The sequence below is a fragment of the Allosphingosinicella sp. genome (assembly GCF_035626655.1).
Lineage (GTDB): Bacteria > Pseudomonadota > Alphaproteobacteria > Sphingomonadales > Sphingomonadaceae > Allosphingosinicella.
The window spans coordinates 1-52,943 of the sequence record NZ_DASPNF010000001.1 but is presented as its reverse complement, the minus strand read 5'-3'; the positions used below and the strand labels follow the sequence as shown (position 1 = coordinate 52,943).

Annotated in this window: 59 protein-coding genes, 1 tRNA gene and 2 rRNA genes (1 of these 62 running past the window's edge); 34 read left to right on the top strand and 28 right to left on the bottom strand. The window is 68.8% G+C overall.

Annotation, left to right across the window (positions count from 1 at the left end; genetic code table 11):
• The 5 genes in view from VEC11_RS00310 to VEC11_RS00290 are tightly spaced (at most 34 nt apart) and all read left to right on the top strand, a layout consistent with a single transcriptional unit that may run on beyond the window.
• Window positions 1–590, top strand: the 3' portion of a protein-coding gene (locus VEC11_RS00310; RefSeq protein WP_464128016.1) for a LytTR family DNA-binding domain-containing protein. It extends 247 nt beyond the left edge of the window; the window shows 590 of its 837 coding nt (coding positions 248–837); its start codon lies off the left edge, out of view; its stop codon occupies window positions 588–590.
• 34 nt (window positions 591–624) lie between these two features.
• A complete protein-coding gene (locus VEC11_RS00305; protein ID WP_464128014.1) occupies window positions 625–1,593 on the top strand; it encodes a DnaJ C-terminal domain-containing protein in 969 nt (322 codons plus the stop codon).
• The gene (locus VEC11_RS00300) at window positions 1,593–2,609 is read left to right on the top strand and encodes a YihY/virulence factor BrkB family protein (RefSeq protein ID WP_464128012.1); all 1,017 of its coding nucleotides are present in this window, start codon (window positions 1,593–1,595) and stop codon (window positions 2,607–2,609) included. Before VEC11_RS00305 ends, VEC11_RS00300 begins: the two co-directional genes overlap by 1 nt.
• Window positions 2,606–3,409 (top strand): enoyl-ACP reductase FabI, encoded by an 804-nt coding sequence (gene fabI, locus VEC11_RS00295; RefSeq protein WP_464128009.1) that lies wholly within the window; start codon window positions 2,606–2,608, stop codon window positions 3,407–3,409. The genes VEC11_RS00300 and fabI overlap by 4 nt, the downstream gene beginning before the upstream one ends.
• On the top strand, window positions 3,406–3,906 hold the full coding sequence (locus VEC11_RS00290) for a GNAT family N-acetyltransferase (protein WP_464128006.1): 501 nt from the start codon (window positions 3,406–3,408) through the stop codon (window positions 3,904–3,906). The genes fabI and VEC11_RS00290 overlap by 4 nt, the downstream gene beginning before the upstream one ends.
• Here VEC11_RS00290 and VEC11_RS00285 read toward each other — a convergent pair.
• A complete protein-coding gene (locus VEC11_RS00285; RefSeq protein ID WP_464128004.1) occupies window positions 3,903–5,213 on the bottom strand; it encodes a S41 family peptidase in 1,311 nt (436 codons plus the stop codon). The genes VEC11_RS00290 and VEC11_RS00285 overlap by 4 nt on opposite strands.
• Before the next feature lie 65 nt (window positions 5,214–5,278).
• Here VEC11_RS00285 and VEC11_RS00280 point away from each other — a divergent pair, with 65 nt between their 5' ends.
• Together VEC11_RS00280 and VEC11_RS00275 are read left to right on the top strand one after the other, a co-directional pair.
• On the top strand, window positions 5,279–5,758 hold the full coding sequence (locus VEC11_RS00280) for a hypothetical protein (RefSeq protein WP_464128001.1): 480 nt from the start codon (window positions 5,279–5,281) through the stop codon (window positions 5,756–5,758).
• Between the two features lie 88 nt (window positions 5,759–5,846).
• Window positions 5,847–6,119, top strand: a complete 273-nt coding sequence (locus VEC11_RS00275; protein WP_464127998.1) for an acylphosphatase — start codon at window positions 5,847–5,849, stop codon at window positions 6,117–6,119.
• A gap of 28 nt (window positions 6,120–6,147) precedes the next feature.
• Here the strand turns inward: VEC11_RS00275 and VEC11_RS00270 are convergent, their stop codons facing one another.
• Window positions 6,148–6,600: a hypothetical protein gene (locus VEC11_RS00270; RefSeq protein WP_464127996.1), complete on the bottom strand. Its 453-nt coding sequence runs from the start codon at window positions 6,598–6,600 to the stop codon at window positions 6,148–6,150.
• Between the two features lie 107 nt (window positions 6,601–6,707).
• Complete coding sequence (locus tag VEC11_RS00265) at window positions 6,708–7,997, bottom strand: adenylosuccinate synthase (protein ID WP_464127994.1); 1,290 nt, start codon at window positions 7,995–7,997, stop codon at window positions 6,708–6,710.
• Between the two features lie 243 nt (window positions 7,998–8,240).
• Between VEC11_RS00265 and VEC11_RS00260 the strand changes: the two genes are divergently transcribed.
• Window positions 8,241–8,579 (top strand): glycine zipper 2TM domain-containing protein, encoded by a 339-nt coding sequence (locus tag VEC11_RS00260; protein WP_464127992.1) that lies wholly within the window; start codon window positions 8,241–8,243, stop codon window positions 8,577–8,579.
• Window positions 8,580–8,647: 68 nt separating this feature from the next.
• On the opposite strand, the gene VEC11_RS00255 is transcribed toward VEC11_RS00260, so the two are convergent.
• The 5 genes from VEC11_RS00255 to VEC11_RS00235 form a co-directional block, all read right to left on the bottom strand.
• Window positions 8,648–9,268, bottom strand: coding sequence for a hypothetical protein (locus VEC11_RS00255; RefSeq protein ID WP_464127990.1), 621 nt, complete (start codon window positions 9,266–9,268; stop codon window positions 8,648–8,650).
• 52 nt (window positions 9,269–9,320) lie between these two features.
• Window positions 9,321–9,524: a hypothetical protein gene (locus tag VEC11_RS00250; RefSeq protein ID WP_464127988.1), complete on the bottom strand. Its 204-nt coding sequence runs from the start codon at window positions 9,522–9,524 to the stop codon at window positions 9,321–9,323.
• 420 nt (window positions 9,525–9,944) lie between these two features.
• Window positions 9,945–10,484, bottom strand: a complete 540-nt coding sequence (locus VEC11_RS00245) for a hypothetical protein (RefSeq protein ID WP_464127986.1) — start codon at window positions 10,482–10,484, stop codon at window positions 9,945–9,947.
• Window positions 10,474–11,088, bottom strand: coding sequence for a hypothetical protein (locus VEC11_RS00240; RefSeq protein WP_464127984.1), 615 nt, complete (start codon window positions 11,086–11,088; stop codon window positions 10,474–10,476). Before VEC11_RS00240 ends, VEC11_RS00245 begins: the two co-directional genes overlap by 11 nt.
• Window positions 11,089–11,128: 40 nt before the next feature.
• Window positions 11,129–12,589, bottom strand: a complete 1,461-nt coding sequence (locus VEC11_RS00235) for an amidohydrolase family protein (RefSeq protein ID WP_464127982.1) — start codon at window positions 12,587–12,589, stop codon at window positions 11,129–11,131.
• A 146-nt stretch (window positions 12,590–12,735) separates the two neighbouring features.
• On the opposite strand from VEC11_RS00235, the gene VEC11_RS00230 reads away from it, so the two are divergent.
• Both VEC11_RS00230 and VEC11_RS00225 read left to right on the top strand, forming a co-directional pair.
• A complete protein-coding gene (locus VEC11_RS00230) occupies window positions 12,736–13,338 on the top strand; it encodes a TetR/AcrR family transcriptional regulator (protein ID WP_464127980.1) in 603 nt (200 codons plus the stop codon).
• A 19-nt stretch (window positions 13,339–13,357) separates the two neighbouring features.
• Window positions 13,358–13,765 carry a DUF1761 domain-containing protein gene (locus VEC11_RS00225; RefSeq protein ID WP_464127978.1) on the top strand — a complete coding sequence of 136 codons (408 nt, stop codon included), beginning with the start codon at window positions 13,358–13,360 and terminating at the stop codon, window positions 13,763–13,765.
• A gap of 28 nt (window positions 13,766–13,793) precedes the next feature.
• Here VEC11_RS00225 and VEC11_RS00220 read toward each other — a convergent pair whose 3' ends face one another.
• A complete protein-coding gene (locus tag VEC11_RS00220) occupies window positions 13,794–13,940 on the bottom strand; it encodes a hypothetical protein (protein ID WP_464127976.1) in 147 nt (48 codons plus the stop codon).
• Window positions 13,941–13,978: 38 nt separating this feature from the next.
• Window positions 13,979–16,168, bottom strand: a complete 2,190-nt coding sequence (gene uvrB, locus VEC11_RS00215) for an excinuclease ABC subunit UvrB (protein ID WP_464127974.1) — start codon at window positions 16,166–16,168, stop codon at window positions 13,979–13,981.
• An 88-nt stretch (window positions 16,169–16,256) separates the two neighbouring features.
• On the opposite strand from uvrB, the gene VEC11_RS00210 reads away from it, so the two are divergent.
• The 7 genes from VEC11_RS00210 (at window position 16,257) to VEC11_RS00180 (ending at window position 20,619) form a co-directional block, all read left to right on the top strand.
• Window positions 16,257–16,805 carry a DUF3617 domain-containing protein gene (locus VEC11_RS00210; protein WP_464127972.1) on the top strand — a complete coding sequence of 183 codons (549 nt, stop codon included), beginning with the start codon at window positions 16,257–16,259 and terminating at the stop codon, window positions 16,803–16,805.
• A 114-nt stretch (window positions 16,806–16,919) separates the two neighbouring features.
• Window positions 16,920–17,474: a DUF3617 domain-containing protein gene (locus VEC11_RS00205; RefSeq protein WP_464127970.1), complete on the top strand. Its 555-nt coding sequence runs from the start codon at window positions 16,920–16,922 to the stop codon at window positions 17,472–17,474.
• Window positions 17,475–17,523: 49 nt separating this feature from the next.
• Window positions 17,524–18,066: a DUF3617 domain-containing protein gene (locus VEC11_RS00200; RefSeq protein ID WP_464127968.1), complete on the top strand. Its 543-nt coding sequence runs from the start codon at window positions 17,524–17,526 to the stop codon at window positions 18,064–18,066.
• A 137-nt stretch (window positions 18,067–18,203) separates the two neighbouring features.
• Complete coding sequence (locus tag VEC11_RS00195) at window positions 18,204–18,746, top strand: DUF3617 domain-containing protein (protein WP_464127966.1); 543 nt, start codon at window positions 18,204–18,206, stop codon at window positions 18,744–18,746.
• A 14-nt stretch (window positions 18,747–18,760) separates the two neighbouring features.
• A complete protein-coding gene (locus tag VEC11_RS00190) occupies window positions 18,761–19,288 on the top strand; it encodes a DUF3617 domain-containing protein (RefSeq protein WP_464127964.1) in 528 nt (175 codons plus the stop codon).
• A gap of 41 nt (window positions 19,289–19,329) precedes the next feature.
• Complete coding sequence (locus VEC11_RS00185) at window positions 19,330–19,719, top strand: VOC family protein (protein ID WP_464127963.1); 390 nt, start codon at window positions 19,330–19,332, stop codon at window positions 19,717–19,719.
• A 6-nt stretch (window positions 19,720–19,725) separates the two neighbouring features.
• Window positions 19,726–20,619 carry a diacylglycerol/lipid kinase family protein gene (locus VEC11_RS00180; protein WP_464127961.1) on the top strand — a complete coding sequence of 298 codons (894 nt, stop codon included), beginning with the start codon at window positions 19,726–19,728 and terminating at the stop codon, window positions 20,617–20,619.
• Here VEC11_RS00180 and VEC11_RS00175 read toward each other — a convergent pair.
• From VEC11_RS00175 to VEC11_RS00165, 3 genes are all read right to left on the bottom strand, one after another.
• The gene (locus VEC11_RS00175; RefSeq protein ID WP_464127960.1) at window positions 20,600–21,670 is read right to left on the bottom strand and encodes an MBL fold metallo-hydrolase; all 1,071 of its coding nucleotides are present in this window, start codon (window positions 21,668–21,670) and stop codon (window positions 20,600–20,602) included. The genes VEC11_RS00180 and VEC11_RS00175 overlap by 20 nt on opposite strands.
• A gap of 19 nt (window positions 21,671–21,689) precedes the next feature.
• Complete coding sequence (locus VEC11_RS00170) at window positions 21,690–22,145, bottom strand: hypothetical protein (RefSeq protein WP_464127958.1); 456 nt, start codon at window positions 22,143–22,145, stop codon at window positions 21,690–21,692.
• Window positions 22,146–22,215: 70 nt separating this feature from the next.
• Window positions 22,216–22,647, bottom strand: a complete 432-nt coding sequence (locus VEC11_RS00165) for a hypothetical protein (RefSeq protein ID WP_464127957.1) — start codon at window positions 22,645–22,647, stop codon at window positions 22,216–22,218.
• 98 nt (window positions 22,648–22,745) lie between these two features.
• Between VEC11_RS00165 and VEC11_RS00160 the strand changes: the two genes are divergently transcribed.
• From VEC11_RS00160 to VEC11_RS00150, 3 genes are read left to right on the top strand one after another with little or no spacing between them, the layout of a single operon-like run.
• The gene (locus VEC11_RS00160) at window positions 22,746–23,069 is read left to right on the top strand and encodes an ArsR/SmtB family transcription factor (protein WP_464127955.1); all 324 of its coding nucleotides are present in this window, start codon (window positions 22,746–22,748) and stop codon (window positions 23,067–23,069) included.
• Window positions 23,062–23,520 carry an SRPBCC family protein gene (locus VEC11_RS00155; protein WP_464127953.1) on the top strand — a complete coding sequence of 153 codons (459 nt, stop codon included), beginning with the start codon at window positions 23,062–23,064 and terminating at the stop codon, window positions 23,518–23,520. Before VEC11_RS00160 ends, VEC11_RS00155 begins: the two co-directional genes overlap by 8 nt.
• Entirely contained in the window at window positions 23,517–23,984 is a 468-nt protein-coding gene (locus tag VEC11_RS00150) for an SRPBCC family protein (RefSeq protein ID WP_464127951.1), read from the top strand. The genes VEC11_RS00155 and VEC11_RS00150 overlap by 4 nt, the downstream gene beginning before the upstream one ends.
• Before the next feature lie 93 nt (window positions 23,985–24,077).
• On the opposite strand, the gene VEC11_RS00145 is transcribed toward VEC11_RS00150, so the two are convergent.
• From VEC11_RS00145 to VEC11_RS00130, 4 genes are all read right to left on the bottom strand, one after another.
• Window positions 24,078–27,323 (bottom strand): error-prone DNA polymerase, encoded by a 3,246-nt coding sequence (locus VEC11_RS00145; RefSeq protein WP_464127949.1) that lies wholly within the window; start codon window positions 27,321–27,323, stop codon window positions 24,078–24,080.
• Window positions 27,320–28,783 (bottom strand): DUF6504 family protein, encoded by a 1,464-nt coding sequence (locus VEC11_RS00140; RefSeq protein ID WP_464127947.1) that lies wholly within the window; start codon window positions 28,781–28,783, stop codon window positions 27,320–27,322. The genes VEC11_RS00145 and VEC11_RS00140 overlap by 4 nt, the downstream gene beginning before the upstream one ends.
• A 130-nt stretch (window positions 28,784–28,913) precedes the next feature.
• Window positions 28,914–29,699: an ImuA family protein gene (locus VEC11_RS00135; RefSeq protein ID WP_464127945.1), complete on the bottom strand. Its 786-nt coding sequence runs from the start codon at window positions 29,697–29,699 to the stop codon at window positions 28,914–28,916.
• 67 nt (window positions 29,700–29,766) lie between these two features.
• On the bottom strand, window positions 29,767–30,138 hold the full coding sequence (locus tag VEC11_RS00130) for a hypothetical protein (protein WP_464127944.1): 372 nt from the start codon (window positions 30,136–30,138) through the stop codon (window positions 29,767–29,769).
• 110 nt (window positions 30,139–30,248) lie between these two features.
• On the opposite strand from VEC11_RS00130, the gene VEC11_RS00125 reads away from it, so the two are divergent.
• Genes VEC11_RS00125 through VEC11_RS00110 form a run of 4 tightly spaced genes read left to right on the top strand, consistent with a single transcriptional unit; the run spans window position 30,249 to window position 35,899 of the window.
• A complete protein-coding gene (locus VEC11_RS00125) occupies window positions 30,249–33,134 on the top strand; it encodes a M16 family metallopeptidase (protein WP_464127942.1) in 2,886 nt (961 codons plus the stop codon).
• The gene (locus tag VEC11_RS00120; protein ID WP_464127940.1) at window positions 33,118–34,272 is read left to right on the top strand and encodes a sensor histidine kinase; all 1,155 of its coding nucleotides are present in this window, start codon (window positions 33,118–33,120) and stop codon (window positions 34,270–34,272) included. Before VEC11_RS00125 ends, VEC11_RS00120 begins: the two co-directional genes overlap by 17 nt.
• Window positions 34,269–35,078: a LytR/AlgR family response regulator transcription factor gene (locus VEC11_RS00115; protein WP_464127938.1), complete on the top strand. Its 810-nt coding sequence runs from the start codon at window positions 34,269–34,271 to the stop codon at window positions 35,076–35,078. The genes VEC11_RS00120 and VEC11_RS00115 overlap by 4 nt, the downstream gene beginning before the upstream one ends.
• A 59-nt stretch (window positions 35,079–35,137) precedes the next feature.
• Window positions 35,138–35,899 carry an isocitrate lyase/PEP mutase family protein gene (locus VEC11_RS00110; RefSeq protein WP_464127937.1) on the top strand — a complete coding sequence of 254 codons (762 nt, stop codon included), beginning with the start codon at window positions 35,138–35,140 and terminating at the stop codon, window positions 35,897–35,899.
• Here the strand turns inward: VEC11_RS00110 and VEC11_RS00105 are convergent.
• Window positions 35,896–36,318, bottom strand: a complete 423-nt coding sequence (locus VEC11_RS00105) for a DUF2231 domain-containing protein (protein ID WP_464127935.1) — start codon at window positions 36,316–36,318, stop codon at window positions 35,896–35,898. The genes VEC11_RS00110 and VEC11_RS00105 overlap by 4 nt on opposite strands.
• A gap of 4 nt (window positions 36,319–36,322) precedes the next feature.
• Window positions 36,323–36,673 (bottom strand): hypothetical protein, encoded by a 351-nt coding sequence (locus VEC11_RS00100; protein ID WP_464127933.1) that lies wholly within the window; start codon window positions 36,671–36,673, stop codon window positions 36,323–36,325.
• 119 nt (window positions 36,674–36,792) lie between these two features.
• Here VEC11_RS00100 and VEC11_RS00095 point away from each other — a divergent pair, with 119 nt between their 5' ends.
• The 3 genes from VEC11_RS00095 to VEC11_RS00085 all read left to right on the top strand — a co-directional run bounded on the left by VEC11_RS00095 (window position 36,793) and on the right by VEC11_RS00085 (window position 39,321).
• The gene (locus VEC11_RS00095) at window positions 36,793–37,449 is read left to right on the top strand and encodes a helix-turn-helix transcriptional regulator (RefSeq protein ID WP_464127931.1); all 657 of its coding nucleotides are present in this window, start codon (window positions 36,793–36,795) and stop codon (window positions 37,447–37,449) included.
• 148 nt (window positions 37,450–37,597) lie between these two features.
• Window positions 37,598–38,869: an adenylate/guanylate cyclase domain-containing protein gene (locus tag VEC11_RS00090; RefSeq protein ID WP_464127929.1), complete on the top strand. Its 1,272-nt coding sequence runs from the start codon at window positions 37,598–37,600 to the stop codon at window positions 38,867–38,869.
• Window positions 38,870–38,943: 74 nt separating this feature from the next.
• Window positions 38,944–39,321 carry a VOC family protein gene (locus VEC11_RS00085; RefSeq protein ID WP_464127927.1) on the top strand — a complete coding sequence of 126 codons (378 nt, stop codon included), beginning with the start codon at window positions 38,944–38,946 and terminating at the stop codon, window positions 39,319–39,321.
• Window positions 39,322–39,327: 6 nt separating this feature from the next.
• Here VEC11_RS00085 and VEC11_RS00080 read toward each other — a convergent pair whose 3' ends face one another.
• On the bottom strand, window positions 39,328–40,575 hold the full coding sequence (locus tag VEC11_RS00080) for an ABC transporter permease (RefSeq protein ID WP_464127925.1): 1,248 nt from the start codon (window positions 40,573–40,575) through the stop codon (window positions 39,328–39,330).
• Complete coding sequence (locus VEC11_RS00075; protein WP_464128197.1) at window positions 40,572–41,522, bottom strand: ABC transporter ATP-binding protein; 951 nt, start codon at window positions 41,520–41,522, stop codon at window positions 40,572–40,574. The genes VEC11_RS00080 and VEC11_RS00075 overlap by 4 nt, the downstream gene beginning before the upstream one ends.
• A gap of 83 nt (window positions 41,523–41,605) precedes the next feature.
• Here VEC11_RS00075 and queG point away from each other — a divergent pair, with 83 nt between their 5' ends.
• Window positions 41,606–42,613: a tRNA epoxyqueuosine(34) reductase QueG gene (gene queG / locus VEC11_RS00070; protein WP_464127923.1), complete on the top strand. Its 1,008-nt coding sequence runs from the start codon at window positions 41,606–41,608 to the stop codon at window positions 42,611–42,613.
• Here the strand turns inward: queG and VEC11_RS00065 are convergent.
• A complete protein-coding gene (locus tag VEC11_RS00065) occupies window positions 42,600–42,974 on the bottom strand; it encodes a hypothetical protein (protein WP_464127922.1) in 375 nt (124 codons plus the stop codon). The genes queG and VEC11_RS00065 overlap by 14 nt on opposite strands.
• 88 nt (window positions 42,975–43,062) lie before the next feature.
• On the opposite strand from VEC11_RS00065, the gene VEC11_RS00060 reads away from it, so the two are divergent.
• Window positions 43,063–43,485 (top strand): VOC family protein, encoded by a 423-nt coding sequence (locus VEC11_RS00060; RefSeq protein ID WP_464127920.1) that lies wholly within the window; start codon window positions 43,063–43,065, stop codon window positions 43,483–43,485.
• Here the strand turns inward: VEC11_RS00060 and VEC11_RS00055 are convergent.
• Window positions 43,482–43,979, bottom strand: coding sequence for a flavin reductase family protein (locus VEC11_RS00055; protein ID WP_464127918.1), 498 nt, complete (start codon window positions 43,977–43,979; stop codon window positions 43,482–43,484). The genes VEC11_RS00060 and VEC11_RS00055 overlap by 4 nt on opposite strands.
• Window positions 43,976–44,857, bottom strand: coding sequence for an arginase family protein (locus VEC11_RS00050; RefSeq protein WP_464127916.1), 882 nt, complete (start codon window positions 44,855–44,857; stop codon window positions 43,976–43,978). Before VEC11_RS00050 ends, VEC11_RS00055 begins: the two co-directional genes overlap by 4 nt.
• Window positions 44,858–44,896: 39 nt before the next feature.
• Here VEC11_RS00050 and hutI point away from each other — a divergent pair, with 39 nt between their 5' ends.
• From hutI to hutH, 3 genes are read left to right on the top strand one after another with little or no spacing between them, the layout of a single operon-like run.
• Window positions 44,897–46,108 (top strand): imidazolonepropionase, encoded by a 1,212-nt coding sequence (hutI, locus tag VEC11_RS00045; protein ID WP_464127914.1) that lies wholly within the window; start codon window positions 44,897–44,899, stop codon window positions 46,106–46,108.
• 35 nt (window positions 46,109–46,143) lie between these two features.
• Complete coding sequence (gene hutU, locus VEC11_RS00040) at window positions 46,144–47,805, top strand: urocanate hydratase (protein ID WP_464127912.1); 1,662 nt, start codon at window positions 46,144–46,146, stop codon at window positions 47,803–47,805.
• Entirely contained in the window at window positions 47,802–49,313 is a 1,512-nt protein-coding gene (gene hutH, locus VEC11_RS00035) for a histidine ammonia-lyase (protein ID WP_464127910.1), read from the top strand. The genes hutU and hutH overlap by 4 nt, the downstream gene beginning before the upstream one ends.
• 54 nt (window positions 49,314–49,367) lie before the next feature.
• Here hutH and VEC11_RS00030 read toward each other — a convergent pair whose 3' ends face one another.
• Entirely contained in the window at window positions 49,368–50,015 is a 648-nt protein-coding gene (locus tag VEC11_RS00030) for a Yip1 family protein (protein ID WP_464127908.1), read from the bottom strand.
• Window positions 50,016–50,201: 186 nt separating this feature from the next.
• Here VEC11_RS00030 and VEC11_RS00025 point away from each other — a divergent pair, with 186 nt between their 5' ends.
• Window positions 50,202–50,672: a DUF4126 family protein gene (locus VEC11_RS00025; RefSeq protein ID WP_464127906.1), complete on the top strand. Its 471-nt coding sequence runs from the start codon at window positions 50,202–50,204 to the stop codon at window positions 50,670–50,672.
• Between the two features lie 5 nt (window positions 50,673–50,677).
• Entirely contained in the window at window positions 50,678–52,057 is a 1,380-nt protein-coding gene (locus tag VEC11_RS00020; protein ID WP_464127904.1) for an FAD-containing oxidoreductase, read from the top strand.
• Window positions 52,058–52,183: 126 nt separating this feature from the next.
• Here the strand turns inward: VEC11_RS00020 and VEC11_RS00015 are convergent.
• From VEC11_RS00015 to VEC11_RS00005, 3 genes are all read right to left on the bottom strand, one after another.
• A tRNA-Met gene (locus VEC11_RS00015) sits at window positions 52,184–52,260 on the bottom strand.
• Window positions 52,261–52,334: 74 nt separating this feature from the next.
• Window positions 52,335–52,449, bottom strand: a 5S ribosomal RNA gene (rrf, locus tag VEC11_RS00010).
• A gap of 105 nt (window positions 52,450–52,554) precedes the next feature.
• A 23S ribosomal RNA gene (locus VEC11_RS00005) occupies window positions 52,555–52,943 on the bottom strand; the annotation flags it as partial.

Here is a 52,943-nt window from a genome sequence, read left to right as displayed (position 1 = left end):
CCTATGGCCCGCGCTGGCCGCGCGCCTTTGCCGTCCACCTGGCGGCAACCGTGCCCTTCTCGCTCGCCCATGTCGGGCTGATGATCGCGTTGCGCGAAGGCGCCTACGCGCTGGCGGGGGAAGATTACCGGTTCGGTGGCGGCGGGCTGCTCTACGAATATCGCAAGGACGTTCTGTCCTACGCGCTCTACGCCGCGACCTTCTGGATCGTCCTCTCGCTGCGTCGCCGCGGGCGGGCGCCGGAAGCCGGCCCTTCGTCCTTCGAGATCGATGAGGGCCAGCGGCAGATCCGGGTGAGGCCGGCCGATATTCTGTGCGTCCGGTCCTCCGGCAATTATGTGGAGTTCTCGCTGGCCGATGGCCGCCGGCCGCTGATGCGGGCAACGCTCGGCAAGGTCGCGGCCGCACTCGCGGAGGCGGGTTTCGTCCGCACCCACAGATCCTGGCTCGTCAATCCGGCGCATGTGACCGAGATCGAGGCGCAGGGCTCCGGCGATTATGGCATCGGCCTTGTCGACGGAACCCGCCTGCCGCTCTCGCGTCGATATCCCGAAGCGCTGGCGCGGCTTCGCGGCGACCGCTCAAACTAGTGGACTTTTGGACCGCGCTGGAGAACGAAAAAGCATGGCCGATCTTTATTCAGAGCTTGGCGTGGCGCGGGGCGCAAGCGAGGCCGAGATCAAGAAGGCCTATCGCAAGCTCGCCAAGGAGCTGCACCCCGACAAGAACAAGGACAATCCGCGGGCGACCGAGCGCTTCAGCCAGGTCACGCGCGCCTATGACATCCTTACCGACAGGGACAAGCGAGCCCAGTACGACCGGGGCGAGATCGACGAGGAGGGCAATCCGCGCATGCCCTTCGGCTATGGCGGCGGCGGGCCCGGCGGTTCCTATGGCGGCGCACAGGGCGGCTTCCGCGGCCCCAATGGCGAGCCGTTCGAATTCGGCAATGATGCCGAGGGCATTTCCGACCTGTTCGAGGGTATTTTCGGGGGCATGCGCGGGCGCGGCGGCGGCGCCAGATCCGGCGGCGGGCCGTTCAGCGGCTTCCGCCGGTCCCGGCCGCCGCAGAAGGGCCCCGACGCCGCCTACCGGCTCGACGTCAGCTTCGAGGATGCGGCGACGCTCGCCGGCCAGCGCGTGACGCTCGGCAGCGGCAAGACGCTGGACATCAAGCTGCCCCCCGGCGTCGAGGACGGGACCAGGATCCGCCTCGCCGGCCAGGGCCAGGCCGGCCCGGGCGGCAATGGCGACGCGCTCGTCACCATCAACATCCGCCCGCACCGCTTCTACAAGCGCGAGGGCGACAATATCCGGCTCGATCTGCCGGTGGCGCTCGACGAGGCGGTGCTCGGCGCCAAGGTCCGCGTGCCGACGGTGGACGGGCCGGTGATGCTGAGCATCCCGAAAGGCTCGAGCTCGGGCAAGGTATTACGGCTCAAGGGCAAGGGCTTCACCGGCAAAGGCGGTCAGCGCGGCGACCAGCTCGTCACCTTGCAGGTCGACGTGCCGGACGATGCGGAGCTCGCCGCGTTTCTCCAGAGCTGGGGCGGGAAGGGCAAGGCCAACCCGCGCGCGGATCTGGGTGTGTAGTGCGGGATGTCTCCCCCCAATCGCCTGAAGAACGGCTCAAACGCGAGGCGCGGGCCCAGGCACGGGGAGCGAAGCCTGACCGGCCCAAGGACGAATCAACTTCTTGGCTGGTCGTCAAGCGCATCGCCATCGGCGTCTATAATGACGGCTTCATCCATGCCGGCAATCTAGCCTACCTGGCCCTGCTCTCACTCTTCCCCTTCGTCATCGTCGCGGCAGCGATGGCGCGTCTGCTTGGCCCCGGCGCCGAGGGGATGAGCGCGGTCTATGCCATTCTGGAGACGATGCCGCGGGACGTGCAGGAGGTGCTGCGCGCGCCGATCGCCGACGTCATGCATGCGCGCGCCGGCAACCTGATCTGGGTCGGCGCCCTCGTCGGTCTTTGGACGACGGCCAGCTTCATCGAGACGATCCGCGACATCATCCGTCGCGCTTATGGCGTCAGCTACAGCCGGCCTTTCTGGGAGTACCGGCTCGGCTCGATCGGGATCATCATCGCCTCGGTGGTGATCGCGATGATCGCGTTCAGCGCCTCGATCCTGCTCTCCGGCGTCCAGCAATTCGTCGTCGACTGGATCCCGGCCGCGGCCAATGTGATCGCGGCCGTGACCCTGATCCGGATCGTCCCCGCCCTGCTGCTGTTCGGCTCGCTTTATCTGCTGTTCTACATCCTGACGCCTAAGCGTTATCGCAAGGGCTGCCGCAAATGGCCGGGGGCCGCCTTTGTGGCCGTCTGGTGGGTCGCCACGACCGCCTTGCTGCCGACGATCCTATCCGGCCTCGGCGGCTACGGCGCGACCTATGGCAGCCTTGCCGGGGTGATGATCGCCTTGATTTTCTTCTTCATCATCGGCTTGGGTCTGGTTATCGGCGCGGAGCTCAACGCCGCCCTGGCGGAAACGCCGCGGCCGAACCGGGAGGACGTCGAGGCGGCGGTGCACGAGCAGGCCGCCGAGGTGGCGGAGAAATTGGCGGTCGAGAAGGCCGTCAGGGGGACCGAAGAGGAGAAGGAATGACCGGCTTGATGGCAGGCAAGAGGGGCTTGATCATGGGCCTCGCCAACGACCGCTCGCTCGCCTGGGGGATCGCCAGGCAACTGAGTGCGCAGGGCGCCGAGCTGGCTTTCTCCTATCAGGGGGAGGCAATGGAAAAGCGCGTGCGCCCGCTTGCCGAGCAACTGGGCGTCGCCTTCCTGCTCGATTGCGACGTGTCCGACATGGCCGCTCTGGACCGCACGTTCGCGGAGCTGAAGGCGAAATGGGAGACGATCGACTTCGTCGTCCACGCCATCGGCTTCTCCGACAAGAACGAGCTCAGGGGCAAATATGTCGACACCAGCCTCGACAACTTCCTGCTGACGATGAACATCTCGGCCTACAGCTTTACGGCCGTGGCGCAGCGCGCCGCCGCGATGATGCCGGAGGGCGGCTCGCTGCTCACCCTGTCCTATTACGGCGCCGAGAAGGTGATCCCCCATTACAACGTGATGGGCGTGGCCAAGGCGGCGCTCGAGACCAGCGTCAAATATCTCGCCATGGACCTCGGCCCCGGGAAGGTCCGGGTGAACGCGATCTCCGCCGGCCCGATCAAGACGCTCGCGGCCAGCGGGATCGGCGACTTCCGCTACATCATGCGCTGGAACGAATATAACAGCCCGCTCCGCCGCAACGTGACGATCGAGGATGTCGGCGGCGCCGGCCTCTATCTGCTCTCCGACCTTTCGGCCGGGGTCACGGGCGAGATCCACCATGTCGATGCGGGCTACAACGTGATCGGCATGAAGGCCGAGGACGCGCCCGACATCACCGTCGGATGATCCGGCCGGCCGAACCGGGCGACGCCGCGGGCATCCGGGCGGTGCACGAGGCCGCCTTTCCGACCCCGGTCGAGGCCGATCTCGTGGAGGCTTTGGTCCGCGAGGGCGATGCGATCGTGTCGCTGGTCGCCGAGCGGCAGGGCGGGATCGTCGGCCATGTCCTGCTCAGCCGGATGCAGGTAACGGCCGACGGGCGGACGCTGCGGGCGCTGGGGCTGGGTCCGGTCGGCGTCCTGCCGGGCTATCAGGGCGGCGGCATCGGTGCGGCGCTGATCGAGGCGGGGCTGGCCATCGCCCGGGCGACCGGCGAGGAGATCGTCTTCCTCCTCGGGGAGCCGGACTATTATGCGCGCTTCGGCTTCTCCGCCGAGACCGCGGCGCCCTTCGCCTCGCCTTATGCCGGGCCCTATTTCATGGCGCTGCCGCTGCGGCCCGGCTTCGCGGCGCCCGCGCGCGGAAAGGCCGCCTATGCGCGGGCCTTCTCCGACCTCTCCTAGCCGCGCGGGCTGACCGCCGGCGCATAGCGGCGCCGGCCGATGTCGCGGGCGATGGCGGCCATGGCCGGGTCGCGGCCGGCCTGGAAGTCCGCCCAAGTCAGCGCCGCCGGAATGTCGGGCTGGAGGCTGCGCACGCGGATCGGATGCTCGCGGATCGAGCCGTGGCAATCCTGCTCGGGGCAGCCGGTCATGTAATTGTGACGCTCGTTCGCATAGAGGAGCATCGCTCCCAGCCCGGGCAGGGTCATGATGTCGCCCTCGGCCCAGAATTCGAGCCGGTCGCCGATCGGCTCGCCGACGATGGTCAGCCGGTCGCCAGCCGCCTGCTTCAGATAGCCGAGGCTGGAAATGGCGGCGGAGAAGGTGCGGCCCGAGGTGATCGCATAGACGCGGTCCTGCGCGATGCCCGGCAGGGCCTGCATGAAGTCGCGCGCGATGTTGAGGTCGCCGCCAATGTTGAAGCGCAGGTCGACGACGATGTTGCGCGGGCGGCGGCGGCGGAGCTCCTCGAGCGTGCTCTCGAAGAACTGGGCGATGCCGAGCCCCCGCACCGCCTTCAGCTGGACATAGGCGCCGTCGATCCGGGCCGGGAAAGCGAGGCGATAGATCCGGTCCGGCGCGCGCAGATAAAGCGGGATGCGCTCGGCCGGCAGCATCCCGGCTCCGTCGAGCAGGGCCGACCGCCCGGTAAAGGCCGCGTCTCCCTGGTAGGGCGCCAGCACGGCCTGCACGACGACGGTTTCCGGCCTGCCAGTGCGGGCGGCCAAGGTATAGGCGACCCGGTCCGGATCGGGGCCGAAGCCCGCCGCCGCGAGCAAGGCCGGCATCTCCATGAACAAAGGCACGAACTGGTCGCGGAAGCTCTGCAGGCCGCCCTGGTAGCGGGCATAAGCGGCCCGGATCACGCGCCAGTCGCGGCCGTTGACCCTGAGCACGCGGCGGCCGACCAGCCGCGCCCGGTCCGGCGGCGCGGAGACCACGTAGAGGCCGTCGGCGAACAGGCCGAGATGGACCGGGCTGCGGCGGTAGCGGGACGGCCATTGCGGCGGCAGCAGCGCGCTGTGGCCATTGTCGGCCAGCGCCGCGATGCCGGCCGCCTCCAGCTCGAACCGCGCGGGATTGCGGTAGAGCCCGGGCAGCAGCGCCACGCGCCGCAGCGCCTCGGCCCTGGCGGCGGGCCGGTAGGCCAGATTGCGCTCGACATAGGTCCGCATCGCGGCGACGTCGGCCGGGCCCGGCGCCGCCTGCGCGGCAACCGGCAGGGCGAGGCTGGCCAGAAGCGGCGCGATTTGCTTCAACAGGCGCATGATGGCCGCGTGTGTTATCTTGCTATGACACTTCCGGCAAGGGCCCGCGGGGAAAGGAACGGGACATGTTGCTCGAGCTGATCGCAGCGGCCGCGCTGGCGGCGCCCTGGGATGCGCCCCTGACCTTCCAGGGGATCGGCCCCGTACGCGTCGGCACCCCCGTCGCCGCGCTGCGGCGGATGGGTGCCACGGGCGAGAATTATCCCGATCCGGAGATCGACTGCTCCTACTGGCGGACGCCGCGCTGGCCGGGCCTCCTGATGATGGTGAGCGGCGGCCGCGTGGTGCGGGTCGAGACCGAGGACCGGCGCTACCGCACCGCTTCCGGCGCCCGCGTCGGCATGGCCGAGGCCGAGATCCGCCGGCTCTACGGCCCCGCCATGCGGGTCGAGCCGCATCCCTATACCGGGCCCGAGGGCCATTATCTGGTCTATCGCGCCCGCGGCGCGCCCTACGGCCTGATCATCGAGACCGACGGCCAGCGGGCGACCCAGGTCAGGGTCGGCCACTGGGACGCGGTGCAGCTGATCGAGGGCTGCTCCTGATGCTGCTCGCCGCCCTGCTCGCCGCCACGGCCTGTCCGCCGGCGAGCGAGGCCGTCCGCTCGCTCAACTATCCGCTGCGGCCGGCGCGATGAGCCGCCGCCTGACCGTCACCGGGCGGGTCCAGGGGGTCTGGTACCGCGGCTGGACGGTCGAGCAGGCGGAGGCGCTGGGCCTGGACGGCTGGGTGCGCAACCGGGAGAATGGCAGCGTCGAGATCCTGGTCGCGGGGCCGGATGTAGCGGTGGAGGAGCTGATCCGCCGATGCCACCGGGGCCCGTCGGCGGCGCGGGTCGAACGGGTCGAGGTTACGGCGAGCGACGAAATTCCGCCGGCCGGCTTCGCGCTGCGCCCGACCGCCTAGCCGGCCGGCACGCGCATCACGCTGCGCCTCAGAAGAGGCTGCGCGTCACGAGCGAATCCGGCGCGATGTCTTTTCGGACGCGGTCGGAGAATCGCTTCGCCGACATCAGGAGGCCGAGCAGGAAGACGCTCGAAAGCACGAGGAAGGCGATCGAAACGACGTCGAAAACCGGATTCGAGACGCCCGACAGGTGAAGGAACAGGGCTGCGATGACCATCAGGATCGACGCGGTCACGCAAAAGAACGAGGCGAGGATTCTGACCAGGTGGATCAGAACGCAGGCTGACATATAGGCGGGATTTTCACGCGAAAGTCCCGTGACATTCTTGAGGTGGACCCGCGATCGGCTCTTGGTCTTCCGGACCCCGGTAGCGACCGGGATGATCACTTCCCTGATAATCTGCCAGACGACCAAAGGCGCACTCAGCAGGCCAGCCAAGGTCGCGATGACCTGGATATATTGGTTCTGAAGGATGTCCATCGCTGCCCCCCGATTAGCAACGCCGGGAACAAAATCGTCCGGAAGGCTCGGAAGGAGTGAGTGGAGTTCCGGAGACCGGCCTTGTTTCCCTTGAACTCGCCTTGCCGTCAATCGTGGAACGGGTCTCGCACCAGGATCGTGTCCTCGCGCTCGGGACTGGTCGAAACCAAAGCGACGGGACAGGCGATCAGCTCCTCGATGCGCCTGATATATTTGATCGCCTGCGCGGGAAGCTGCCGCCAGGACCGCGCCCCCGCCGTCGAGTCCTGCCAGCCCTCCATCACCTCATAGACGGGCTCCACTGCCGCCTGGTCGCCGGCCTGGGCGGGGAAATGGTCGAGCGGCCGGCCATTGAGCGTGTAGCCGGTGCAGATCCTGACCTCGTCCAGCCCGTCGAGCACGTCGAGCTTGGTGAGGGCGATGCCGGTGACGCCGGAGACGGCGCAGGACTGGCGGACGAGGACCGCGTCGAACCAGCCGCAGCGCCGCCGCCGCCCCGTCACGGTGCCGAACTCGCGGCCGCGCTCGCCCAGCCGCTGGCCGATCTCGTCCTCCAGCTCGGTCGGGAAGGGGCCGGAGCCGACGCGGGTCGTATAGGCCTTGACGATGCCCAGCACGAAGCCGGCCGCCGACGGCCCGAGCCCGGTGCCGCCGGCGGCGGTGCCGGCGATGGTGTTGGAGGAGGTAACGAACGGATAGGTGCCGTGGTCGACGTCGAGCAGGACGCCCTGCGCGCCCTCGAACAGGATGCGCCGGCCACGCTGCCGCGCCTCGTGCAGCGTCAGCCAGACCGGCCGCGCATATTGGAGCACGGAATCGGCGATCTCCGCCAGGTCGGCGAGGAGCCGGGCGCGGTCGATCCCTTTCTTGCCGAAGCCGGCGCGGAGCGCGTCGTGATGGGCGCAGATGCGGTCCAGCTGCGGCCCGAGATCGTCGAGATGGGCGAGATCGCAGACCCGGATCGCGCGGCGGCCGACCTTGTCCTCATAGGCCGGACCGATGCCGCGGCGCGTCGTCCCGATCTTGCCCTTGCCCGAGGCATCCTCGCGCAGCGCGTCAAGGTCGCGGTGGAAAGGGAGGATCAGCGGGCAGGTGTCGGCGATCTGGAAATTGGCGGGGGTGATCGCGACGCCCTGCTCGCCGAGCTTCTCCACCTCCGCCCTCAGCGCCCAGGGATCGAGCACCACGCCATTGCCGAGCACGGAGAGCGTGCCGCGCACGATGCCCGACGGCAGCAGCGACAATTTGTAGGTCATGTCGCCGACGACCAGAGTGTGGCCGGCATTGTGGCCGCCCTGGAAGCGGACGACCAGATCCGCGCGGCTCGCCAGCCAGTCGACGATCTTGCCCTTACCCTCGTCGCCCCACTGGCCCCCGATCACGGTGACGTTCGCCAAGCTACTATCCTTTCGGCTGCGCAGCGGCCTCTAGAGCGATTTCGAGGCAGATGGAAACATCCCCGGGCTCGAAAAATTGCAGACAACGAAAAAACTGCGCCTTTGCGCCGGGGCAGACCCGTCATCCTCGCCCAGCCACGCTTTGCCGCAGCCCTCCCGGATCGTTGTATGAGGTTAATGAAACCGACCGCACCCTGGAGACGTTGAGGGGTCCATACTGCACGGGTCCAAGGGAGAAGTGACATGCGCAATCTTGTTCTCGCCGCTGCTGCGGCCGCCGTGGCCGTTCCGGTCACCTTCGTAGTGCCGGCGACCACCGGCGAGGCCCAGGCCCAGCGGCGTTATTACGACCGCAGCGGCTATTATAACGGGCCGGTCTGGCGGGACAGCCGCGGCCGCTATCGCTGCCGCCGTTCGAACGGAACCACTGGTCTGATCATCGGCGCCGCGGGTGGCGCGCTGGTCGGCCGCGCGATTGACGGTGGCCGCAACCGCACGACCGGCACGATCGTCGGCGCGGTCGCCGGCGCCCTGGTCGGCCGCGAGGTCCAGAGGAGCAGCAGCCGTCGTCGCTGCCGTTAAGGCGCGGATTGCCGCTGAATGAGACGGGCCGCCCCGAAAGGGGCGGCCCGCTCCTTTTCACCCCGAACCTATTTCGCGCCGGGCTTCTTCGCCGGCGTCTTCCTGGCGGACCGCTTCCTGGCGGGCGCCTTCTTTGCCGGCGCGGCCTTGGCAGCGGCCGGCTTCGCGGCAGCCGCCCGGGCCGGCGCCTTCTTCGTCGGGGCGGGCGTTGCAGCAGGCTTGGCCGACTTCGCGGCAGGCGCCATGGCGGCCGACGCCCTGGCGGCGGGCTTCTTCGCGGCCTTGCGGGCCGGGGCCGCTTTTCGGGCAGGCGCCGCCGGAGCGGCCGCCGCCGGGGCGGCCGCCGCCTCGGCCGGGGTGGCCTCGCCCATCATCCTGCGGACCGCCTCGGTCGCCGCGTCGATCATCGCCGCCCCGATCCGGTTCGCGCTCTCGGCTGCCGCTTCGGTCGCGGCCTCGGCCGCGTCGCGCGCGCCCTTGGCGGTGCGCTTCATGGTGTCGCGCGCATTCTTGTTGGCGGCGAGCGCCGCAGTGGCGGTGAGCAGGCCCGCGACGAGCAGGCTGCGCGCCACGGGGTTGCGCGCCAGGTCGGCAGCGCGCTTGCCCGCCTCGCGCAGGGCGTCGGGAATGAAGTCCGCGGCGCCGCCGCTCGAGCTGTCCGCCCCCTTTGAGGTCGATTTCTTCGCCATGGCATCAACTCCGGTTGATCATATCCATGGCGTAACAGACACGCGAGCGGCCTTACAGTTCCGTCGCCTCGTCCGGCAGCTCGTAGGGATCGCCGTCGGGATCGACGGGATCGCCGGCCGGCTGGACCCGCGGCGCGGGGTCGTCGCCCAGCCCTTTTTCCGCCTCGACATGCTCGGGAAGCCGGTCGTGCCCGGCCTCCTCGCTTGCCGGCAGGGGATGGCCCGGCCCGCCGTCACGATCCTTCTCGCCGCTCATCCTCGCCTCCGTCCGCCTCCCATGGCCCGGACAAGCGAAAGGCCGCCGGGAAGGTTCCCCCGACGGCCTCTCGACATGGTCAGCGGCCGGAAGTCTCCAGCCCGGAAGCCATTGGAAAGACTAGGCTTTCTGCTCCCGAACGGACTTGACCGACCCCTCTGCTGAACCATGAGACATCGGATCACCTCCTTTCGCTAAGTTGATGGCCCGTTCAATATGAGTCGCGCGGAATCGCGGATCAAGACTTGATCATATTTATTTTGGCGCTAGGATTCCGGGCTTCGCGGGCGGCCTGAAGCCTGGATCGCCGAAGGTTGGAGCGAAGCGACAACCGCAGGCGTGAATCAGGCTTCATTCCATAATCGAGACCAGGATTCACGTTCAGGCGTAGCCTGAACGACCTTGGTCTTGCCGCCTTTTTTATTGCCCGCGGCAATCCTCGATCACCCGCCCGACCTCCGGCCAGGCCGGCACGACCAGCGACGGGCCGCCCTCCACCGTGACCAGGAAACGGCCGCGGCTGAACGCCATCTGCTCGAGCAGCGGATCGTTGACCGGAACCGCCGCGAGCATCTCGTTCAGATCGACGCGCGTCGCCGGCAGCCGGCGCACGCCATAGGAGGTGCGGATGGTGAGCGCGTCGGCTTGCGCGCCGGAGAGGGCGAGCCAGATCGTGCGATCCTGCTGACAGCGGATCGTGAAGGTCGCGCGGTCGGAGCGGAAGCTGGCCAGCGCCGCATCGGGCAGCGGGGAATAGGTCCAGTCGCCGGGGCTGAGCGGCCCGGTCGTCCAGTCCGCGGGCGGCGGCGCGGGTGGTGGGGGAGGCGGCGGCAGCGGGACCGGGCGCGGGGCCGGCGTGGGGGTCGGCGCGGGCTGCGCGCTGCGCGGCACGCAGGCGCCGAGGGCGAGGATGGCGAGCGCCGCACCGGTCCAGCGCAGGGGCACGGGCCTATTGGGCATTCGTCGTCGCCGCATTCCCCCCGATAACATCCACCGACCCGTTCGCCTCGACGCTGTTGCCGGCCGGCGCCGCCGCCGTGCTGCGCGCCTCCCCGCTCGCGCAGCGCCGGATATAGCTGGCAATCTCCGGGCTGGGCGGCATGATCAGCGGCGCCGCGTCGCCAACCCGAACGATGATCGGCGTGCTCGCACCGGTCAGCACGCGCACGAACGGATCGTTGGGCGGCAGCGTGCCGCGCAGCATCGGCGTGACGCCGGCCGCGCTGACCACGGCGAGGCGGCGCGTCTCGCTGCCCACCGTCACGAGCATGTTGGGCAGATCGCCCCCCGGCGCCGCCCCCGGCCAGAACAGGAGCAGGTTGCGGCGCTCGTCGCAGCCGATGCTGAAGCGGGCGGGCGCGCCCACCGGGCCGAATTGCAGCACGGGCTGCTCTTCCTGCAGCCCCGCCTGCCAGGTGCCGACCGTCAGATCCTCGTCATCCGTCAGGTCGGTGGCATTCGTCGCCGGCAGCTGGACATTGTCGATCTGCGCGTAGCGCGCCTCTTCCGAGCGCGCGCAGCCGGCGAGCAGGATCGTGGCGGAGAGCAGGAAGGGGCGGATCATCGGCGGTCGGTCCTTTTTCGGCGCGATCAGATTCGGCTCCTTAGCCCGGTATCCCGCCGCGCGCATCCCATAGCGCGAGGAATTCGCGCCGCGTTTTGGGGCCATAGGTCGCAAAGCTCGGGTTGCGGCGCTCGCGACAGGCGGCGCGGCGCTCCTGCAGCGCGCCGCGATTGTGCAGGGCCGTGACGTCGATATTGTAGACCCGCGCGCCATTCAGGCCGAAAATCTTCCTTTTCGCCTCGGCGGTCAGCGCCGGATAGCCGTAGCGCTCCTGATATTCCTCGCTGATCGTGAAGGCGCGGAAGGCCTGGATCTGGTCCTGCGGGCTGCCGTACCAGATCGAATCCGTCCCCCACATGATCCGCTCCTCGCCGAAATATTTGAGGAGCTTGCCGATCACATGGGCGGCCTCCTGCGGCCGGCCCATGAAATAACGCCAGAGCGAGCCCATCTCCGCGTAGAGATTGCCCTGGTTGCGACGGAGGCCGGCATCCTGGTGCGACTTGATCAGCCGGTCGACGCCCTCCGGCGCGGCGGGATTGTAGGGTCCCTCGGTCTTCCCGCCCTCGAAGCCGCCATGATAGACGAGGAAGTTGATGTCCGGATTGGCGACCGCTGCCGGGCCCATGTCGCGCGGGCTGCTATATTCATATTCGAGCCCGCCCAGCGGCACGCCCTTGTGCACCGCGACGGTCTTCACGCCCAGCGCCCGTGCCTTCTCGAAGAAACGGTTGGCATGCTCGCTCCGGTCCAGCCAGATGCCGCGGCCGTTCGAGCCATATTGGGGATAGAGCTTCCAGGCCTCGACCCGGTGCCGCTCGACCATAGAGTCCATCGCCTCGATCGCGCCGGGCTCCTGCGGGAAAACGCCGCCATGGATGAGGGCGCGCGCCCCTTCCCCGCCGATCGCGCGCACGATCTCGCGCGCCTCGTCGGCATATTCGATCGGCGTCGGATTGGGCTGGCCCCAGAGGGCGGAGACGACGGCGACGTCGGTGTCGCTGTCGAGGAAGACCTCGCGAGCGAGGGTCTGGGCGGAATAGCAGTCGAAGCTGCCGCTCGTGCATTTGGAGGCCTGGCCGAAGACCTGCGCCAGCACACGGGCCCAGCGCTGGCCGTCCGCGCCCTGCGCCCAGCGGCCGGCCGGCTCGACGCAATGGGTCTGCACGTCGAAGATGAACTCGTCGCCGCCGACCGCCGCCGCGGCGCGCTGCTGGTCGAGCGTCGCCTCCTCGTCGATCGCGAAGGCGCCGCCGCGCAGCCCGCCCGCTTCCGCCGCCCGGTTGACGGCGGCGAGCACCGTCGCGGCGCCCGCCGCGGAGACCAGGAAGGAGCGGCGGGAAAGGCCGAGCCGACGGGCGTTCTCGCCGGCGGCCTCGTGGGCGAGCCGGTTGGCGAGCTTCTGGGTCGGGGTCAGCAAGGGGGGCGCATATTCGCCGTTGGAGGTCCGGTCGATCTTGATCGGAAGCCGCCGGCCGTCGGGGTCAAGATCGTCGCGCATCGATGCCTCCCATCGAATCGCCCACCCCGCGCATCATCGCCCGTCGCGCTCCGCTATGCAAAGGAGAGGCAAAGACTAGGTCAATGCGCGCTTGACATGGCAATTGATTGATCGTTCAACCAAGACATGAAAGCGAGGCTCTTCCGATGAATGCCGACACGCGCCGCAGGATCGTGCTGGCGGCGATGGACCTGTTTGCCGAGAAAGGCTTCCAGTCGACCAGCGTGGCCGACATCCTGAGCCGCACCCAGGTCCATTCGGGCAGCCTCTATCATGTCTTCCCCGGCAAGCAGGACGTGCTCGCCGCGGTGCTGGAGGCCTATCGCGACGGCATCGAGGAATGGCTGCTCGCGCCGGCCTGGAGCGGCGTCGAGGACCCGATCGAGCGGATCTTCGCCCTGCTCAACGCCTATCGCACCATGCTGGCGACCAGCGACTGCACCTATGGCTGCCCGATCGGCAGCCTGGCGCTGGAGCTGCACGAGCCCGATCCCGCGATCCGCGAGCTGCTCGCCGCCAATTTCGAGAATTGGACGGCGGCGATCCACCGCTGCCTGGACGCCGCGGGGAGCCGCCTGCCCGCGACGATCGACCGGCGCAAGCTGGCCGAGTTCGTGCTGACCGTGATGGAGGGCGCGGTGATGCAGGCGCGCACCTATCGCGAGATCGGCTATTTCGACCGCAACATCGCGATGCTGCGCGACCAGTTCGACCGGATGCTGCGCGAGGCGGAGGCGGTCGCGGCGTAGTCACTTAAGGGAGGGGGACATGACTTTACCCGACATCAATTATCTGGCGGTGGTGCTCGCGGCGCTGTCGGCCTTCGTGCTCGGCGGCCTCTGGTATTCGCCCTTGCTGTTCGCCAGGGCCTGGGTGCGGCTGAACGGCTTCAATGAGGAGGAGCTGAAGAAGAACGCCAATATGGCGATGATCTTCGGCGGCGCCTTCCTCTGCAACCTGGTCTGTGCCTTCGTCTTCGCCTGGTTCACGACCGGCGTCACCGACATTGCGGACGGCGCCAGCTTCGGCTTCGCCACCGGCCTCGGCATCGTCGGCTTCAGCTTCGGGCTCAACTATCTGTTCGAACGGCGGCCGTTCGCGCTCTGGCTGATCAACGCCGGCTATTTCACGATCCAGTTCACGATCTTCGGCGTGATCCTGGCGGCGATGGGCTGATCAGTGGGCGCAGGTGCGGCGCGGGCGGCTAGTGCCGCTTGAAATACTGCACCTCGCGCTCGTGCCTCTCCGCCGCCGCGCGCGTGTCGAACGTGCCGAGATTGCGGCGCTTGCCGGTCTTCGGGTCCTTCTTGCGCGAGTAGAGGCGCCAGCCGGATTTGAGCTTACGGATCATGCGGGCTCAACCGGGACGGAGCTGCCCGGTTGCGCGGCTTAGCGCCGCCCGCCCCACTTGCGCTGCACCCGGCCGTACTTGCCCTTGCGCGTGCCCGGCTTGCCCTCGGTCGAACCGCCGATGACGGGGGCGCGGCTCTGTTCGGTGGCGAGGCCGAGCTCGCCGGCCTCGAGCCGCCTGATCTCGTCGCGCAGGCGCCCGGCCTCCTCGAACTCGAGGTCGGCGGCGGCCTTGCGCATCCGCTTCTCGAGGTCGTCGATATAGGCGCGGAGATTGTGGCCGACGAGGTGCGTCGCCTCCTCGTCGCCGGTGTCGACCATGACGCTGTCGCGGTTGGAGACATCCTTCAGGATGTCGGCGATGTCGCGCTTGATCGTGGTCGGGGTGATGCCGTGCAGGGCGTTATAGGCCTCCTGCTTCTCGCGCCGCCGCCCGGTCTCGTTCAGCGCGCGCTCGATCGAGCCGGTGATCCGGTCGGCATAGAGGATCACCTTGCCTTCGACGTTGCGGGCGGCGCGGCCGATCGTCTGGATGAGGCTGGTTTCCGAGCGCAGGAAGCCCTCCTTGTCCGCGTCGAGGATCGCGACCAGCCCGCATTCCGGGATGTCGAGCCCCTCGCGCAACAGGTTGATGCCGACCAGCACGTCATAGACGCCGAGCCTCAGGTCGCGGATCAGCTCGATCCGCTCCAGCGTCTCCACGTCGCTGTGCATGTAGCGGACGCGAAGGCCCGCCTCGTGCAGGAACTCGGTCAGGTCCTCGGCCATGCGCTTGGTGAGCGTGGTGACCAGGGTGCGATAGCCCTTGCGCGCGGTCTCGCGGGCCTCGGCGATCAGATCGTCCACCTGGTCCTCGACCGGCTTGATCTCCACCGGCGGGTCGATCAGCCCGGTCGGGCGGATCACCTGCTCGACGAAGACGCCGCCGGATTGCTCCAGCTCCCAGGGGCCGGGCGTCGCCGAAACCGCCACGGTCTGCGGGCGCATGACGTCCCATTCGTTGAAGCGCAGCGGCCTGTTGTCGATGCAGCTGGGCAGGCGGAAGCCATATTCGGCGAGCGTCAGCTTCCGCCGGTGGTCGCCGCGCGCCATCGCGCCGATCTGCGGCACGGTCTGGTGGCTCTCGTCGACGAAAAGCAAAGCGTTTTCCGGCAGATATTCGAACAGGGTCGGCGGCGGTTCGCCGGGCAGGCGGCCGGTGAGGAAGCGGGAATAATTCTCGATGCCCGCGCAGGAGCCGGTCGCGGCGATCATCTCCAGGTCGAAATTGGTGCGCTGCTCCAGCCTTTGCGCCTCCAGCAGCCGTCCTTCCGCCTGCAATTCCTTGAGCCGCTCGGCCAGTTCGAAGCGGATCGCCTCCATCGCCTGCTTCAGCGTCGGGCCCGGCGTCACATAATGGCTGTTCGCGTAGACCCGGACATAGTCCAGCGCCGCGGACTTCTTGCCGGTCAGCGGATCGAACTCGACGATCTCCTCGATCTCGTCGCCGAAGAAGGCGACCCGCCAGGCGCTGTCCTCATAATGCGACGGGAAGATTTCGAGGCTGTCCCCGCGGACCCGGAAATTGCCGCGCGCGAAGCCCTGGTCGTTGCGCTTGTACTGGAGCGCGACCAGCTTGCGGATGATCTCGCGCTGGTCGACCGTCTGGCCCTTCTTCAGGTCGAAGATCATCGCCGAATAGGTCTCGACCGAGCCGATGCCGTAGAGGCAGGAGACCGAGGCGACGATGATCACGTCGTCCCGCTCCAGCAGCGCCCGCGTCGCCGAGTGCCGCATCCGGTCGATCGCCTCGTTCACCGAGCTTTCCTTCTCGATGTACGTGTCCGACCGCGGCACATAGGCCTCGGGCTGGTAATAATCGTAATAGGAGACGAAATATTCGACCGCATTGTCGGGGAAGAAGCTCTTGAACTCGCCGTAGAGCTGGGCGGCGAGGATCTTGTTCGGGGCGAGCACCAAAGCCGGACGCTGCAGCGCCTCGATCACCTTCGCCATCGTGAAGGTCTTGCCCGAGCCGGTGACGCCGAGCAGGACCTGCGTCTTCTCCTGCTCGCGGAATTGCTGGACCAGCTCGGCGATCGCCTGCGGCTGGTCCCCCGCCGGCTGATAGTCGGAGACGATCCGGAAGGCCTTGCCGCCCTCCGCCTTCTCCGGGCGCTCGGGACGATGGGGGACGAAGGTCTGGCCGGTCTCGGGCTCTTCGAGGCTCGTGCGGATGGTGATCGCCATGCGGCCTATATGGTCATCCGGGCCGCGGAGCGCTACCGTTCTGACACCTGCCGGCGGGGGCCGGTCCAGGTTAAGGGGGGAGGAGCATATGCTGCGTCCCGTCATCATGATCGCGGCGCTGGCCGCAACGTCCTGCAGCGGCCGGAACGAGGCCAACAATGCGACCGTGAATGCCGAACCGGATGTCATCTTTCAGCCAGGCTTCTGGGAGATGCGACCGACGATCACTCTTTCGGAGAGGATTGACCGGGAAATGCCCAGAAACGTCGTCATCATGTGGTGCATGTCCGACGGCCTGCGTCCGAACATTCCGAATGCCAACGAGACCTTCTTCGGGCCGGCGACCGTGCACAGCCAATGCACCGACGACCTGACTTTTCCGGGCGGGCGCGTCGAGGGGACTCGGGAGTGCTTCGCCACCGATGAAGGCAGGTACTGGAACAATGTCACCGGCCGATTCACGCCGACCAGCTTCGAGATTGAAGAGATTGTCCAAAGTCAGTCGGCGGAAGGAACCCGGGAGGTCGCCCGGATCCGGTCGAGGGGTCGCCGTACCGGAGAGTGCCCGCGCAGCCCCTTGGTCGGTGATCCGGGACAGACCAACGCAGCCGCGAACGCTGCGACCCCCGCCCGATAGACGGATCGTTCGCCCGTCAGGTGCCAGAACGTCGCCGGTTGCCACGGCGGGCGATATCGGACACGAAACGGGAAGGGCGCGAATCCAGCGGCCGCAAGAACAAGGGGACCCCGGATGAAGCAGTCGATTTTCCTCGCGGCGGGCGCGGCCGTCATCTTCCTCGCCGCCTGCAACAGGGGCGGCCCCGAGCATATCCAGGCGGGCATGTGGGAAATGAAGGCGAAGATGACCCAGTTCGAGGCTCCGGGCGCACCGGCCGAGATGCTTGGCCCGATGCAGGCCCAGCTCAACCGCGAGCAGACCAACCGGACCTGCATCACCCAGGACCGGGCTTCCAATCCGCTTCGCCAGTTCCGCGAGGTGATGACGCGCGGCCAGCCGGGCGCGGCCTGCACCACCGACGAGGACACTTTCACCGGCGGCGTGATCCGGATCCGCGTCACCTGCCGGTCGACCACCGGCCAGCCGGGCCAGGGCTCGATGACGATGGAGGGCAGCTTCACCGACACGACGCTGCAGGCCAGGATGACGGTCAACGCCGACGGCATGGCAACGGGCGGACCGCGCTCGCTGCGGATGACCACCGAGATCAACGGCAGCCGCGTCGGCGAGTGCCAGGGCGCACCGGCGGCGCCCGCGGCACCGGCTCCGTCCGGCAACAGCCTCTAGAAGACGGCCCCGCTTCGGGCGCCACCAGATTGAAAAAGGGGGACCTCCAATGAAACGAACTGCCTTAGTCGGTGCCAGCCTTGCCGCCATTCTGCTCGCCGCCTGCTCGGGCGGCGGCGGCGGTGGCGGGTCGGGCGCCGCCCAGCGCCAGCCCGGCATGTGGGAATCCACGTCCAAGATCACCCAGCTCCAGCTCACCGGCGCGCCGCCGGAAATGCAGGCACGGGCCAATGCCCAGGTCGGCCAGTCGCAAAACTCCCGCGAATGCCTGACTCCCGAGCAGGCGCGCGATCCGATGGGCCAGATGCGCCGGATCATGGCGCGGCAAGGCCCCACGGCCAATTGCACCTTCTCGGACCAGGTCTTCGCTGGCGGCGTGGTCCGCATCCGCGGGACCTGCCCCGCGGCCGGCGGCGGCTCGGCCCAGATCGCGCTCGAGGGCACGTTCACCGAGACGACGATGAACGTAACGATGAACGTGAACGCCCAGGGGCCGGCCTCCGCGCAGATGCCCGGCGTGACCGGGATGCGGATCAGCGCGGAAACCTCGGCCCGGCGCACGGGCGAGTGTCCGGGCAGCGGCACGCAATAGCGTTCGGCGCGCGGACCGCGGACGGAACGGCGAGGCAGGGGCGGCGTGCGCGTCACGTCGTCCATTGCCTCGCTTCCGCTTATGCGACTAAGGGCGGGCACGCGAATCCCGTACGCATTCCTTGAGAAGGGGCTTTGATGAAGAGAGTGCTTTTCCTGACGCCGCTCGCGCTCGCCGCCACGACGGCCTGCGCCCCGGCGCCGAACCAGATCCAGGCCGGCCAGTGGGAGCTGGTGACGGAGATCCGCTCGATCTCGCTGCCCAACGCGCCGGAGGAGGTCCGCGAGCAGATGCGCGCCCGCGCCGGCCGGCCCGACACGGGCCGCGCCTGCCTGACCGACGACCAGGCCCGCCGCTTCCTCGAATTCACCAAGCAGGTGGTCAGCCAGGGCCAGGCCGCCGCCTGCCGCTTCACCGACGAGGTCTATGCGAACGGCGTGCTGCGCCAGAACAGCTCCTGTCCGGCCGGCGGGCCGATGGGCGGGCCGCAGGGCAACCAGACAAGCACCCTCGAGGGCCGCTTCACCGCGACCACCTTCAACGCGACGCTCAACACGCAGGGCCCCAACGTGATGGCGCCCGGCGGCGGCGAGATGCGCGCCTCGGTGTCGCTCCGTGGCCGCCGTCTCGGCGATTGCCCGGCCCAGCCGGCCACGCCGGGTGCGCCCGCCGGGCTCTGACCGGGCCTGGGGGGATGAAGCTGCCCGCCGCCCTGCTCGTGGCCCTCGCGGCCGCGGCCTGCAACTCGCAGGGCGGTAACGGGCAGGCGCCGGGCGGCACCGCCATGCGGCCGGGCCTCTGGGAATTGACGACACGGGTGGTGACCGTCGACGCGCCCACCGCGCCGGCGGAGATCCAGCCGCAGCTCCAGGCAGCCCTGGCCGCGGCCACGACTGTCGAGCGCAGCTGCCTGACCCCGGGCGAAGCCGCCAATCCGGGTGTGGCTATCCGCGACCGCGTGATCCAGGGCCAGAGCGGCTATACGTGCGAGACCGGTGAGGAGATCTTTGCAGGCGGGCGCATTCGCATGACCCTGAACTGCCGCTCGAACAGCGGCGCGCCCGACCTGCGCCAGGCGATGGTGGGGAGCTTCACGGCCGACACCCTGCAGGCGGCGATCAGCGGCGAGGGCGCGACGCCGGCAACGGCGATGTCGCCGTCCATTCCGGTGCGCGTCGAGAGCGCCCTGACCGGGCGCCGCGTCGGCGACTGTACCGAATAGCCGGCGCCGGCGCGCCGGACAGGATCTGAGGGAGGAAATGGATGATCGGCTATGTGACCCTGGGGTCCAACGACCTCGACAAGGCCCGCGCCTATTACGACGATCTGTTCGGCTCGATCGGCGCCGGCCGGCTGATGGAATTCGGCGAGAATTTCACGCTTTATGGAACCGGGTGGGGGAGCGCCGGCGTTGCCGTCTGCAAACCCTATAATGGCGAGGCGGCGACAGCCGGCAATGGCAATATGATCGCGATCGTGCTGGACAGCCGCGACAAGGTCGACGCCCTCCACGGCAAGGCGCTGGAGCTGGGCGGCACCTGCGAAGGCCCGCCGGGCCTTCGCTCGCCCGAGGGCCCGCAGGCCTTTTACGGCGCCTATTTTCGCGACCCCGAGGGCAACAAATTCTGCGCCTTCCGGACGGGGCCGGCCTAGGAGCCCATGCGCGTCCGGGCGATCGTCAACCGCGCGGGCGGCACGCTGAAGGGCATAGCCGAGGAGGAGACCCGGATCGTCGAGGCGTTCCGGGCGGCGGGCGTCGTGGCCGACGTCCGGATGACAGACTCCGCGGACATCTACGAGGCGCTGAAGGAGGCTGCGCAGGCGCCCGACCTCGACGCGGTCGTCGCCGGCGGCGGCGACGGCACGCTCTCCTGCGCGGCCGGCCATCTCGCCGAAACGGGCCGCCCGCTCGGCATCCTGCCGCTCGGCACGCTCAACCATCTCGCCCGGGATGCTGGCATCCCCGCCGGGATCGAGGAGGCGGCAAAGACGATCGCCGAGGGCCAGGTCCGGGAGATCGATCTCGCCGAGGTCAACGGCCGGGTGTTCGTCAACAACAGCTCGGTCGGCCTCTATCCGGACATGGTGATGCTGCGCGAGCTGGAGCAGGAGAAGCTCGGCCGCTCGAAGCGCCGCGCGATGCTCTCGGCGAGCCTGGCCTCGCTCCGCTCCTTCCGGCGCCACCGGCTCTGGATCAGCGCGCCGGGCCTGGAGGCGCCGATCCGCACGCCGTTGCTGTTCGTCGGCAACAACCGCTATCACGTGACCCTGTTCGGCCTCGGCAAGCGGGAGCGGCTCGACGAGGGCGAGCTCTGCCTCTACGCGATCCGCGCGAAGAGCCGCCTGCACCTCTTCTGGGCGGGGATCCGCGGGATATTCGGCAAGCTCGACCAGCAGCGCGACTTCATCACCGCTTATGTAAGCGAGGCGGAAATCAGCGCCGACCGCCCGGTCCTCGTGGTATCGGCCGACGGCGAGACCTTCCGGATGGAGACGCCGCTCCGCTACCGCATCCGCCCGAAGGCGCTGCGGCTCATCGTGCCGGAACGCTGAATGGCTGGCCGACGGCGGTGGCGATGAAGCGGCCGGGCGGAAGGCCCTGCTGCCGCTGGAGATCGGCAAGGACCTGCGGCGGCTGGTCCATCCCCTCGAAGGAGAGCTGGAAGGTGCCCCAGTGGACGGCGAGCGCCATGCGCGGATCGAGCAGGCGGAAGATGGCGAGCGCCTCCTCAGGCCCGACATGGCTGTTCTGCATGACGTCGCGCGGCAGGAACGCGCCGATCGGGATGATCGCGAGCCGGTAGGGCCCGGCCCGCGCCGCCTCGCGCACCCAGGAACCGTCGCCCCAGCCCGTGTCGCCGGCGAAGAAGATGTTGCCGTGCGGGGTCCGGATCGAGAAGGCCGACCAGAGCGCACGGTTGCGGTCCGTGCCCCAGCGCGAGCCCCAATGATGGTTCCGCAGCACCACCACTTCGCCGCCGCCGGGAACGAGGACGCGCCCGCCCCAGTCGCGGGTCACCGCCTCGATCCCCTCGCCGCGCAGGATCGTGTCGTTGCCAAGGCTGGTGACGATCAGCGGCCGGTCCCGTTCCCAGAGCCGCTTCAGGGTCGGCAGGTCCATATGGTCGTAATGATTGTGGCTGACGACGACGAGATGGATGCGCGGCAGATCCTCGAAGCGCACGCCGGGCGCCCGCACGCGCCGCGGCCCGATGAAGGAGAAGGGCGAGGCGCGGTCCGACCAGATCGGATCGGTCAGGATGTTGAGCCCATTGACCTGCACCAGCACGGTCGAATGGCCGATCCAGGTGACGCGCATCCCGTCTCCGGCCACATTGCGCGGCGGCACCGTCTGCTGCACGGGCGCGCTGTCGGGCCAGACCGCCCGTTCGCCCTGCATCCAGCGGTTGAAGAAGCGGCGCGGATCGAGCCGCGGCGGCTCGCGCGTGCCGGGATTGAAGAAGCGGCGGCCGTCAAAATGATCGCTCGCCGGGCCCGCATAATAGATCCGGTCGAGGAAAGGCGGGACCAGGGTCGGCGCGAAGCTCAGGGCGACGAGCAGGAAGAGCAGCACGGTCCCCAGCCATTTCAGCAGCCGACGCATGGTGGATCAGCGGCGCCCGTCAGACGGTGGGATCGGCGGGCGCGGCGGGCTTGCCGCCGTCCTCATCATCGCCATCGTCATTGCCGTCGGGGATCAGGGAGAAGCCCGCGGGCGCACGGGATTCGACATGATTGGGGTGATACATGTCGAGATGGAGATCGAAGCGGCCGGGCGCGGCGTCGCCGCAATCGAGCGGCCAGCGGTCGACGATCGTACCGAAGGCGCCGACGCCGATATTGCTGCGCTGCCCGACGCGCGGCCGGGTGCCGTCGGCGCAGCGCAGGCGAGCGATATAGGCGTGCTCGCCGGCCGGCATGTTCACCCGCACCGGATTCTGCGCGGAGCCGAGCGGCAGGTCGCGGGCCCGCTCGACCAGCCGCGCGACCTCCTGAGGGGGTGGGCCGAAGCCGAGTTGGGCCGCGGCCGGCGTGGCGGCGGCGAGCAGGACCAGGGCGAGAAACGGCAAGCGACGCATGGCGGCCCTCCTTAGCCTGGGAGGCGAGCTTGCGGGAAGGCCGGACGGGGCACAAGCCCTTCCCGAGCCGCTAGGGCCTGAGCGTGAAGCCCGCGGGCGCCCGGGTCTCGCGATGCTCTTCATGGTACATGTCGAAGGCGATCCGGCTGGCCTGCCCGGCGCAATTCAGCTCGTAGGCCGAGACGACCGAGCCGAAGGCGCCGACGCCCGCCTCGTGCCGCGCACCGATCCGCGGCTGGGCTCCGTCCGCGCAGCGCAGGCGGCCGAGATAGGCGCGCTCGCCTTCCGGCCCGCCGACCCGCACCGGATTTTCGAGGCTGCCCAGCGGGTGCGCGTCGGCGGCAGCGACGAGCTGGCGCATCTCCTCCTCGGGCGAGACCCGGCTCAGCGCGCCGACCAGCTGGTCCGGCGACTGGGTGCGCGCGCCCAGCCTCGGCTGGGCAGTTTGCGCGAGCGCGGGTGCGGCGGCGAGAAGAAACAGGGCAACGAGGGGGGTACGCATGAGGCTCTCCGGAGGCTCCAGCCACTTAGGGCCTGGCTCGACAGGCGGCAAGGGCGGGGTCTTGACATGCAACTATACGGTTGCATATATCGCCCGCCATGGAAGAGGTTTTCCGCGCCCTTGCCGATCCGAGTCGCCGGGCCCTGCTCGACCGGCTGTTCGCCGCCGGCGGGCAGACTTTGCGCCAGCTCGCTTCGGACATGCCGATGACGCGCCAGGCCGTGGCCAAGCATCTGGCCATCCTCGAAGCCGCCAATCTCGTCTCCGTCCATTGGCGGGGCCGGGAGAAGCTCCATTATCTGAATCCGGTGCCGATCGGGGAAATTGTGAAGCGCTGGGTCGGCAAGTTCGAGGATGCCCGGATCGAGGCGCTGACCGACCTCAAAAGCCATGCCGAAACCAGGGAGAAGAAGAGTGCCTGAGCGTGCCCCCGCCTTCGTCTATGTCATCTATATCGCCGCCAGCGCCGACACGGTGTGGGCCGGCCTGATCGACCAGGAGGTCACCAGGCAATATTGGGGCCATCACAACCGCTCCGACTGGCAGCCCGGATCGCGCTGGGAGCATGTGCGGACCGACGGCAGCGGCAAGGTCGACATCGTCGGCCGGGTCGTCGAGATCGATCCGCCGCGGCGGCTGGTGACGACCTGGGCCTCGCCGGAGAACGAGAATGATCCGGAGAAAGTCTCGCGCGTTGTTTATGAGCTGGCGCCGGCGGGCGAGGATACCAGGCTCACTGTCACGCACAGCGAGCTCGAGGCCGGCTCCGCGATGCTCGCGGGCATCAGCCGCGGCTGGCCCGCCGTGCTCTCGAACCTCAAGTCGCTGCTGGAGACGGGCAAGGTGATGACCGATTTGTGGGGCAGCCAGTGAACCCCGTGGCCAATGCCGCCATGCTGATCCGCCGGCCGGTGGCGGAGGTGTTCGAGGCCTTCGCCAATCCGGCGATCACCGCGCGTTTCTGGTTCAGCCACGGCCATGCGCGGCTGGCGCCGGGCGCGCAGCTGCGCTGGGAGTGGGAGATGTACGGCGCGGGCACGGACGTGCTCGTCAAGGCGATCGAGCCCGGGCGCCGTATCCTGATCGACTGGGACGAGCCGGTGACCGAGGTGGAATGGCTGTTCGAGCCGCGCGGGGCCGACCGGACCTGGGTCACGGTCGAGAATCGCGGCTTTCACGGCACGGACGAGGAAAAGCTCGCCCGCGCGCTCGATGCGACCGGCGGCTTCGCTCTGGTGCTCGCCGGCGCGAAAATCTGGCTGGAGCATGGGATCGAGCCCGGTTTCGTGCTGGACCGGCATCCGGATGCGGTCGTGGAGGCGTGGAAGCACCGCTAGCCTTTCCCGTCGTTGCGAGCGGAGCGAAGCAAGCCAGCGGACGGGAGGCGAGCTGGATTGCTTCGTCGCTCTGCTCCTCGCAATGACGACATTCTAGTGGAAATTGCGTGACCTGATGCGCAAGCCGCCGTCGCGGCCGGCGAGGATTGCCTCACGCTCCGGCGGGTCGCGCGGGTCGCGGCCGCCGCCGCGGGCGCCGTCGCCCGGCCCGGTGCGGTGCGGGAAGTCCCGGTCGCCGACCGTGGTGAGCAGGGGCGTCAGATCCTCGATCTGTTCGCTGACGACGTGGATGACCTTGCCCTCCTTCTGCAGCTTGCCATGCACCGCGATCATCGCGGAGGCGAGGATGATCGGGCGGTGCGCCTCGAAGATGCGCTGCCAGGCGATCGCATTGGCGATGCCGGTCTCGTCCTCCAGGGTGATGAAGGTGACATTGCCCTTGCCGGGGCGCTGGCGGACCAGGACGATGCCGGCGACCTTCACCCTGGCGCCGTCCTTCAGGTCCTTCAGCGCGCCGCAGGGGATGAGCCCCCGGCGATCCAGCTCCGCACGGAGGAAGCTGACCGGATGGTCGCGCAGCGAAAGCTGGACGGCGCGATAATCCTCCACCACCTCGCGGCCCGCGGTCAGCGGCGTCAGCTGCACCTCGGGCTCCTGCCCGCGCGCGTCGGCGAAGGCGAAGAGCGGCAGCGGCTTGCCGCCGCCAAGGCCGCGAATCTTCCAGAGCGCCTGCCGCCGGTCGAGCCCGAGCGTCTGGAAGGCGTCGGCATCGGCAAGCTTCTCCAGCGCCGCCGCCGGCACGCCCGAGCGCGTCCAGACGTCGTCGATCGAGGTGAAGGGCGCGTCCATGGCGGCGGCGGCAATCTGGGCACCATGCTCATTGGCGAGGCCCTTTACCTGGCGCAGGCCGAGGCGGAGCGGGAGATATTTCCCCTCCCCTTTCTCTTCCAGCGTGCAATCCCAGCGGCTGGCATTCACGCAGACCGGCCGCACCTCGACGCCGTGCTCGCGCGCGTCGCGGACCAACTGGGCGGGCGCGTAGAAGCCCATGGGCTGGGCGTTGAGCAGGGCCGCGCAGAAAATCTCCGGATGGTAGCATTTCATCCAGGATGAGGCGTAGGCGATCTTCGCGAAGCTGGCGGCGTGGCTCTCGGGGAAGCCGTAGCTGCCGAAGCCCTCGATCTGCTTGAAGGTACGTTCGGCGAAGTCCTCGCTATAACCCTTGGCCAGCATGCCGCTGATCATCTCCTCGCGGAAATGGCTGACCCCTCCCGTCGTTTTGAAGGTCGCCATCGAACGCCTGAGGGCATCGGCCCGGGAGGGCGTGAAGCCGGCGCCGACGATCGCCACCTTCATCGCCTGCTCCTGAAAGAGCGGCACGCCCCGGGTCTTCTCCAGCACCTCACGCAACTCTTCCGACGGATATTCCTCCGCCTCCTTGCCTTCGCGCCGGCGCAGATAGGGATGGACCATATTGCCCTGGATCGGCCCGGGCCGGACGATCGCGACCTGGATGACGATGTCGTAGAAGATACTGGGGCGAAGCCGAGGCAGCATCGACATCTGCGCGCGGCTTTCGATCTGGAAGGTGCCGATCGTGTCCGCCTCGCACAGCATGTCGAAGACGACGGGATCCTCTTCCTGCATCTCGGGCGAGGAAAGGGTCAGAAGCTGGCCCTTATGCGCGGCCAGCAGATCGAAGGCGCGGCGCATGCAGCCGAGCATGCCGAGGCCCAGCACGTCGAGCTTCATGATCTTCAGCTCTTCCAGATCGTCCTTCTCCCATTCGATGACCCAGCGTTCGTCCATCGTCGCCGGCTCGATCGGCACGAGGTCGTCGAGCCGGTCGCGGGTGAGGACGAAGCCGCCCGGATGCTGGGAAAGATGGCGCGGCGTGCCGAGCAGCTGCCGGCTGAGCTCCAGCGTCAGCGCGAGCCGCGGATCGTCCTTGTCGAGGCCGAGCTGGGCGACGTGGCGCTCGGCGACGCCGTCATTGGACCAGCCCCAGACCTGCCCCGACAGGGTCGAGGTCACATCCTCGGACAGGCCCAGCGCCTTGCCCACCTCCCGGACCGCGCTCCGCGTCCGGTAGCGGATCACCACCGCGGTCAGCGCGGCATGCTGATGTCCGTAGGTGTCGTAGATCCACTGGATCACCTCCTCGCGCCGCTCATGCTCGAAATCGACGTCGATGTCGGGCGGCTCGTCCCGGTCGTCGGAGAGGAAGCGCTCGAACAGCAATTTGTGCTTCACCGGATCGATCGAGGTGATTCCGAGCACGAAGCAGATCATCGAATTGGCGGCCGAGCCCCGCCCCTGGCAGAGAATGTTCTGGCTGCGCGCGAACTGGACGACCGAATGGACGGTCAGGAAATAGGGCGCATAGCCCCAGCTCGCGACCTGTTTCAGCTCATGCTCCAGCAGATCGGCCTGGGCCTGGCCGACGCCTTCCGGAAATCGCTCGATGATGGCGGCCCGGGTCAGCCGCTCCAGCGCCTCCTGCGGCGTCCGCCCCGTCATCACGATCTCGTCCGGATATTGATAGCTCAATTCCCGCATTGAGAAGGTGCAGCGCTCGGCTATGTCCGCCGTCGCCCGCACCGCATCGGGGAAATGTTTGAACCGCCGCTCCATCTCCTTGGGGCTTTTCAGATAACGGTCCGCGAAATGCTCGCGGCGGAAGCCCAGCTCGTCGATGGTGCAATGCTCGCGGATCGCGGTGACGACGTCCTGCAGCATGCGCTTGTCGGGGCTGTCGTAGAGCACGTCACCGGTGGCGAGGCCGCGGACGCCGAAGCGGCGGGCGAGCTCGTTGAGCGCGTGCAGGCGCTTCAGCTCGCCGGGCCGCCGCCTGTGGGTCAGCGCCAGATGGGCACGGTCGCCGAACACGTCCGCCAGCTGGGCCAGCGCGATCTCGGTCACCCGCCCCGCCTCGTCGGGGAGCAGGGCCGCGATCAAGCCCCTGTTCCAGGCCTCGACATCCTCCCAGTGGAGAAAGCATTGCCCCTTCTCGCCCTTCTTCCGGTCGACGCGGCCCTTGCCGGCGCTGAGCAAGCGCGTCAGCCGCGACCAGGCGGCACGGTCCTCGGGCCAGACCAGCAAGGAAGAGCCGTCCATCAGGTCGAGCCGGCAGCCGGCGACGAGGCGCACGCCGGTCGCGCGTTCGGCCCTCAGCGCCTTGACCAGCCCGCCGACCGTGTTGCGGTCGGTGATGCCGAGCGCCGGATAGCCGAGCGCCGCCGCAGCGCCGAACAGCTCCTCTGCGCTGGAGACGCCGCGCAGGAAGCTGAAATGGCTCGCCACCTGGAGCTCGACATAAATGGTGTCAGGACGGCTCATGCGAACAGCCCGTGCATGTGCCAGCCGAGGTCGCCGGTCGCCGGATCCTCGCCGTCGCCCCTGCGGAACAGCCAGAAGCGGGCGCCACTCTCGTCCTCGACCTGGAAATAGTCGCGGACCGCGGCCTGCTCGCGTTCGTGCCGCCACCATTCGCCGTAGAGGCGCTCAGGCCCGTCGGCGGCGGCGACCTCGTAGCGCCGGCCACGCCAGACGAAGCGGCGCGGCGGCCCGTCGGGCAGCGGGGCCATGACCTTGTCGACCGGCTCCGGGGGATGCAGCAGGCGGACCGGGCGCGGCCAGTGCGGCCAGCTTTCCGGCGCGTCCAGCGGCCCGACGGCGCGGACGCTGCGTTCGGGCAGGTCGCTCTCCACTGCTCCCAGCCGGTGCACCCGCCTTGTGCCGAGCCGGGCGGCGAGGCGGTCGACCAGGGTGGCGAGATCGGGCGCCGGCCGCTGCCCCGCCAGCTCGCCCTCGATCGGCTGCGCCGCCAGCGGCTCGACGCGCGCGGCGACGAGACGCAGCCGCTCGATGCCGAAGCCGGGCTCGATCGTCTCGATCTTCGCGCACAGCAATTTGTGGAGATGCGCCCCGTCCCGCGTCGCCCGCGCCAGGCTGACGAGGACCGGCTGCACCGCATTGTCGACCCGTTCGCAGAGCAGGACGAGCCGGCGGACGCCGAGCCCGGCCTCGGTCAGCAAGGGCACCAGCCGGCGCACCGCCTCCCCGCTCGCCTCGGCGATCGCCTCCGCGCTGGCGATCGGCTCGAGGAAGCGGAGCAGCACGGCGGGCGGCTCCTCCGGCACGATCGGCTCGAACGGCTCGGGCGCGCGGCCCAGCGCCTGGTCGAGCCGCAGCAGCAGGGTCTCGCCGAACCGGCGCTGCAGCGGCGCGCGGGGCATGGCGACGAGCTCGCCGATCCGCTCCAGCCCCAGCCGGTGGGCGGCGGACAGCACCTCCTCTTCCAGGCGAAGCGCCGCGAGCGGCATCGGCGCCAGCAGATCCGCCTCGCTGCCCTCGGGACAGAGCAGCAATGGCCGGCCGCCGAACCGCGCCAGCGCATGCGCCGCGCCCAGGCTGCCGGCGACGGCGATCCGCGCGGTGAAGCCGAGCCGTCGGCAGAAAGCGAGGATCCGGCGGCACAACACCTCCTCCCCGCCGAAGAGATGGGCGACGCCGGTCAGATCGAGCCAGAGCCCGTCCGGGCCCGAGACCGCGGCGCGCGGCGTCCAGCGGCGGGCGGCGAACAGGCCGAGCCGGTCCAGCCAGGCGGCGTCCCCGCCCCGGTCGGCCGGGCGCACGTCGAGCCCGCGCACCAGCACGCGCGCCTTGGCGAGCGTCATGCCGGGGACGATGCCGAGCGCGCGCGCCTCCGGGCAGGCGGCGGCGATCAGGTCGCGATTGCCGCTGCGCTCCCAGGTGACCAGCGCATGCTTCGCGATGCGCAGCGCCCGCGTCCGCACCACCGCTTCCCGCGCCCAGCGCGCCCCGGGGCGCCAGTGGCCGGGCTTTATGCCTTTTCCCTCCTGGTGCGGAGGCGGGGGGACAAGCTGATCCGGCTGGGCGGTGGAAAGGGGAGGCGCGGCTTTCGCCTCACGCCGCCCGCCTCTCCGCTCCGCTCTGGCGATCCGCTCCATCGCCAGCTGCGGCAGGAAGAGCGAAGCAAGCCTCGGCATCGGGAGCCTCCAAAAGCCATTCGTAAGAGGGACCGCCGCGCTGACGGACGAGCCCGACCCGCCAGCGCGGCCGGCCGAGCCCCTCCGACGGATCGATCCCGAACGGCAAAGGCGAGGACGGCGCGCAGCGGATCCGCCAGCGCGTGCAGGCGGCGGAGGGCGCGGCGAGCGGTTCGGCGTCCGCCCGGCGCCAGCGGCGCAGCAGGAAAGCGGGGGTGCCGCCCTCCTCGGCGGCGAGCTGCAGGCGGCGGGTCGCGGCCATGTCGGCGCGCTTCACCTCGCCGATCACGGCGGCGAGGCTGCCGTGGCGCACGCCTTCCTCCATTACCGCGAGCAATTCCGCATCGTCGCGGCACTGCGCGCAGAGCAGGCGGTCCGGGGTCAGGCCGGCCTGCGCGAGGCCCGGCGCGAACAGATCGTGCCGCACCATTGCCCAGAGCACCTGACCCTTTTGTCCCCCGGTCCGGGAGAAGCGCGCGGCCAGCGCGGCGAGGAAGAGCGTGGCGGCGGCATCGTCGCCGGCGGAAAGGCTGGCGGCGGCGGCCTCGTGCAGCGCCGGGTTAAGCCCCCCGGCCGCGAGCCGGCCGTCCACCGCCCGCAGCCCGAACGGCACCGCCGGCCGGGCTGCGGCCGGGGCGGCGCTGCGCTCGATGGCGCGAATCTCGGCGCGCAGGGCGTCGAGGGAGGAAGGCGAAGCGGCCATGCGACTCGGACTCTTGTGTTCACTTTATGTTCCGCTTCTGCTTCGCCAGAGTCAAGCGCACCGGCCTTCAGCGGCCGTGCAGCCGCATCCTGACCCCGCGCGTGCCGAGGCCCGCGCTGTCGTAGACGATCGCGACCTCCGCCAGCGACCGGTCTCCCCCGGGCAAAGGGATGTCGCCGCTGCACCTCTGGTTGGGCACGACGCCGCGGATCTGGAAGGTCTCGCTGCCCCCTTCGCGGTAGCGCACGTCCACCTGCCGGAAATTCACCCCCTGGCGCTGGACGCAGACGCGCATCGAGATGAAGCGGCGGTCGCTCGTCACCGGGATGACCAGCCGGTCGCCGCCCGAGGCATGCACGTCCCGCTGGCCGATCACCCACCACGGATATTCCGCCCGGGCAGGCGCCGCCGCCAGCCCTGCAAGGATGGATATTGCCAACAAACTCATTCGCATGGCCGTCCCCCTTTGCCCTTTCATGCCACAATTCCTGCCCTGCGCCAAAGAGGCTCCGGCTCGACATTCCCGCCGCTCCCGCCCACAAGGCGCGCATGCAGTTCCTTCGTACCGCCGGCCTCGCTCTTCTCCTCCTCGCCGCCGCCCCCCTGCCGGCCCAGCCGCCCGCACCGGCCGCGCAGGCTTCGGGCGACGCCGACTGGCTCTATCGCGGCAGCGACATCCCCCGCGATCCGGCCTGGCGATTCGGCACCCTGCCCAACGGCATGCACTATGCGGTGCGCCGCAATGCCCTCCCCGCCGGCCAGGTCTCGATCCGCATCCGGATCGACGCCGGCTCGCTGCACGAGGCCGACAACGAGCGCGGCTGGGCGCATTTCCTCGAGCATATGCTGTTCCGCGGCACCCAGAATTATCCGGACCGGCGCGCGCGGGAGATCTGGCAGCAGCTGGGCGCAAGCTTCGGCTCCGACACCAATGCGCGCACCGACGCCACCAACACCGTCTATGTCCTGAACCTGCCGCACGCCGCGCGGGCGCCGCTGGACACCAGCCTTACCGTGCTCGCCGAAATGATGAGCCAGGCCCGGATCGAGCCGGCCGCCGTGGATGCCGAGCGGCCCGTCGTCCTCGCCGAGAAACGGCGGCGGCCCGAGATCAGCGTGCGGATCAACGAAATCAGCCAGCGTCTCTTCTATGCCGGCCTGCTTTACGGGCAGCGCGACACGATCGGCACGGACGAGACGCTGAACGGCGCCAATGCCGCGGGCCTGCGCGCCTTCTATCGCCGCTGGTACCGGCCCGAGCGGACGACCGTCATCATGGTCGGCGACGCCGACCCGGCGATGATGGAGGAGCTGATCCGCGCCCGCTTCGGCGGCTGGCGGGCCGAGGGCCCGGCGCCTGCCGAACCCGATTACGGCCGCATCGCCGAGGTCCCGCAGCCGGTCGCCAATCTCGCCTATCCGGGCTCGCCGACGGCGGTGAACCTGATCTGGCTGCGGCCATGGGAGCGGCTGCCGCATACAAGGGCGCGGGAGGAATTGTTCCTCGCCGAGGCGCTGGCGCAGCAGATCATCAACCGCCGGCTGGAAGCGCATGCGCGCGGCGAATCCGCCTTTGTCGGCGGCGCCGTCGACACGACGCGCGCGCGCAGCATCGCCAACACCACGTCCATGTCTCTCTTCGCCCGCGACGGCAACTGGCGCGGGGCGCTCGGCGAGGCCTATGCGATCATCGGCGACGCCCTGCGCGCCCCGCCGAGCGTTGCCGAGATCCAGCGCGAGCTCAGCAATATCCGCACCGCCGCCGACGGCGCCGTGCAGGCGGAGCCGACCGTCCAGTCCCAGGTCTGGGCCGAGCAGATGGTCAACGCCGTCGATAATCTGTCGGTTGTCGCCACCGCCCGGACGGTGCGCGACAATTTCGAGGCCAATGCCCGGCTGATGACTCCGCAGCGCGTCGGCCGGGCGATGCAGGACATGTTCACCGGTTCCGGCCCGCGCATGCTGATCGTCTCGCCCACGGCGATCGCCGGCGGCGAGACGGCGCTGGCCGAGGGGCTGGCCGCGGCCCGCGCGACCGCGCCGGCGCAGCGCGAGACGGAGACCAGGGTCACGTTCAACGATCTGCCCCGGCTCGGCACTCCGGGCCGCGTCGTCTCGCGGCAGCGGATCGAGGACATGGACGTGACCATCGTCCGCTTCGCCAACGGCACGACCCTGACCTTCAAGCATACCGAGTTCGAACGCGGCTCGGTCTCGGTGCAGCTGCGCTTCGGCGGCGGTGTCTCGGCGATCTCGCCGACCCGGCCCTCGCTCGGCTGGCTGGCCGGGCTGGTGGCGCCGTCCGGCCTCGCCAACCTCGATCTCAGCGGCATGGAGCGGCTGCTGACCGGGCGGCGCATCGGCCTCTCCTTCGGGATCGACGAAAATGCCTTCGCGCTCGGCGGCGCCACCAACGCCGCCGACCTGCAGGACCAGCTCCGCTTCCTCGCCACCAAATTGGTCAGGCCGCGCTGGGACGCGACCCTGCTGCAGCGCTTCCGCACGGCGGCGGTCGAGAGCTTCGACCTCAACGCCGCCTCCGCCTCCGCCCGGGCCGGGCGCGAGCTGGGCGGCGTCATCCGCCCCAACGACCAGCGCTGGCGGCCGATCGAGAAGGCCGAGATGCAGGCCGTGACCGTGGAGCAGTTCCGCGACTTCTATGCTCCCTATCTCGCCCAGGGCCCGGTCAATGCGATCATCGTCGGCGACGTCGAGCTGGACGCCGCGATCGAGGCGGTGCGGCGGACGCTCGGCGCCCTGCCGCGCCGGCCGGCGGCAACGGCCGCGCCCGGCGCCGCCGCTTTGAGCCCGCCGGCACCGAATCCGGAGCCCCGGCGCTTCACCCATCAGGGCGATCCCGACCAGGCCTATGCCATGATCGGCTGGTCGACGATCGGCGGCGCCGAGAATATCCGGCCGCGCCGCGCGCTCGCTCTCGCCGCGAACATGTTCGAGACCCGGCTGTTCGACCGCCTTCGGGAGCAGGAGGGCGCCACGTATGCGCCCGACGCCTCGCACCTCGCCGCCGACAGCTTCCGCGACTGGGGCGTCTTCTACGCCGCGGCCGAGATCCGTCCCGCCTCGGTCGACACCTTCTTCCGGATCGCGCGGGAGATCGTTGCCGATCTGGCCGCCCATCCGGTGCAGCCGGACGAGTTCGAGCGCGCGCTCAATCCGATCCTGTCCGGCATCGAGCGGCGCGTCGCCACCAACGGCTACTGGGTCGACGCGCTCGAGGACTGGGACCGCGACCCGCGTGCAATCGAGAATGTGCGTTCCTATCTTGCCGATTATCGGGCGTTGACGCCGGAGGATGTCCGCCGCGCGGTCGCCACCTATGTCACCGACCAGGGAGACTGGTCGATGCTGGTGCTTCCCGCTAGAGCAACCGCCGCGGCAGCCGCTGCAAGAGACGGAAATGGCAACAACCAATAGCGCCGTTTCGATCGCCGACACGCCGCCGCCCGGCCGGCGCAAGCGCGGCTGGAACCCGCTGCGCTTCCGCGAGCAGCCCTTTTTCGAGGACAAGAACCGGGCCTTCTGGGTCCTCCAGTCGGTCGGCTGGGCAGGCTATTTCTTCCTGCGCACCCTCTCGAACATCGCCAATGAGAAGATCGCCTCCTACGTTATCCACAATGCGCTGCTGACCGCGGCGGGCTATTCGATCACCCTGCTCATGGCCTCCGCCTACCGGCGGCTGATCAAGATGCGGCCGCTCTACACCTGGGTCGGCTCGATCCTGATCGTCGCGCTCGGCGCGGCGATCTTCTCGGCGATCGAGACCTGGAGCATCGCCACCTTCGTCGATCCGCGGGTCCGGCCGGAAGGGCTTCGCTTCTTCGGCGCGATCCTCTTCACCCTCTCGCTGCTGATCGCCTGGTCCGCCCTCTATTATTCGATCAACTTCTTCATCCTGCTCGAGGAGCAGTCGGACCGACTGCTGCGCCTTGAAAGCCAGGCCTCGAACGCCCAGCTCGCCATGCTTCGCTACCAGCTCAATCCGCACTTCCTGTTCAACACGTTGAATTCCATCTCCACCCTCGTCCTCCTGAAGCAGACCGACCGGGCCAATGCGATGCTGTCGCGGCTCTCCTCCTTCCTGCGCTACACGCTGGTCAACGAGAGCACCGGCACGGTCAGCCTCGCCCAGGAGGTCGAGACGCTGAAGCTCTATCTCGAGATCGAGAAGATGCGCTTCGAGGAGCGGCTGCGGCCGCATTTCCACATCGACAAGCAGGTGATGGACGCGCAGCTCCCGTCGCTGCTGCTGCAGCCGCTGATCGAGAACGGCATCAAATATGCGGTGACGCCGCAGGAGGAGGGCGCCGACATCTCGGTCGAGGCCCGGCTGCAGGGCGACAGGGTGATCATCACCGTCTCGGACACGGGCCCGGGGGCCGACGCGCTCTATAATGTGCGTGCCGCGCAGTCGACCGGCGTCGGTCTGGCGAACATTCGGGACCGTCTGGCGCAGGCCTATGGCGACAACCACCGCTTCGAGACACAATCGGATATCACTGGGGGCTTCCGCGTTTTCATCGATATTCCCTACCAGACCGAGGACCCGAAATGACCATACGCACCATCCTGGTCGACGACGAACCGCTCGCCATCCAGGGGCTGCAACTCCGCCTCCAGGCCCATGAGGACGTCGAGATCATCGACACCTGCTCCAACGGCCGCGAGGCGATCCGCTCGATCAAGACCCATAAGCCCGATCTGGTCTTCCTCGACATCCAGATGCCGGGCTTCGACGGTTTCTCGGTGATCCAGGGCCTGATGGAGGTGGAGCCGCCGCTCTTCGTGTTCGTCACCGCCTATTCGGACCATGCGCTGCGCGCCTTCGAGGCGGATGCAGTCGACTATCTGATGAAGCCGGTGGACGAGGCCCGCCTCGCCGACACTCTGGATCGCGTCCGCGGCCGACTGGCCGAGAAGCGCGGCGTCGAGGAAGCGACGGCGCTGAAGGAGGCTTTGGCCGAGGTCGCGCCGGAGACGGCCGAGACGGTGATGGCCGAGGCGGCCGATCCCGAATCCCACGCCACCAATCGCTACGAGAAGCTCATCAACATCAAGGACCGCGGCCAGATCTTCCGCGTCGACGTCGACAGCATCGAGAAGATCGACGCGGCCGGCGACTATATGTGCATCTATACCGGCGACAACACTTTGATCCTGCGCGAGACGATGAAGGACCTCGCCAAGCGCCTCGATCCGCGCCGCTTCCAGCGCGTGCACCGCTCGACCATCGTCAACATGGACCAGGTCCGGCAGGTGAAGCCGCACACCAATGGCGAGTGCTTCCTCGTCCTCGACAGCGGCGCCCAGGTGAAGGTCTCCCGCTCCTATCGCGAGGTCGTTGCGCGCTTCGTCCACTGACGATTGTTGACAGCAAGTTTCGGGAGGACGGCGCCCCGGCCTCTCGTTAAGGGTGCGGCATGACCAGCCAGTCCGACAAATATCGCGCTTTCGCCGCGCTGCACGTGCCCGGCGATCCCGTCATCCTGTTCAACGCCTGGGACGCGGGCAGCGCCAGGGTCGTTGCCGAGGCCGGCGCCGGGGCGATCGCCACCGGCAGCGCCTCGGTGGCGGGCGCGCAGGGCTTCAGCGACGCCGAGGCGCTCCCGCTCGGCCTCGCCCTCGCCAATGCAGCGCGGGTGGTGGAGGCGGTGGACCTGCCCGTGACGATCGACTTCGAGGGCGGCTATGCAGTGGAGCCCGAAGGCGTCGCCGCGAACATGGCGCGTCTCGCCGCGACCGGCGCGATCGGCTGCAATTTCGAGGACCAGGTGGTCGGCGGCGAAGGCATCTATGAGATTGTCGAGCAGGCTGGGCGCCTCGCCGCGGCCCGGAAAGCGGTGGGTGCGGACTTCTTCATCAATGCGCGCACCGACCTTTTCCTGAAGGCGAAGTCGGACACGCATGATGCGGCGATGGTCGATGCCGCGCTGGAGCGGGCGCGGGCCTATGCCGATGTCGGGGCCAGCGGCTTCTTCGTGCCCCTGCTCGCCGATCTGGCGCTGCTCGAGCGCATCTGCGCGGCCTCGCCGCTGCCGGTGAACTTCATGGCCTTTCCGGGCGCGCCCTCCGCGAAGGAGGTGGCGGCAACCGGCGTGGCCCGGATCAGCCACGGCCCCTTCCCCTGGAAGCTCGCCATGGCGGCGCTCAAGGAGGCCGCCGCCAGGGAATATGGCCGCTAGGCTTTGCTGACGCCTATGCCCCGGCCATAGACCATCTCGCCGCCGCACCAGGCGCCGGCAAGCATCAGCGCCGCAGTGCCCAGGCCGGCGGCAATCGCCCACCAGGGCGCCGGGACGACGACGTGCCGGTCCGCACCGATCCGGCCGAGCAGGCTCACGACAGCGACCGTGAGGGCGCCGCCCATCAGCAAGGCATGGGCGTTGACCAGGCGCGGGGCGACAGCATGGGCCCGGCCATAGTCCATCGCCCCTGCCGTCGCGGCGAGCAGGCCCCAGCCCGTGCCGACGGCCAGAAGCAACGCCGACACCGTCCAGAACAGCGTCCAGCCCGTCCCCAGCGCCGCGCCATCGCTGAGCGGGGCGAGCAGCCAGCAGGCGACCGGGACGTGGACGAGCATCGGGTGCAGCGGATGGCGCATCGACTCAGATGATCCCGAAGACCGAACCGCAGAGGGTCAGGAAGCCGGCCACGGCGCCGAGCGCATGGACCGCCGCCATCGGTTTCGGCGGGACCTGCTGCCGCAGCTGGAAGCTCAGCAGGGCGAAGCCGCCGAGCGCGGCGACCAGCAGCAGCAAAGCCGCGACGATCACCGCGGTGGGCGCAGGGCCGGCCACGAAGGCGGCGTAGAGCAGGATGAGCAGGCCCGAGGCGGCGAACAGGCCGTGCAGGATCACGGGCGGCCAGCCCGGCAGGCTCGCGGCGAAGACTTTCGAGATCAGGTAGAGGCCGAACAGGGCGGCCAAAGCGAACAGGATGACGGAATAGATCAGCATATGATTTTCCTCCCTTGCCCCGCCATGCTGGAACGGGCGCGACACTTTGTAAAGTTTTTTCTGTTAAAACTTTTTCAAGTGTCGCTTGCACAAGCCAGGCGCCACCCTAAAAAGGTTGCATGACCATGGATGTGATCGGGTCGCGGCGGCAGGGCATCCTCCGCCTGCTGCTGGAGCAGAAGGACGGGCTGAGCGTCGACCAGCTCGCCGCCCGGCTCGGGATCACGCGCACCGCCGTCCGCGAGCATCTGGCCGGGCTGGAGCGGGACCGGCTCGTCGCCATGGCCCCGACGCGGCCCTCCACCGGCGGACGGCCGAGCCGGCCCTATGTCCTCACCGAGCGCGGCCACGCCCTTTTCCCCAAACATTATGCATTGCTGGCCCGGCTGCTGATCGAGGACCTGGCCACACGCGGCGACGGCGAAGTCGGCGAGGCGCTGACGGCCATGGGCAACAGGCTGGCGGCGCGCATGAGGGGCGACGTGCAGGGGCAAACGATCGCCGAGCGCGGCGAGTCGGTGGCCAGGCTGATGAGCAGCCTCGGCTATGAAGCGGCGTTCCGCGAGGACGGCGAGCCGGTGATCGAGGCGCTGAACTGCGTCTATCACGACCTCGCCGCCGGCAATCCCTCGATCTGCGCGCTGGATATTGCCCTGGTCGGCGGCCTCGCCGACGCCGAGGTCGAGCATCGCAGCTGCATGGCGCGCGGCGACAATGCCTGCGCCTTCTGCCTGAAGCCGAAAGGGGCCGGACTGAACTCACCTAAGTCACCCTGAACTTGCTTCAGGGTCCAGGGCCGGGCCGCACGGATGTGTGCGGGTTTCCAGGGACCCGGTGCCCCATCCAGCCTGGACCCTGAAACGAGTTCAGGGTGACGCATGTGAAGTGGACTCTGCCTCGCCGGCGACCTAGCCTCCGCGCCCGATGGGCGGGCTCTTCCAAAGCTTCCCGGATGCCGAGACCGAGCGCGCCTTCCTGCGCGCCGAGCGGCTGGAGCGCGGGCAGGCGATCCGCGCCCTGATCGTGATCGCGATCGCGACCCTGATTTCCTACATCATCCTCAACCCGATGCATTTCCCGCGCGAAGGCGTGATCGCCTATACCCAGGCGGCGGGCGCCTTCATCGTCGCGATGCTCGGTTTTTTCTTCCTGACCCGCACCCAAATCTACCTGGAGAAGCCCTGGCTCGACCTGCCGGTCTTCGTGGTCATGGCCGCAGCGATGAAATGGCTCGCGCTCGTCCTGGCCGGCCTGCACCCCTATACGGGCTTCCCGCCGCACGTCATGGCGATGGTGCAGATGGCGATCATCGTCATCTTCGCCAGCGTCGGCTTCGCCGGCACCTTCCGGCTCTTCCTGCTCTGGGCGATCGTCCTGCTCGGCCTGTTCGGGCTCTGGATCATGACCCTGCCGGGCATCACCGACATCAGCCGGGTCTACACGCTCACCAATTTCTCGACTTTCTTCGTCTTCGCCCTCTACTTTAACTGGGACGTGGACCGGCGCGCCCGCAAGGTCTTCGCCGCCAACGCCGCGCTCGAGGCGGAACGGGCGAAGACCGAGGAATTGCTCTACAACGTGCTGCCGCAGGAGGTGGCGGCGCGGCTCAGGGCCGGCGAGGCGGTGGCGGACAGCTTCTCCGACCTCACCGCGATCTTCGTCGACCTGGCCGGCTTCTCGACCATCGCCAAGAGGCTCTCGCCCGGCCATCTCGTGAAGATGCTGAACACCTTCTTCTCCGCGGCGGACCGCTGCGCCGAGCGGCACGGCATCGAGAAGGTGAAGACGATCGGCGACGCCTATCTGGCCGTGATCGGCGGCATGGCCTCGCACGGACAGGACAGCAAGGCGGCGATCCTGTTCGCCCGCGACCTCGTCGCGGACCTGGCGGCGATCGCGGCGGAGACCGGGCTGCCGCTGCAGGCGCGGATCGGCATCCATACCGGGCCGGCCGTCGGCGGCGTGATCGGCAGCTCCCGCCTCGCCTATGATTATTGGGGCGACACGATGAACATCGCCAGCCGGCTGCAGGGCGTCGCCCCGCTGGGCGGCGCGGCCGTCTCGGAAGCGACCTATTTCCAGACGCGGACGATCCAGGATTATGAGCGCCAGTCGGCCGTGCTCAAGGGGATTGGCGAGACCAATGTCTATGTCACGGTGTTCACCGGGACGCCGGACCCGGCGGAAGAGGCCTGAAATCACCCATCCGGGCGATGGCCAGGTCCGGCCTCCCGGCCTATCGTCGGCCTGAAATCGGGAGGAGAAGAGCCATGGCGCGAGTGACCGGACTTGGCGGCGTTTTCTACAAGGTGGCCGACCCCGCCGCGACCCAGGCCTGGTATCAGGAGCATCTCGGCATCGGCGGCGATTGGGGGGCGACCTTCCGCTATGCCGACGAGGGCACGGAGGACCCGTTCAGCCTGCTCAGCCCGTTCAAGGAGAACAGCGACTATTTCGCGCCTTCCGCAGCCGCTTTCATGATCAACCTGCGCGTCGACGATCTCGACGGGATGATCGCGCAGCTTCAGGAGAAAGGGATCGAGATCCTCGGCCGGCAGGACGAGGATTATGGCAATTTCGCCTGGATCCTCGATTGCGACGGCGTGAAGGTCGAGCTCTGGCAGCAGAAGGGCGCGGCGCCGGCCTGAGCGGCCTTATCCGGAGGCGGGCTTCTTCCAGAAGTTCAGCCGGAACAGGGAGCCGCTGCTCGACGATTTGAACACGGTGCGGCGGAACAGTCGCGAGGACAGCCGCACCATGATCACCACCCAGAGCGCCTGCCAGGCGAGCGCCAGCAAATGCGGCCAGAGCAGGCTCGATTTCGAGGCCAGCGCAATCATCGCCATGGGCGAGCTCAGCGGGAAGAGATAGGCGAACCAGACCATCGCCCCGCCCTGCCCGTTGACCACGGTCATCGCGAGCAGGAGTATCATCAGCTGCATCAGCACGACCGGCATGGAGACGGTCTGGATCTCGCGGATGCTCGTGGCCTGCGCCCCGATGCCGAGGAAGAGCGCGGCCAGCAGCATGAAATTGGTGGTGTAATAGAGCAAAAGCAGGGGCACGAAGGCGAGCCAGCCGACGCCGGGCGACACCGAGGGCAGGCTGACCCAGTCCGAAAACAGATTGTAGAACAGAGTGACCGCGGTCGCGAGCATCGCCCCCCAGAGCGCAAGCCCGACCAGAGAGATGCCGAGCATGGCGATGAGCTTGCCGAGGAAGATCGATTCGAGCGGCACGGAGGCGGCGAGCACCTCGATGATCTTGTTCGATTTCTCCTCGACCAGGGTCGACAAGGCGAGCGTGGCCAGCATCAGGGTGATCGAGAAGATCAGGGCCTGCGCGCCCTGGCCGAGCGCGCGGCGCAGATTGGCGACGCTGCCGCTCGCCTGCGTCGTCACGACGCGTTCCAGCCTGAGCGGCGCCGGCGATGCGCGCGCGCCCTCGAGCGCGGCCGTCCGCCGGCTCTCCTCGATCAGCAGCTGCATGCGCCGACCGACGAAATCGCTGGACCGCACGGGACCGGTCAGCACCGGCTGGTCGAGCGTGCCGCTGAACACGCCCGAGAAATTGCCGGTCTCGTCGGCCAGCAGCGCCTGGGCCTGGGCACGCACGTCCTCGCCGGGGTCGACATAGCGCAGCGTCGGGAAGCTCTGCTCCGACATCGACCCGACCAGCCGGCTCCGGGTCTGGCTGAGCGCATTATAGGTGGTGCTGTCGCTCACCACCGCGACGACCGGCTGCGAGGCGGTGCGGTCCTGCGCGTCGGTGGAGAGGCTGAAGAAGATCATGAAGCCGAACAGGACAACCGGCGCCAGCAGGAACAAGATGAAGAAGCGCGAGAAGACCTGGGCGACGAAGTCCCGCCGCGCGATCACCCAGGCTGATTCCCAGAGCCTCATCCCCCATCTCCCATGGCCTCGTCGGCCTCCATTTCGCGCGCGGCGGTCTCGCCGGCGATCGCCACGAAGGCGTCGTGCAGGCCGCGCCGCTCCACCGACAATTCCTCGATCCCGGCGCCGCCGTCGAGCAGCGCCTTGAGCAAGGGCTCGATCCCCGTCCCGGGCAGCTCGAACGTCCAGTGATCGTCCTCGAGCCGCGCATCCCGCGGCAGGGCGCTGCGCCATTTGCCGTCCGCGGCGCGAGTCTTCAGGCAAACCTGGGGGCGCAGCCGCTCGCGCGCCTCCTTGACCAGCCCCTCGAACCGCACCTCGCCGCCGGCGATGATCGCGATCCGCTCGCAGAGTCGTTCGGCATGATGGATGACGTGCGTGGAGAAGATCACCGTGGTTCCCGCGGCCGCTTCGTCGCGGATCATATGCTCGAGCCGCCCCTGATTGATCGCGTCGAGACCCGAGAAAGGCTCGTCGAGCACGATCAGCTTCGGCTTGTGGACGATCGTGCCGAACAGCTGGATGGTCTGGGCCATGCCCTTGCTGAGGCTCTTGATCGGCTTGTCGATATAGTCGCCCAGCCCGTTCTGCTGCAGCAGGATCTCGCCGCGCTTGCGGCCGATATCGAGCGGCAGGCCCCTGAGCGCGCCCATGAAGGCGATCGCCTCACGCGTCTTCATCGCCGGATAGAGGCCCCGCTCCTCGGGCAGATAGCCGACGACGCGCGCCATTTCGAGCGGACGGCTATTGCCCAGCAGGGTGCGTTCGCCCCGGTCGGGCTCGATGATGCCGAGCAGCATGCGTAAGGTGGTGGTCTTTCCGGCGCCGTTCGGGCCCAGCACGCCGTAGATGCTGCCCTCGGGCACGGCGATATCGACCCCGCGAACCGCCGGCTTGCCATCGAATGATTTGAAAAGGCCTTTGGCCTCAATGGCTAAAGCGGCACTCACAGAAATCCTGACTCCCCCCGGCCGGCAAAAGGGGTAAAGCGAAATACGTGTTGGAAGGCAAGTCAAAGCTGCGGGAATTACTGGGCGAAATGGCGCGCGAAGCGGGCTTTTCGGCGCATGGTGTTGCCCGCGCCGATGCCGCGCCGAAAACGGCGGCGCGACTTCGGCAGTGGCTGGCCTCGGGCGCGCATGGCGACATGATCTGGATGGAGGAGACCGAGGCGCGGCGCGGCACGCCGGCCGGGCTCTGGCCCGAGGTCAGGAGCGTGATCTCGCTCGGCATGAGCTATGCACCCGAGGGCGACCCGCTGGCGCTGGCGGACCGGCCGGAGCGCGGCCGGATTTCGGTCTATGCCCAGGGTGCCGATTATCACGACGTCGTGAAGAAGGCGCTGAAGCGGGTGGCGCGCTGGCTGGCGGAGACGGCGGGCGCCGGCGTCAAGGTCTTCGTCGACACCGCGCCGGTGATGGAGAAGCCGCTGGCCGAGGCGGCCGGCATCGGCTGGCAGGGCAAGCATACTAATCTGGTCAGCCGCGCCGACGGCTCCTGGCTGTTCCTCGGCGCGATCTACACGACCCTGGAGCTCGAGCCGGACGAACCGCACCGGATGCGCTGCGGCAGCTGCACCGCCTGCCTCGCCGCCTGCCCGACCGACGCCTTTCCCGCCCCTTTCCAGCTCGATGCGCGGCGCTGCATCTCCTATCTCACCATCGAGCATAAGGGCCCGATTCCGGAGGAATTCCGCGCCGCGATGGGCAACCGCATCTATGGCTGCGACGACTGCCTCGCAGTCTGCCCCTGGAACCGCTTCGCCGACGCCGCCCGCGCCAACCGCGCCTTCCTGCCCCGCGCAGAGCTGGCCGCGCCGAGCCTCGCCGATCTGCTCGCGCTCGACGATGCCGGCTTCCGCAAGGTCTTTGCGGGCTCGCCGATCAAGCGGATCGGGCGGAACCGGATGGTCCGCAACGCCGCGATCGCGGCGGGGAATAGCGGCCTGTCGGAGCTGGTCCCGGTGCTGGAGCGGCTGACCGGCGATGAGGATGAGGTGGTGGCCGAGGCCGCACGATGGGCGCTGGGCCGGCTCAGCGCCGGCTGAGCGCCTCGACGCAATTGGCGCGGTCGGTGTCGCGGCCGTCGGGCAGGCGCGCGTCGACATGGGTGACGACCGCCTCGCCGCCGCGGCGGGGCGGATAGAGATAGGCGTCGAGCACGCAGGCGGGTCCCAGGAACTGGAGCTTGCGCGCCGGCCCCTCGCGGACGTCGAGGCCCGGATTGCCGAACAGGGCGATCAGCGCGCGGGCGTCGCGGCCGACCACCGCCTCGAGCCCCGTCGGCGTATGCACCGGCGCCGAGACATTGGGCCGCGGCGCGTTCGGGACAGGCCCCGGCCGCTGCCGCACGGGCGCGCAGCCGGCCAGTACGGCGGTCGCAAGCAGAACGAGCGTGAGCCTCCCCATCCCCCGGATGAATCACGGAAAGGGTCGCGCATCAAGCCGGCGCGGCGCGCGGTGGCCACGACCCGCCGCAAGCCCTAAGGAGGGCGGCATGTCCGGCCTTCAGCCCTTCCACCTCGCCTTCCCGGTCCACGACCTCGCCGCCGCGCGCGCCTTTTACGGCGGCCTGCTCGGCTGTCCCGAGGGACGGAGCTCCGATGAGTGGGTCGATTTCGACTTTTTCGGCCATCAGATCGTCGCCCATCTCGTGCCGGACGCAAAGGCGCGCGCGGCGAGCAATCCGGTCGACGGCCATGACGTGCCGGTTCCGCATTTCGGCCTCGTGATGGCCATGAATGAATGGGAGACGCTGGCCGCGCGGTTGCAGGCGGCCGACGTCGCCTTCGTCATCCCCCCCACCGTTCGCTTCAGGGGCGAGCCCGGCGAGCAGGCGACGATGTTCTTCCGCGATCCGTCGGGCAACGCGCTGGAGATCAAGGCGATGGCCGACCCCGGGAACCTGTTCGCGCGCTAGTCCCCGCAGGCGCCGAACCTGCCGTTCAGATAGATGAGCGGGTCGACCTCCGGCCGCGACACCACCTCCTCGACCACACCGATGAAGATCGAGTGCGTGCCGAAGCGATGATGGTCGATCCGCCGGCAGAGGATCGAGGCCTGGGCGTTGCGCAGCCGGGGCGGTCGCACGCAATCATTGTCCCAGCCCCGGACGAAGCGCTGCGCCTCCAGCTTCCGGTCGGCGAAGATCGTCGCCACGTCGGCCTGGTCGCGGTGCAGCACGTTGACGTTGAAATGCAGGACGTTCTCGATCTTGGGATGCACCGAGGCGGCCTGGTTCACGCAGACGAGCAGGCTCGGCGGGTCCATCGACACGACCGAGACGGCGGTCGCGGTGATTCCCATGGGCTGGCCGTCGACGCAGATGGAGATGACGTTCACCGTCGAGGCGACGCGGCGCATCGCCTGCTTGAACGCCTCGGAAAGCCCGGGATCGGATTCGCTCAGATTCATGGCGCGCGCCTCCCGAAGCCAGCGAGGATTTCCGCGGCCCAGCGGGCGGCCGTCAGGGCGCTGAGATCGCTCGGGTCGAGGCTTGGGTCGAACTCGGTGAGATCGACCAGCCGCACCCGCTCCTCCTCCGCCAGCCGCCGCGCCGCAGCGAAGAAATCCCAGACGGGCAGCCCCCCGGGCCGGGCCCCGGGCGCGCCGGGAAACTGGCCGCGGTCGATGACGTCGATGTCGAAATCGACGAGGATCGCCTCGACATGGCTGAGCTGCTCCAGCGCCTCGTCGACCGCCGCCGCCATGCCCGCGCCCATCACGAATTCGAGATCGAAGATGCCGATCCCGGCGGCAAGCGCATCCTCGTGCATCTTCCGCGTATTGGCGAAGGGGGCGAGCCCGATCTGGCAGATATTCTCGCCGGGAAGGCCATCCTCGAGCAGGCAGCGGACCGGATTGCCGTTGCGCGGGCCCTCGTCCGTGTCGCGCATGTCGAAATGGGCGTCGAGCGTGATCAGGCCCACCTCTTCGAGCGGGACGCCGAGACCATGCGCCGCGGGGCGGGTCACGGCATTGTTGCCGCCGATCAGCAGGGTGAGGTCGTGCCGCGCGGTCAGGGCGGCGACCGCGTCGCGGAGCGGCACGAAGCCTTCGGCGGGCATCAGCCCATGCACCGCCACGTCGCCGGCGTCGCGGACTCCCGTGTCAATCTCGAGCGCCTCGACCAGATCGTAGGTGCTGATCCGCTTCAGCGCCTTGCGCAGCGCGGCGGGCGCGAGATCGCAGCGGCCGGGCGTCACCGACCCGGCTTCCAGAGGCGCGCCGAGCAGGGCGACCGGGGCCGCTTCGTCATCGGTGAGGAGATCGGCGATCGAGGTCCAGCTCATCCTTTGCCCTTACACGCCCCCATGGGTAGAAAGCGAGCCATGTGGGACCGCCTGCTCGTCGACTGCAACATCGCCACCATGGATCCGGCCGTGCCCGGCCCGTTCGGCGCGATCGAGAATGGCGCGGTCGGCATCCAGGACGGGCGGATCGTCCGCGTCGGCCGGCGCACCGAGCTCGCCGGCAACCAGGCGAGGAAGGTCGAGCCCCTGCACGGCGCCTGGATCACCCCGGGGCTGGTCGACTGCCACACGCATCTCGTCTTCGGCGGCAACCGCGCCGGCGAGTTCGAGCAGAGGCTCGAAGGCGCGACCTATGAGGAGATCGCCCGCGCCGGCGGCGGCATCGCCTCGACCGTGAAGGCGACGCGGGCGGCCACGCTGGAGGAATTGGTCGAGGCGTCACGGCCCCGGCTGCAGGCGCTGATGCGCGGCGGCGTCACCACCGTGGAGATCAAGTCCGGCTACGGGCTCGACATCGAGACCGAGCTCAAGATGCTCCGCGCCGCCAGGGTGCTCGGCGCGAGCGAGCGGGTGCGGGTCGAGACCACCCTGCTCGCGCTCCATGCTTTGCCGCCCGAATTCGCCGACCGGCGCGAGGAGTTCGTGGCGCTCGCCACCGACTCCATCCTTCCCGCCGCTGCCGGGCAGGGGCTGGCGAGCGCGGTCGACGCCTTTTGCGAGGGGATCGGCTTCACCCGCGACGAGGTCCGCGCCTTGTTCGAGGCGGCGAAGGATCACGGTCTGAAGATCAAGCTCCATGCCGAGCAATTGTCCAACCTGCAGGGGGCCGCGCTCGCCGCCGATTATGAGGCGCTGTCGGCCGACCATCTGGAGCATGTCGACGAGGAAGGGGTCGGCGCGATGGCGCGGGCCGGCATGGTGGCGGTGCTGCTGCCCGGCGCTTTCTATGCGCTGAAGGAGACGCGCCGGCCGCCCGTCGACCTGCTGCGCCGCCACGGCGTGCCGATGGCGGTCGCGACCGACTGCAATCCCGGCACCTCGCCCGTGCTGTCGCCCACATTGATGATGGGGATGGCCTGCACCCTGTTCGGCCTGACGCCGGAGGAGGCGCTCGCCGGCATGACCCGCGAGGGCGCCCGCGCCCTCGGTCTGCAGGACGAGATCGGGACGGTGAGCGCCGGCAAGTCGGCGGACCTCTGCGTCTGGCGGATCGGCCGGCCGGCGGAGCTTTGCTACTGGATCGGGATGCCGGGGCCCGAGCGGCGGATCGTTGCGGGGGCGGATGCCTAGTTCACTTCATCCGCATCAGCTTCTAGAGACCGCGCATGCACCACCGACGCGACAATAGCCGCCATATCGCGGCGCCGACCGGCCCCGAGCTGAGCTGCCGGAGCTGGGCCACCGAGGCCGCGATGCGGATGCTGATGAACAATCTCGACCCGCGTGTCGCCGAGGCGCCGGAGGAGTTGGTCGTCTATGGCGGCATCGGCCGCGCGGCGCGCGACTGGGAGAGCTACGACCAGATCGTCGCCACGCTTAAGCGGCTCGAGGAGGACCAGACCCTGCTCGTCCAGTCCGGCAAGCCGGTCGGCGTGTTCCGCACGCACAGCGACGCCCCGCGCGTGCTGATCGCCAATTCCAACCTGGTGCCGAAATGGGCGGACTGGGGCCATTTCCACGAGCTCGATCGCAAGGGGCTGATGATGTACGGCCAGATGACGGCCGGCTCCTGGATCTACATCGGCACCCAGGGCATCGTGCAGGGCACCTACGAGACCTTCGCCGAGATGGGCCGCCAGCATTATGACGGCGACCTGCGCGGGCGCTGGATCCTGACCGCCGGGCTCGGCGGCATGGGCGGGGCGCAGCCGCTGGCCGCCGTGATGGCCGGCGCGCATTGCATCGCCATCGAATGCCAGGAGAGCAGCATCGCGAAGCGGCTGGAGACGCGCTACCTGGACCGGCGGGCAACCAGCATCGACGAGGCGCTGGACATGCTCCGCGAGAGCCCGGTGCCGATCTCGGTCGGCCTGCTCGGCAATGCCGCCGAGATCCTGCCCGAGATGGTGAAGCGCGGAATCCGGCCTGACGCCTTGACCGACCAGACCTCGGCCCATGACCCGGTGAACGGCTATCTGCCGATCGGCTGGACGGTCGAGAAATGGCTCGAGCTGCGCGAGCGCGACCCGAAGACGGTGGAGCGCGAGGCGCGCGCCTCCATGGCAAAGCATGTCGAGGCGATGCTGGCCTATAAGGAGATGGGCGTCCCGACCTTCGATTATGGCAACAATATACGCCAGGTCGCCAAGGACGAGGGCGTCGCCCACGCCTTCGATTTCCCGGGCTTCGTGCCCGCCTATGTCCGCCCGCTTTTCTGCCGCGGCATCGGCCCCTTCCGCTGGGCGGCGCTCTCCGGCGACCCGGAGGACATCTACCGGACCGATGCCAGAGTGAAGGAACTGATCCCCGACGATCCGCATCTGCACCGCTGGCTCGACATGGCCAGGGAGCGGATCGCCTTCCAGGGCCTGCCGGCGCGAATCTGCTGGGTCGGTCTCGGCCAGCGCCACAGGCTCGGCCTCGCCTTCAACGAGATGGTGGCCTCGGGCGAGCTCAAGGCGCCGGTGGTGATCGGCCGCGACCATCTCGACAGCGGCTCGGTCGCCAGTCCCAATCGCGAGACCGAGGCGATGCAGGACGGCTCCGACGCGGTCTCCGACTGGCCGTTGCTCAACGCCTTGCTGAACACCGCCTCGGGCGCGACCTGGGTGTCGCTCCATCATGGCGGCGGCGTCGGCATGGGCTATTCGCAGCATGCCGGCATGGTGATCGTCGCCGACGGCACGCCCGAGGCAGCACGGCGGCTCGAGCGGGTGCTGTGGAACGACCCCGGCACCGGCGTGATGCGCCATGCCGATGCGGGCTATGAGATCGCGATCGACTGCGCGCGCGAGCAGGGACTGGACCTGCCGATGGTTGGCCGGTGACGATCATTCTGAATCCCGGCAGCGTCTCCCTCGCCGAGCTGCGGGCGATCTGGGAGGGCGCGCCTGTCAGGCTCGCGGACTCGGGCTGGGCCGCGATCGACGCCGCCGCCGCTGCCATCGGCGAGATCCTGCAAAGCGGACGCACCGTCTATGGCGTGAACACCGGCTTCGGCATTCTCGCCAACACGCGCATTCCGGCCGACCGGCTGGCGGAGCTGCAGACCAATCTGATCCTCTCGCACAGCACCGGACTCGGCGACCCGCTCGACGCGCGGATCGTCCGCCTGGCGATAATCCTGAAGGTGATCGGCCTGGCGCGCGGCCATAGCGGCGTCCGGCGGGAGCTGGTCGAGCGGCTGCTCGCCCTGGTCGAGGCGGACGCGCTGCCGGTCATTCCGGGCCAGGGCTCGGTCGGCGCCTCGGGCGACCTCGCCCCGCTCGCCCATATGAGCGCCGCTCTGCTCGGCGAGGGCGAGATCGTGCTGGGCGGGGAGCGGCTCCATGCCAGCGAGGCGCTCAAATATCTCGGCCTCGAACCGCTCGTGCTCGGGCCGAAGGAGGGGCTGGCGCTGATCAACGGCACCCAGATCTCGACCGCGATCGCGCTCGACGTCCTGTTCACCGCCGAGCGGCTGTTTGGCACGGCGCTCGTCGCCGGCGCGCTGTCGGTCGACGCGCTGAAGGGGAGCGTTGCCCCGTTCGACGCGCGGCTGAGCGCCGCGCGGGGGCAGCCGGGCCAGATCGATGCCGCCCGGGTGCTGCGCGAATTGCTCGACGGCAGCGCCATCGCCGCCTCGCACCGCGATTGCGGCCGGGTGCAGGACCCCTACAGCTTCCGCTGCCAGCCGCAGGTGATGGGCGCGTCACTCGACCTGATCCGGGGTGCCGCACTGACGCTGGAGATCGAGGCCAATGCGGTCAGCGACAATCCCCTTCTGTTCGGCGACGAGGCCATTTCGGGCGGCAATTTCCATGCCCAGCCGGTCGCCTTCGCGGCGGACATATTGGCGATGGCGCTCTGCGAGATCGGCTCGCTCTCGGAGCGCCGGCTCGCCATCCTCGTCGACCCCAAGCTCAGCGGCCTGCCCGCCTTCCTGATCGAGGATAGCGGCGTCAATTCGGGCTTCATGATCCTGCAGGTGACCGCCGCGGCCCTGGTCTCCGAGAGCAAGTCGATCGCCTTCCCGGCCAGCGTCGATTCGATCCCGACCTCGGCGGGGCAGGAGGACCATGTCTCGATGGCGACGCACGGCGCGCTGAAGGCCCGGCGGATCGCGCACAATGTCGCGGGCGTGCTCGGCATCGAGCTGATGGCCGGCGCGCAGGGGGTCGACTTCCACGCGCCCCTGCGGACGTCACCGCCGCTCCAGGCCACGCGCGACGCCATCCGCGCCGGCATCCCGTTCCATGACAAGGACCGTTATCTGGCGAACGACCTCGCCTGGGCCAAGGCGTCGGTGCTGGACGGCAGCCTCGCCGATCTGGCCGCGCTCGGCCTGTTCCAGTAACGAAAATGGCCGCCGTCGGGGACGGCGGCCACTTCGACCGGCTGGATGTCGCGCCTACATGCCGTAGACGGTAGGGCTCGCGTAGAAGCCGGAATACATGACCCGCCAAGCGATCTGCTGGAGGACGATGAACAGCACCGCCCAGATGCCCACCGCAGCCGCGGTGAAGACCGGAGCCTTGTCGGCCGGGACGCGCAGCAGGATCGGCAGCCCAGTCCAGATCAGGTAGCCGCCATAACCAACGCCAAGGACAAGCCAGAGCCACCACAGGTCCGGAAGGATGAGGATGATGGCGGCGACCCAGAAGGCGGTGCCGGAATAGACGGCGAGCTTCATCGCCTGGACGCTGCTCTTGGTGCCCCCGAGATTGGTCGTCAGCGCATCGACGATGAACCCGAGCAAGACAGGGGTGGCGAGGCTGATCGCGTAGATGATGAGGAGGATCTTGATCAGCTGAACGGGCGCCTGGAAAATGTAGCTGCCGAAAGGCGAGATGAGCAGGCCCACGAGCATCGCGAGTGGCGCGATCAGGGCCAGCAGCACGGCATAGCCGCCGATCAGCTTTCCGACCGAGGTGGCCTCGCCGTCGATGGCGCGCCACTCGCTCGCTGGCTTCGTCAGGATGTTGATGGCGCGGCTGATTAGATTGGACGAGCCGGCCGGCGGCGGCGCGGGCGGCGGGATCGAGGGTCCGTCAGTCATTGGAAAAGGCCTCCCCTGTGGATGCCGCGGAAATGAAGCACTTTCGGAGGCAAATCACAAGCATTGTGCGCGCGCGAAAAAAGCGAACGGCGCCAGCATCTTGCTCTGGATCAATGAGGCCGCTTCCATATCCGCGCAGGCTTTTCCATAGTCCGTCCGCGTAACGATCACCGGGGGAGTCGGAAAATGATGGCCTCTCTGCCTTATCTGCTCGCGATCGGCATCGGCTTCGTCGCCGGGCTGAGGGCGATGACCGCGCCCGCCGCCATCGCCTGGGCGGCCTATTTGCTGTGGCTGCCGCTGGCCGGGACCGCCCTCGCCTTCATGGGCTCGATCTGGGCGGTCGGCATCTTCACCCTGCTCGCGGTCCTCGAGCTGGTCGGCGACCAGCTGCCGTCGACGCCGAGCCGGAAGGTGCCGGTGCAGTTCGGCACGCGGCTGCTCATGGGCGCGCTCTGCGGCGCGGCGCTCGGCGCGGCAGCGGGCGTGCTGCTCGCCGGCATGGCCTGCGGCGTCGTCGGCGCGGTGCTCGGCACCTATCTCGGCGCAGCCGCCCGGGCGGCGCTGGCCAGGGCCTTCGGCAGGGACCTCCCGGCCGCATTGATCGAGGATCTGGTCGCGGTCGGCGGCGCCTATCTTATCGTGCACGGGATCTAGCGGGAATGAGCCCCCTGGCCTTCGACGCGATCATCGTCGGCGCAGGGCAGGCCGGCCCCTCGCTGGCCGGGCGGCTGAGCGGCGCGGGCATGAAGGTCGCGCTCGTCGAGCGCCATCTGGTCGGCGGCACCTGCGTCAATACCGGCTGCATGCCGACCAAGACCCTGGTCGCCAGCGCCTATGCGGCGCAACTCGCCCGGCGGGCGGCGGATTATGGGGTGAATGTCGGCGGCCCGGTCTCGGTCGATATCGCCGTCGCGCGGGGCCGCGCGACCAAGGTCACGCTGGACAACCGCGCCAAGGTGACGGCGTGGCTGGAGGGAATGGCGGGGTTGACGCTGATCCGCGGCCATGCCCGCTTCGAGGGCCCCGACAGGCTTCGCGTGGGCACGGACCTGCTGAGTGCACCGAGGATCTTCCTCAATGTCGGCGGCCGGGCCGCGGTGCCGCCACTCCCGGGCGTGGACCAGGTGCCCTTCCTCACCAACACTTCGATGCTGGCGCTCGAAATGCTGCCCGAGCATCTGCTCGTCGTCGGCGGCTCCTATATCGGGCTCGAATTCGCGCAGATCTACCGGCGCTTCGGCAGCCGGGTGACGATCGTCGAGCGGCAGCAGAGGCTCATCGCGCGCGAAGACAAGGAGGTGTCGGAGGCGATCCGCGCGAGCCTGGAAGCGGAGGGGATCAATGTCCGCACCGGCGCCGAATGCATCCGGCTGATGAAGGCGGACGGACGGCCCGCCATCGGCCTGGATTGCGCGGACGGGCCGCCCGAGGTCGCGGGCAGCCACATCCTGCTCGCCGTGGGGCGCGTGCCCAATACGGCGGATCTCGGGCTCGAGACGGCCGGGGTGGCGATGGATGCGCGCGGCTATGTCCAGGTCGACGACCGGCTGGAGACGAACGTGCCGGGCATCTGGGCGCTCGGCGACTGCAACGGCCGCGGCGCCTTCACGCACACGGCCTATAACGACCATGAGATCGTCGCCGCCAACCTGCTCGACGGCGCGGACCGGAAGCTGAGCGACCGGATCCCGGCCTATGCGCTCTATGTCGATCCGCCGCTCGGGCGGGTGGGGCTGACGGAGGCTGAGGCGAAGGCGAGCGGGCGGACGATCCTGGTCGGCCGGCGGCCGATGACGGACGTCGGGCGGGCGGTCGAGAAGGGCGAGACGCAGGGGCTGATGAAGCTGGTCGCCGACGCGGAGACGCGGGCGATCCTCGGCGCGGCGATCCTCGGGCCCGGCGGGGACGAGGCGATCCATGGCGTGATCGACATGATGAACGTCGGCGCCACGATCGACCAGCTCGCCTGGTCGGTGCCGATCCACCCCACGGTCTCGGAGTTGATCCCGACCCTGGTGAACGAGGCTCGGCTCGCGTAGCTCGTGGTCCGGCGAAGGCCGGACCGCTGGACGGCAAAGCCCTGCGGGTCCCGCACGCTCCGGCCTTCGCCGGAGCACAGATACGCCAGAACGCAAAAAACCCCGCCGAGGCGGGGTCTGTCTTGCTGGTTGCGGGGGCAGGATTTGAACCTGCGACCTTCAGGTTATGAGCCTGACGAGCTACCGGGCTGCTCCACCCCGCGCCAGCTGCTCTCCCCGATGAAGGGGAGACAAAGTGAATGGGTTCATTCGATCCGTTCCATGCACCGGCCACAAAGCCTGGCGACGACCTACTCTTCCGGCGCTTAAGCGACAGTACCATCGGCGCAGTCCGGTTTCACGGCCGAGTTCGGGATGGGATCGGGTGGGTCACGGACGCCATGGTCACCAAGCTATGAGGCAGGTGCATGAAAAGGGTCTAGAAATCGATAGGCATCTTCGTCTGCTGAGCCCGTGCCAGCGACAGGATCTCAATCCTGACGATGACGGTGGGACTCTCAAGCGCGAATAGAGCAATTAGGACCGGTTAGCTGCATGCGTTACCGCACTTCCACACCCGGCCTATCAACGTGGTGGTCTTCCACGGCTCTGAGATATCTTATCTTGAGGGAGGCTTCCCGCTTAGATGCTTTCAGCGGTTATCCCGTCCGTACATAGCTACCCAGCTGCGCTCCTGGCGGAACGACTGGTGCACCAGAGGTACGTTCAACCCGGTCCTCTCGTACTAGGGTCAACTCCTCTCAAATATCGACGCCCACGGCAGATAGGGACCAAACTGTCTCGCGACGTTCTGAACCCAGCTCACGTACCACTTTAATTGGCGAACAGCCAAACCCTTGGGACCTGCTCCAGCCCCAGGATGTGATGAGCCGACATCGAGGTGCCA

What these genes read in the sequence shown, in the direction of transcription:
- VEC11_RS00305 (WP_464128014.1), top strand. Translation starts at nt 625, where the DNA reads ATGGCCGATCTTTATTCAGAGCTTGGCGTGGCGCGGGGCGCAAGCGAG.
- fabI (WP_464128009.1), top strand. Translation starts at nt 2,606, where the DNA reads ATGACCGGCTTGATGGCAGGCAAGAGGGGCTTGATCATGGGCCTCGCC.
- VEC11_RS00290 (WP_464128006.1), top strand. Translation starts at nt 3,406, where the DNA reads ATGATCCGGCCGGCCGAACCGGGCGACGCCGCGGGCATCCGGGCGGTG.
- VEC11_RS00285 (WP_464128004.1), bottom strand. Translation starts at nt 5,213, where the DNA reads ATGCGCCTGTTGAAGCAAATCGCGCCGCTTCTGGCCAGCCTCGCCCTG.
- VEC11_RS00280 (WP_464128001.1), top strand. Translation starts at nt 5,279, where the DNA reads ATGTTGCTCGAGCTGATCGCAGCGGCCGCGCTGGCGGCGCCCTGGGAT.
- VEC11_RS00275 (WP_464127998.1), top strand. Translation starts at nt 5,847, where the DNA reads ATGAGCCGCCGCCTGACCGTCACCGGGCGGGTCCAGGGGGTCTGGTAC.
- VEC11_RS00270 (WP_464127996.1), bottom strand. Translation starts at nt 6,600, where the DNA reads ATGGACATCCTTCAGAACCAATATATCCAGGTCATCGCGACCTTGGCT.
- VEC11_RS00260 (WP_464127992.1), top strand. Translation starts at nt 8,241, where the DNA reads ATGCGCAATCTTGTTCTCGCCGCTGCTGCGGCCGCCGTGGCCGTTCCG.
- VEC11_RS00255 (WP_464127990.1), bottom strand. Translation starts at nt 9,268, where the DNA reads ATGGCGAAGAAATCGACCTCAAAGGGGGCGGACAGCTCGAGCGGCGGC.
- VEC11_RS00250 (WP_464127988.1), bottom strand. Translation starts at nt 9,524, where the DNA reads ATGAGCGGCGAGAAGGATCGTGACGGCGGGCCGGGCCATCCCCTGCCG.
- VEC11_RS00245 (WP_464127986.1), bottom strand. Translation starts at nt 10,484, where the DNA reads ATGCCCAATAGGCCCGTGCCCCTGCGCTGGACCGGTGCGGCGCTCGCC.
- VEC11_RS00240 (WP_464127984.1), bottom strand. Translation starts at nt 11,088, where the DNA reads ATGATCCGCCCCTTCCTGCTCTCCGCCACGATCCTGCTCGCCGGCTGC.
- VEC11_RS00235 (WP_464127982.1), bottom strand. Translation starts at nt 12,589, where the DNA reads ATGCGCGACGATCTTGACCCCGACGGCCGGCGGCTTCCGATCAAGATC.
- VEC11_RS00230 (WP_464127980.1), top strand. Translation starts at nt 12,736, where the DNA reads ATGAATGCCGACACGCGCCGCAGGATCGTGCTGGCGGCGATGGACCTG.
- VEC11_RS00225 (WP_464127978.1), top strand. Translation starts at nt 13,358, where the DNA reads ATGACTTTACCCGACATCAATTATCTGGCGGTGGTGCTCGCGGCGCTG.
- VEC11_RS00220 (WP_464127976.1), bottom strand. Translation starts at nt 13,940, where the DNA reads ATGATCCGTAAGCTCAAATCCGGCTGGCGCCTCTACTCGCGCAAGAAG.
- uvrB (WP_464127974.1), bottom strand. Translation starts at nt 16,168, where the DNA reads ATGGCGATCACCATCCGCACGAGCCTCGAAGAGCCCGAGACCGGCCAG.
- VEC11_RS00210 (WP_464127972.1), top strand. Translation starts at nt 16,257, where the DNA reads ATGCTGCGTCCCGTCATCATGATCGCGGCGCTGGCCGCAACGTCCTGC.
- VEC11_RS00205 (WP_464127970.1), top strand. Translation starts at nt 16,920, where the DNA reads ATGAAGCAGTCGATTTTCCTCGCGGCGGGCGCGGCCGTCATCTTCCTC.
- VEC11_RS00200 (WP_464127968.1), top strand. Translation starts at nt 17,524, where the DNA reads ATGAAACGAACTGCCTTAGTCGGTGCCAGCCTTGCCGCCATTCTGCTC.
- VEC11_RS00195 (WP_464127966.1), top strand. Translation starts at nt 18,204, where the DNA reads ATGAAGAGAGTGCTTTTCCTGACGCCGCTCGCGCTCGCCGCCACGACG.
- VEC11_RS00190 (WP_464127964.1), top strand. Translation starts at nt 18,761, where the DNA reads ATGAAGCTGCCCGCCGCCCTGCTCGTGGCCCTCGCGGCCGCGGCCTGC.
- VEC11_RS00185 (WP_464127963.1), top strand. Translation starts at nt 19,330, where the DNA reads ATGATCGGCTATGTGACCCTGGGGTCCAACGACCTCGACAAGGCCCGC.
- VEC11_RS00180 (WP_464127961.1), top strand. Translation starts at nt 19,726, where the DNA reads ATGCGCGTCCGGGCGATCGTCAACCGCGCGGGCGGCACGCTGAAGGGC.
- VEC11_RS00175 (WP_464127960.1), bottom strand. Translation starts at nt 21,670, where the DNA reads ATGCGTCGGCTGCTGAAATGGCTGGGGACCGTGCTGCTCTTCCTGCTC.
- VEC11_RS00170 (WP_464127958.1), bottom strand. Translation starts at nt 22,145, where the DNA reads ATGCGTCGCTTGCCGTTTCTCGCCCTGGTCCTGCTCGCCGCCGCCACG.
- VEC11_RS00165 (WP_464127957.1), bottom strand. Translation starts at nt 22,647, where the DNA reads ATGCGTACCCCCCTCGTTGCCCTGTTTCTTCTCGCCGCCGCACCCGCG.
- VEC11_RS00160 (WP_464127955.1), top strand. Translation starts at nt 22,746, where the DNA reads ATGGAAGAGGTTTTCCGCGCCCTTGCCGATCCGAGTCGCCGGGCCCTG.
- VEC11_RS00145 (WP_464127949.1), bottom strand. Translation starts at nt 27,323, where the DNA reads ATGAGCCGTCCTGACACCATTTATGTCGAGCTCCAGGTGGCGAGCCAT.
- VEC11_RS00135 (WP_464127945.1), bottom strand. Translation starts at nt 29,699, where the DNA reads ATGGCCGCTTCGCCTTCCTCCCTCGACGCCCTGCGCGCCGAGATTCGC.
- VEC11_RS00125 (WP_464127942.1), top strand. Translation starts at nt 30,249, where the DNA reads ATGCAGTTCCTTCGTACCGCCGGCCTCGCTCTTCTCCTCCTCGCCGCC.
- VEC11_RS00120 (WP_464127940.1), top strand. Translation starts at nt 33,118, where the DNA reads ATGGCAACAACCAATAGCGCCGTTTCGATCGCCGACACGCCGCCGCCC.
- VEC11_RS00115 (WP_464127938.1), top strand. Translation starts at nt 34,269, where the DNA reads ATGACCATACGCACCATCCTGGTCGACGACGAACCGCTCGCCATCCAG.
- VEC11_RS00110 (WP_464127937.1), top strand. Translation starts at nt 35,138, where the DNA reads ATGACCAGCCAGTCCGACAAATATCGCGCTTTCGCCGCGCTGCACGTG.
- VEC11_RS00105 (WP_464127935.1), bottom strand. Translation starts at nt 36,318, where the DNA reads ATGCGCCATCCGCTGCACCCGATGCTCGTCCACGTCCCGGTCGCCTGC.
- VEC11_RS00100 (WP_464127933.1), bottom strand. Translation starts at nt 36,673, where the DNA reads ATGCTGATCTATTCCGTCATCCTGTTCGCTTTGGCCGCCCTGTTCGGC.
- VEC11_RS00095 (WP_464127931.1), top strand. Translation starts at nt 36,793, where the DNA reads ATGACCATGGATGTGATCGGGTCGCGGCGGCAGGGCATCCTCCGCCTG.
- VEC11_RS00090 (WP_464127929.1), top strand. Translation starts at nt 37,598, where the DNA reads ATGGGCGGGCTCTTCCAAAGCTTCCCGGATGCCGAGACCGAGCGCGCC.
- VEC11_RS00085 (WP_464127927.1), top strand. Translation starts at nt 38,944, where the DNA reads ATGGCGCGAGTGACCGGACTTGGCGGCGTTTTCTACAAGGTGGCCGAC.
- VEC11_RS00080 (WP_464127925.1), bottom strand. Translation starts at nt 40,575, where the DNA reads ATGAGGCTCTGGGAATCAGCCTGGGTGATCGCGCGGCGGGACTTCGTC.
- queG (WP_464127923.1), top strand. Translation starts at nt 41,606, where the DNA reads ATGGCGCGCGAAGCGGGCTTTTCGGCGCATGGTGTTGCCCGCGCCGAT.
- VEC11_RS00065 (WP_464127922.1), bottom strand. Translation starts at nt 42,974, where the DNA reads ATGGGGAGGCTCACGCTCGTTCTGCTTGCGACCGCCGTACTGGCCGGC.
- VEC11_RS00060 (WP_464127920.1), top strand. Translation starts at nt 43,063, where the DNA reads ATGTCCGGCCTTCAGCCCTTCCACCTCGCCTTCCCGGTCCACGACCTC.
- VEC11_RS00055 (WP_464127918.1), bottom strand. Translation starts at nt 43,979, where the DNA reads ATGAATCTGAGCGAATCCGATCCCGGGCTTTCCGAGGCGTTCAAGCAG.
- VEC11_RS00050 (WP_464127916.1), bottom strand. Translation starts at nt 44,857, where the DNA reads ATGAGCTGGACCTCGATCGCCGATCTCCTCACCGATGACGAAGCGGCC.
- hutI (WP_464127914.1), top strand. Translation starts at nt 44,897, where the DNA reads ATGTGGGACCGCCTGCTCGTCGACTGCAACATCGCCACCATGGATCCG.
- hutU (WP_464127912.1), top strand. Translation starts at nt 46,144, where the DNA reads ATGCACCACCGACGCGACAATAGCCGCCATATCGCGGCGCCGACCGGC.
- VEC11_RS00030 (WP_464127908.1), bottom strand. Translation starts at nt 50,015, where the DNA reads ATGACTGACGGACCCTCGATCCCGCCGCCCGCGCCGCCGCCGGCCGGC.
- VEC11_RS00025 (WP_464127906.1), top strand. Translation starts at nt 50,202, where the DNA reads ATGATGGCCTCTCTGCCTTATCTGCTCGCGATCGGCATCGGCTTCGTC.
- VEC11_RS00020 (WP_464127904.1), top strand. Translation starts at nt 50,678, where the DNA reads ATGAGCCCCCTGGCCTTCGACGCGATCATCGTCGGCGCAGGGCAGGCC.